The 55,150-nt window shown below is 63.3% G+C and carries 63 protein-coding genes and 1 riboswitch (1 of these 64 cut by a window edge); of the genes, 16 read left to right on the forward strand and 47 right to left on the reverse strand.

Annotated elements, in window-relative coordinates; genetic code table 11:
- On the reverse strand, nt 1–641 hold a 641-nt coding region (locus AAG591_RS12410; protein WP_342531749.1), incomplete at its 3' end, for an ABC transporter substrate-binding protein.
- 2 nt (nt 642–643) lie between these two features.
- Nucleotides 644–2,599: a TonB-dependent receptor plug domain-containing protein gene (locus AAG591_RS12415; protein WP_342531673.1), complete on the reverse strand. Its 1,956-nt coding sequence runs from the start codon at nt 2,597–2,599 to the stop codon at nt 644–646.
- Between the two features lie 98 nt (nt 2,600–2,697).
- Nucleotides 2,698–2,905, reverse strand: a riboswitch (cobalamin riboswitch).
- A 275-nt stretch (nt 2,906–3,180) separates the two neighbouring features.
- Here AAG591_RS12415 and AAG591_RS12420 point away from each other — a divergent pair.
- From AAG591_RS12420 to AAG591_RS12480, 13 genes are all read left to right on the forward strand, one after another.
- Nucleotides 3,181–4,194 (forward strand): cell wall hydrolase, encoded by a 1,014-nt coding sequence (locus AAG591_RS12420; RefSeq protein ID WP_342531674.1) that lies wholly within the window; start codon nt 3,181–3,183, stop codon nt 4,192–4,194.
- Between the two features lie 145 nt (nt 4,195–4,339).
- Nucleotides 4,340–4,669 (forward strand): hypothetical protein, encoded by a 330-nt coding sequence (locus tag AAG591_RS12425; protein ID WP_342531675.1) that lies wholly within the window; start codon nt 4,340–4,342, stop codon nt 4,667–4,669.
- Between the two features lie 102 nt (nt 4,670–4,771).
- Complete coding sequence (locus AAG591_RS12430) at nt 4,772–5,713, forward strand: Coq4 family protein (protein WP_342531676.1); 942 nt, start codon at nt 4,772–4,774, stop codon at nt 5,711–5,713.
- Between the two features lie 226 nt (nt 5,714–5,939).
- Nucleotides 5,940–7,796, forward strand: a complete 1,857-nt coding sequence (locus AAG591_RS12435) for a putative bifunctional diguanylate cyclase/phosphodiesterase (protein ID WP_342531677.1) — start codon at nt 5,940–5,942, stop codon at nt 7,794–7,796.
- A gap of 208 nt (nt 7,797–8,004) precedes the next feature.
- A complete protein-coding gene (gene mdh, locus AAG591_RS12440) occupies nt 8,005–8,979 on the forward strand; it encodes a malate dehydrogenase (RefSeq protein WP_342531678.1) in 975 nt (324 codons plus the stop codon).
- Nucleotides 8,980–9,028: 49 nt separating this feature from the next.
- Nucleotides 9,029–9,322 (forward strand): GIY-YIG nuclease family protein, encoded by a 294-nt coding sequence (locus AAG591_RS12445; RefSeq protein ID WP_342531679.1) that lies wholly within the window; start codon nt 9,029–9,031, stop codon nt 9,320–9,322.
- A 51-nt stretch (nt 9,323–9,373) separates the two neighbouring features.
- Entirely contained in the window at nt 9,374–10,264 is an 891-nt protein-coding gene (sucD, locus tag AAG591_RS12450; RefSeq protein WP_342531680.1) for a succinate--CoA ligase subunit alpha, read from the forward strand.
- A gap of 119 nt (nt 10,265–10,383) precedes the next feature.
- Nucleotides 10,384–13,242 (forward strand): 2-oxoglutarate dehydrogenase E1 component, encoded by a 2,859-nt coding sequence (locus AAG591_RS12455; RefSeq protein ID WP_342531681.1) that lies wholly within the window; start codon nt 10,384–10,386, stop codon nt 13,240–13,242.
- 6 nt (nt 13,243–13,248) lie between these two features.
- Nucleotides 13,249–14,529 (forward strand): 2-oxoglutarate dehydrogenase complex dihydrolipoyllysine-residue succinyltransferase, encoded by a 1,281-nt coding sequence (odhB, locus tag AAG591_RS12460; RefSeq protein WP_342531682.1) that lies wholly within the window; start codon nt 13,249–13,251, stop codon nt 14,527–14,529.
- 103 nt (nt 14,530–14,632) lie between these two features.
- Nucleotides 14,633–16,051 carry a dihydrolipoyl dehydrogenase gene (gene lpdA / locus AAG591_RS12465; RefSeq protein WP_342531683.1) on the forward strand — a complete coding sequence of 473 codons (1,419 nt, stop codon included), beginning with the start codon at nt 14,633–14,635 and terminating at the stop codon, nt 16,049–16,051.
- Nucleotides 16,052–16,061: 10 nt separating this feature from the next.
- Nucleotides 16,062–16,889: a hypothetical protein gene (locus AAG591_RS12470; protein WP_342531684.1), complete on the forward strand. Its 828-nt coding sequence runs from the start codon at nt 16,062–16,064 to the stop codon at nt 16,887–16,889.
- On the forward strand, nt 16,886–17,314 hold the full coding sequence (locus AAG591_RS12475; protein WP_342531685.1) for a VOC family protein: 429 nt from the start codon (nt 16,886–16,888) through the stop codon (nt 17,312–17,314). The genes AAG591_RS12470 and AAG591_RS12475 overlap by 4 nt, the downstream gene beginning before the upstream one ends.
- A gap of 47 nt (nt 17,315–17,361) precedes the next feature.
- Complete coding sequence (locus tag AAG591_RS12480) at nt 17,362–18,129, forward strand: trimeric intracellular cation channel family protein (RefSeq protein ID WP_342531686.1); 768 nt, start codon at nt 17,362–17,364, stop codon at nt 18,127–18,129.
- Between the two features lie 38 nt (nt 18,130–18,167).
- Here the strand turns inward: AAG591_RS12480 and AAG591_RS12485 are convergent, their stop codons facing one another.
- The 38 genes from AAG591_RS12485 to rpsL form a co-directional block, all read right to left on the reverse strand.
- Nucleotides 18,168–18,935 carry a hypothetical protein gene (locus tag AAG591_RS12485; protein ID WP_342531687.1) on the reverse strand — a complete coding sequence of 256 codons (768 nt, stop codon included), beginning with the start codon at nt 18,933–18,935 and terminating at the stop codon, nt 18,168–18,170.
- Between the two features lie 146 nt (nt 18,936–19,081).
- A complete protein-coding gene (locus AAG591_RS12490) occupies nt 19,082–19,624 on the reverse strand; it encodes a hypothetical protein (protein ID WP_342531688.1) in 543 nt (180 codons plus the stop codon).
- Between the two features lie 317 nt (nt 19,625–19,941).
- On the reverse strand, nt 19,942–22,092 hold the full coding sequence (locus tag AAG591_RS12495) for a prolyl oligopeptidase family serine peptidase (protein ID WP_342531689.1): 2,151 nt from the start codon (nt 22,090–22,092) through the stop codon (nt 19,942–19,944).
- A gap of 169 nt (nt 22,093–22,261) precedes the next feature.
- The gene (locus AAG591_RS12500) at nt 22,262–22,822 is read right to left on the reverse strand and encodes a fasciclin domain-containing protein (RefSeq protein WP_342531690.1); all 561 of its coding nucleotides are present in this window, start codon (nt 22,820–22,822) and stop codon (nt 22,262–22,264) included.
- A gap of 8 nt (nt 22,823–22,830) precedes the next feature.
- Complete coding sequence (locus AAG591_RS12505; RefSeq protein ID WP_342531692.1) at nt 22,831–23,808, reverse strand: hypothetical protein; 978 nt, start codon at nt 23,806–23,808, stop codon at nt 22,831–22,833.
- A gap of 131 nt (nt 23,809–23,939) precedes the next feature.
- Nucleotides 23,940–24,362: a 50S ribosomal protein L17 gene (rplQ, locus tag AAG591_RS12510; protein WP_342531693.1), complete on the reverse strand. Its 423-nt coding sequence runs from the start codon at nt 24,360–24,362 to the stop codon at nt 23,940–23,942.
- Between the two features lie 89 nt (nt 24,363–24,451).
- A complete protein-coding gene (locus AAG591_RS12515; RefSeq protein ID WP_342531695.1) occupies nt 24,452–25,510 on the reverse strand; it encodes a DNA-directed RNA polymerase subunit alpha in 1,059 nt (352 codons plus the stop codon).
- A 115-nt stretch (nt 25,511–25,625) separates the two neighbouring features.
- Nucleotides 25,626–26,015: a 30S ribosomal protein S11 gene (gene rpsK / locus AAG591_RS12520; RefSeq protein WP_010234721.1), complete on the reverse strand. Its 390-nt coding sequence runs from the start codon at nt 26,013–26,015 to the stop codon at nt 25,626–25,628.
- 60 nt (nt 26,016–26,075) lie between these two features.
- On the reverse strand, nt 26,076–26,444 hold the full coding sequence (rpsM, locus tag AAG591_RS12525; RefSeq protein ID WP_342531696.1) for a 30S ribosomal protein S13: 369 nt from the start codon (nt 26,442–26,444) through the stop codon (nt 26,076–26,078).
- 68 nt (nt 26,445–26,512) lie between these two features.
- Nucleotides 26,513–26,716 (reverse strand): hypothetical protein, encoded by a 204-nt coding sequence (locus tag AAG591_RS12530; RefSeq protein WP_342531697.1) that lies wholly within the window; start codon nt 26,714–26,716, stop codon nt 26,513–26,515.
- 96 nt (nt 26,717–26,812) lie between these two features.
- Nucleotides 26,813–27,505, reverse strand: a complete 693-nt coding sequence (locus AAG591_RS12535; RefSeq protein WP_342531698.1) for an SRPBCC family protein — start codon at nt 27,503–27,505, stop codon at nt 26,813–26,815.
- 62 nt (nt 27,506–27,567) lie between these two features.
- Nucleotides 27,568–28,215, reverse strand: coding sequence for an adenylate kinase (locus AAG591_RS12540; protein WP_342531699.1), 648 nt, complete (start codon nt 28,213–28,215; stop codon nt 27,568–27,570).
- A gap of 26 nt (nt 28,216–28,241) precedes the next feature.
- Nucleotides 28,242–29,606 (reverse strand): preprotein translocase subunit SecY, encoded by a 1,365-nt coding sequence (gene secY / locus AAG591_RS12545; RefSeq protein WP_342531701.1) that lies wholly within the window; start codon nt 29,604–29,606, stop codon nt 28,242–28,244.
- Nucleotides 29,607–29,711: 105 nt separating this feature from the next.
- Complete coding sequence (rplO, locus tag AAG591_RS12550) at nt 29,712–30,239, reverse strand: 50S ribosomal protein L15 (protein ID WP_342531750.1); 528 nt, start codon at nt 30,237–30,239, stop codon at nt 29,712–29,714.
- Between the two features lie 102 nt (nt 30,240–30,341).
- A complete protein-coding gene (rpmD, locus tag AAG591_RS12555) occupies nt 30,342–30,521 on the reverse strand; it encodes a 50S ribosomal protein L30 (protein WP_010234707.1) in 180 nt (59 codons plus the stop codon).
- A gap of 6 nt (nt 30,522–30,527) precedes the next feature.
- On the reverse strand, nt 30,528–31,355 hold the full coding sequence (gene rpsE, locus AAG591_RS12560) for a 30S ribosomal protein S5 (RefSeq protein WP_342531703.1): 828 nt from the start codon (nt 31,353–31,355) through the stop codon (nt 30,528–30,530).
- On the reverse strand, nt 31,355–31,699 hold the full coding sequence (gene rplR, locus AAG591_RS12565) for a 50S ribosomal protein L18 (protein WP_342531704.1): 345 nt from the start codon (nt 31,697–31,699) through the stop codon (nt 31,355–31,357). The genes rpsE and rplR overlap by 1 nt, the downstream gene beginning before the upstream one ends.
- A gap of 1 nt (nt 31,700) precedes the next feature.
- The gene (gene rplF / locus AAG591_RS12570) at nt 31,701–32,234 is read right to left on the reverse strand and encodes a 50S ribosomal protein L6 (protein ID WP_342531705.1); all 534 of its coding nucleotides are present in this window, start codon (nt 32,232–32,234) and stop codon (nt 31,701–31,703) included.
- Complete coding sequence (rpsH, locus tag AAG591_RS12575) at nt 32,234–32,629, reverse strand: 30S ribosomal protein S8 (protein ID WP_342531706.1); 396 nt, start codon at nt 32,627–32,629, stop codon at nt 32,234–32,236. The genes rplF and rpsH overlap by 1 nt, the downstream gene beginning before the upstream one ends.
- Nucleotides 32,630–32,639: 10 nt before the next feature.
- The gene (rpsN, locus tag AAG591_RS12580; protein WP_342531707.1) at nt 32,640–32,945 is read right to left on the reverse strand and encodes a 30S ribosomal protein S14; all 306 of its coding nucleotides are present in this window, start codon (nt 32,943–32,945) and stop codon (nt 32,640–32,642) included.
- A 25-nt stretch (nt 32,946–32,970) separates the two neighbouring features.
- Entirely contained in the window at nt 32,971–33,555 is a 585-nt protein-coding gene (rplE, locus tag AAG591_RS12585) for a 50S ribosomal protein L5 (protein WP_342531709.1), read from the reverse strand.
- The gene (gene rplX / locus AAG591_RS12590; protein ID WP_342531711.1) at nt 33,548–33,868 is read right to left on the reverse strand and encodes a 50S ribosomal protein L24; all 321 of its coding nucleotides are present in this window, start codon (nt 33,866–33,868) and stop codon (nt 33,548–33,550) included. Before rplX ends, rplE begins: the two co-directional genes overlap by 8 nt.
- The gene (gene rplN, locus AAG591_RS12595; RefSeq protein ID WP_010411138.1) at nt 33,868–34,236 is read right to left on the reverse strand and encodes a 50S ribosomal protein L14; all 369 of its coding nucleotides are present in this window, start codon (nt 34,234–34,236) and stop codon (nt 33,868–33,870) included. Before rplN ends, rplX begins: the two co-directional genes overlap by 1 nt.
- 59 nt (nt 34,237–34,295) lie before the next feature.
- Nucleotides 34,296–34,589 carry a 30S ribosomal protein S17 gene (gene rpsQ / locus AAG591_RS12600; RefSeq protein ID WP_342531712.1) on the reverse strand — a complete coding sequence of 98 codons (294 nt, stop codon included), beginning with the start codon at nt 34,587–34,589 and terminating at the stop codon, nt 34,296–34,298.
- 10 nt (nt 34,590–34,599) lie between these two features.
- Complete coding sequence (gene rpmC, locus AAG591_RS12605; RefSeq protein WP_342531714.1) at nt 34,600–34,815, reverse strand: 50S ribosomal protein L29; 216 nt, start codon at nt 34,813–34,815, stop codon at nt 34,600–34,602.
- Entirely contained in the window at nt 34,816–35,250 is a 435-nt protein-coding gene (gene rplP, locus AAG591_RS12610) for a 50S ribosomal protein L16 (RefSeq protein ID WP_342531715.1), read from the reverse strand.
- A gap of 21 nt (nt 35,251–35,271) precedes the next feature.
- Nucleotides 35,272–35,967: a 30S ribosomal protein S3 gene (gene rpsC / locus AAG591_RS12615; RefSeq protein WP_342531717.1), complete on the reverse strand. Its 696-nt coding sequence runs from the start codon at nt 35,965–35,967 to the stop codon at nt 35,272–35,274.
- Nucleotide 35,968: 1 nt separating this feature from the next.
- Nucleotides 35,969–36,346, reverse strand: a complete 378-nt coding sequence (rplV, locus tag AAG591_RS12620; RefSeq protein WP_342531718.1) for a 50S ribosomal protein L22 — start codon at nt 36,344–36,346, stop codon at nt 35,969–35,971.
- Nucleotides 36,346–36,621: a 30S ribosomal protein S19 gene (rpsS, locus tag AAG591_RS12625; RefSeq protein ID WP_115493175.1), complete on the reverse strand. Its 276-nt coding sequence runs from the start codon at nt 36,619–36,621 to the stop codon at nt 36,346–36,348. Before rpsS ends, rplV begins: the two co-directional genes overlap by 1 nt.
- 6 nt (nt 36,622–36,627) lie before the next feature.
- Entirely contained in the window at nt 36,628–37,464 is an 837-nt protein-coding gene (rplB, locus tag AAG591_RS12630; RefSeq protein WP_342531719.1) for a 50S ribosomal protein L2, read from the reverse strand.
- 14 nt (nt 37,465–37,478) lie between these two features.
- Nucleotides 37,479–37,787 carry a 50S ribosomal protein L23 gene (locus AAG591_RS12635; protein ID WP_342531720.1) on the reverse strand — a complete coding sequence of 103 codons (309 nt, stop codon included), beginning with the start codon at nt 37,785–37,787 and terminating at the stop codon, nt 37,479–37,481.
- On the reverse strand, nt 37,780–38,403 hold the full coding sequence (gene rplD, locus AAG591_RS12640) for a 50S ribosomal protein L4 (protein WP_342531722.1): 624 nt from the start codon (nt 38,401–38,403) through the stop codon (nt 37,780–37,782). The genes AAG591_RS12635 and rplD overlap by 8 nt, the downstream gene beginning before the upstream one ends.
- Nucleotides 38,404–38,405: 2 nt before the next feature.
- A complete protein-coding gene (gene rplC / locus AAG591_RS12645) occupies nt 38,406–39,245 on the reverse strand; it encodes a 50S ribosomal protein L3 (RefSeq protein WP_342531723.1) in 840 nt (279 codons plus the stop codon).
- Nucleotides 39,246–39,518: 273 nt separating this feature from the next.
- A complete protein-coding gene (gene rpsJ, locus AAG591_RS12650) occupies nt 39,519–39,830 on the reverse strand; it encodes a 30S ribosomal protein S10 (RefSeq protein WP_010234663.1) in 312 nt (103 codons plus the stop codon).
- Between the two features lie 167 nt (nt 39,831–39,997).
- Complete coding sequence (tuf, locus tag AAG591_RS12655; protein WP_342531724.1) at nt 39,998–41,188, reverse strand: elongation factor Tu; 1,191 nt, start codon at nt 41,186–41,188, stop codon at nt 39,998–40,000.
- A 94-nt stretch (nt 41,189–41,282) separates the two neighbouring features.
- Nucleotides 41,283–43,376 carry an elongation factor G gene (gene fusA, locus AAG591_RS12660; RefSeq protein WP_342531725.1) on the reverse strand — a complete coding sequence of 698 codons (2,094 nt, stop codon included), beginning with the start codon at nt 43,374–43,376 and terminating at the stop codon, nt 41,283–41,285.
- Between the two features lie 121 nt (nt 43,377–43,497).
- Entirely contained in the window at nt 43,498–43,968 is a 471-nt protein-coding gene (gene rpsG, locus AAG591_RS12665; RefSeq protein WP_342531726.1) for a 30S ribosomal protein S7, read from the reverse strand.
- 183 nt (nt 43,969–44,151) lie between these two features.
- Nucleotides 44,152–44,523 carry a 30S ribosomal protein S12 gene (rpsL, locus tag AAG591_RS12670; protein WP_342508865.1) on the reverse strand — a complete coding sequence of 124 codons (372 nt, stop codon included), beginning with the start codon at nt 44,521–44,523 and terminating at the stop codon, nt 44,152–44,154.
- Between the two features lie 565 nt (nt 44,524–45,088).
- Between rpsL and AAG591_RS12675 the strand changes: the two genes are divergently transcribed.
- From AAG591_RS12675 to AAG591_RS12685, 3 genes are all read left to right on the forward strand, one after another.
- Entirely contained in the window at nt 45,089–46,381 is a 1,293-nt protein-coding gene (locus tag AAG591_RS12675) for a ParB N-terminal domain-containing protein (RefSeq protein WP_342531727.1), read from the forward strand.
- A gap of 2 nt (nt 46,382–46,383) precedes the next feature.
- A complete protein-coding gene (locus AAG591_RS12680; RefSeq protein WP_342531728.1) occupies nt 46,384–46,932 on the forward strand; it encodes a hypothetical protein in 549 nt (182 codons plus the stop codon).
- A gap of 366 nt (nt 46,933–47,298) precedes the next feature.
- Entirely contained in the window at nt 47,299–47,868 is a 570-nt protein-coding gene (locus tag AAG591_RS12685; protein WP_342531729.1) for a hypothetical protein, read from the forward strand.
- A gap of 118 nt (nt 47,869–47,986) precedes the next feature.
- Here the strand turns inward: AAG591_RS12685 and AAG591_RS12690 are convergent, their stop codons facing one another.
- The 7 genes from AAG591_RS12690 to AAG591_RS12720 all read right to left on the reverse strand — a co-directional run.
- Nucleotides 47,987–48,670 carry a Fe2+-dependent dioxygenase gene (locus tag AAG591_RS12690; protein ID WP_342531730.1) on the reverse strand — a complete coding sequence of 228 codons (684 nt, stop codon included), beginning with the start codon at nt 48,668–48,670 and terminating at the stop codon, nt 47,987–47,989.
- Nucleotides 48,671–48,687: 17 nt separating this feature from the next.
- Nucleotides 48,688–50,964, reverse strand: a complete 2,277-nt coding sequence (locus AAG591_RS12695) for a TonB-dependent receptor (RefSeq protein ID WP_342531731.1) — start codon at nt 50,962–50,964, stop codon at nt 48,688–48,690.
- Nucleotides 50,965–51,146: 182 nt separating this feature from the next.
- Nucleotides 51,147–51,929 (reverse strand): PilZ domain-containing protein, encoded by a 783-nt coding sequence (locus AAG591_RS12700; protein ID WP_342531732.1) that lies wholly within the window; start codon nt 51,927–51,929, stop codon nt 51,147–51,149.
- A 163-nt stretch (nt 51,930–52,092) separates the two neighbouring features.
- On the reverse strand, nt 52,093–52,896 hold the full coding sequence (locus AAG591_RS12705) for a LysR family transcriptional regulator (RefSeq protein WP_342531733.1): 804 nt from the start codon (nt 52,894–52,896) through the stop codon (nt 52,093–52,095).
- A gap of 47 nt (nt 52,897–52,943) precedes the next feature.
- Entirely contained in the window at nt 52,944–53,342 is a 399-nt protein-coding gene (gene apaG, locus AAG591_RS12710; protein ID WP_342531751.1) for a Co2+/Mg2+ efflux protein ApaG, read from the reverse strand.
- 81 nt (nt 53,343–53,423) lie between these two features.
- Nucleotides 53,424–54,689, reverse strand: a complete 1,266-nt coding sequence (locus AAG591_RS12715) for a Glu/Leu/Phe/Val family dehydrogenase (RefSeq protein ID WP_342531734.1) — start codon at nt 54,687–54,689, stop codon at nt 53,424–53,426.
- A 78-nt stretch (nt 54,690–54,767) separates the two neighbouring features.
- On the reverse strand, nt 54,768–55,150 hold the 3' portion of the coding sequence (locus AAG591_RS12720; protein ID WP_342531735.1) for a trans-sulfuration enzyme family protein. The gene runs 823 nt beyond the window's last position; the window shows 383 of its 1,206 coding nt (coding positions 824–1,206); the start codon falls outside the window, past its right edge — the gene reads right to left on this strand; the stop codon is at nt 54,768–54,770.

The raw sequence follows: 55,150 nt of genomic DNA on the forward strand, positions 1-55,150 counted from the left end.
GGGTCCACGATAACCGCCTCCAGCGACAGGCGATCGCCCTGTCCCAGGCCGCGGGTTGCCTCGGCGGGCTGCAAACCGACACGCCGCATCAAATCGACCACCAGCGCGCCGTCGCCCGGCACGATCCCGCCCGGCTGCCACAGGATCGTACTCACGGCCGCGCGTTCTTCGGGCGGTGCCGCGTCCGCCAGCGCAGCCTCGATCCGCCGCACAAGCGCCGCGCCCGCCTCATGCTCGCCCACCGCATCGGCCAGCTCGCGCACCTGCGCCAGATTGCCCTCTACATCGTTCGCCATCCCGAGCGTGACGACCGGGATACCCAGCTTGTCGAGCGCATTGCGCGTGGGTGCGGGCAGGAAGCTGGAGGCGACCACCATGTCCGCCTGCGCAGCGATGATATCCTCCACCGAACCGCCGGTCGCGGGCCATCGACGTGCAAGACCCACCGGCATCGACGAAGCCGACGGGTCGTGGCTGTATTCGGAAACCGCGACCAGCTTGTCGGGAGCCACCTCTGCGAGGATCGCATCGCTGCACGGGTTCAGGCTGACGATCCGGGTTGGTCCCGCGCCGGCACGCGGCGCTGGCGAGGCAGAACACCCCGCCAGCGCGCACGCGATTAGGAGCGCGAGGCAGCGCATGGTCAAAGCCCCACGCGGATTCCGGCAAACACGCCGCGCGGCGCCTGATTGTAGCCCGCAGCGGTCTGGTAGCTTTCATCGAACAGGTTCTCGACCCGCCCGAAGACCTCGACCGGGCGCTCTCCCAGAATGCTGCCGAGCGGCAGCGACACCCGCAGGTCGACGACGGTATAGCTATCGAGCGGGACGAGATTGGCCGAATCGTCGAACGCCTTGCCGACGATCCGCACGTCACCGCCGATGACCGGCACGAAGAGGGTGTCGGGCTTGACCGCCCAGTCGATCGACAAGGTGCCCGCGTGCTGCGGGCGGCGCGCAAGCTGGTTGCCGAAATTGGCGCTTCCCGGGCTGCGATCTTCGGCTTGGGTATAGGCGTAGGCTGCGCGCAAAGTGAGGCCTTCGACCGGGGTCGCACCCGCCTCCACCTCGACACCGCGCGCACGGGCCACGTCGACATTGTCGTAGGTGCCATAGGGGCGGTTGGTGCAGATGCCGGTCTGGACCGGGCACCCGATGAAGCCGATCAGGTTTTCGCTATCCCGCTGGAACAGCGTGACCGAGGCATAGGTGCTCGCCGTCCGCGTGCCGTAGGCAATGCCGATGTCGTAGCTGGTGCTCTCCTCGGGTTGGAGACTGGTGTTCCCGTAGTCGGAGTAGAGCTGGTACAGCGAAGGCGCCTTGAACCCTTCGCCCACACTCGCGCGAAGGCGCAGGTTGGGCACGATCTCGTAGGTCAGGTCGCCGCCAAAGCTGGTCGCGCCGCCGAAATCGGCATGCTCGTCCTGCCGCACGCCGACATGGCCGGACAGCCCGCCGAACTCGATCCCCGCCTGCACGTAGCCGCCGAAGATACTGGTGTCGGCAGCCGTGCTAACCCCGTAAGACGTGCTTTCGTAATTGGACCACAGGTTCTCGGCCCCGAAATTGACGATCAGCGGCCCGATCGGGCGCCATTCGCCGCGCAGCTCGACCCGGTCCGACGATCCGGTACTTTCGAAAGTCGGGGCCGCGCCCGCGCTTGGCAGGTTGTCGCGATCGGTGTCGGAAAAGCTGTAGCCCCCGCGCAGGTAGAGCGGGCCGCTGTCGTAAATCGCGCCGACGCTGCCCGAGAGCTGCTGCGTCTCCTGCACTTCGGGCGTGTCGCCCAAAGCGTAGGAAGGCGGTGCGAAACCGTCGATGTCGAGCGTGCCATCGGCATAGCGCAGGCTGCCGATCAGCTCGAACGTCCGGCTGAGATAGGCGCGTGCGCGAAGATTGCCCGCAAATTGCTTGAAGCCGTCGGGTTCGGTGCCGCTGGCCGCTGCCGAGAACCCGTCGGTGGTGACATAGCCCACCGATCCGCCGACGAAGCCTGCATCGCCGCCGATCCCGCCTTCGACGCTGGTCGATGCCGTTCCGCGCGAGCCCGCTTCGACCGATCCGGCAAGGCCGCTGCGCTCGAACGTGGAAGCGACGAGCACGCCTGCCAGCGCATCTGCACCCCACACGACGCTGTTGGCGCCGCGCATCACCTCGACCTTGGAAAGATTGGCAGCGCCCAGCGTGCCGAAATCGAACCCGCCCGCAGGGGATGCGGTGTCCGCCACGCGCACGCCATCGATCAGCACCAGCAGCTTGTCGTTCGCCGCGCCGCGCACCGAGACGCCGGTGGTCGAACCGAGCCCGCCATTGCGGTTGATCGTGACACCGGGGACGCGCTGCAGCACGCGGGCAACATCCGGTCCCTGAATATTGGCGATCTCTTCCGCGCCGATCACGGTGACCGGCTGGCCGGTATCCTCGACCTCGCTCGGATTGCCGGTGACCGTGATCGTCAGGCTCTCCTCGCGAACCCGGTAGTCGGCGATCGTGATCGCGTCCGAGGTATCCGCGCCGGCCTGATCCCCGTCGGCCTGCTGGGCATGAGCAGGGGCCACGAGCCCGAGAATCGAGCAGCCGACAAACAGAATTTTACGCATGAATTCTCCATCACAAGCATCAATGTCGCTCATGACGGAAAGCCGCAGACCATTCCTGCGAGCCTTTCCTCCGCTTCCCCGGTGCACCCCGCCCAAGGCCGAACGACGCATTGCGGGCAGGTCTCCTGGCTCCCGGATCGTTGCGGCCCCGCTCACCTTCCCGTCTCTCGGCTGGCGAGGAACAGTGGCGTATCGAGCGGGTCGCTCCCCGGTTACAGTTGCGGGGGCAGCGAGAGCATCGAACTCTCTTCCCTCTTAGATGGAAGCGCCTTGCGACACGCCCATACCTGCAATGCTGCGGCGGCGTTTAGTCGCTTCGCATCGCGCGTGCAACCGCGGGGGACCGAGCAATTCGTTAACCATGCCGCTTCACAGCTTGGTCGAGAGTGCCCCGTAAAAGTACAGTGCGGCCAGCGCCAGGCGCGCCCCCAACCCTTTACGCCTAGATGCTGGCCGTACTTTTTCGCCCGCCTTTTCAACCAAGGACCCGTTTGCCAGCTCACCGTCGCCCGGCCTCTGCCAGCTTACGTCCCGCAAGGCCGGTCAAGGCCTGGCGCAGCGTTGTCGTGCTTGGTGCAGCAGTGACCATCCCGGCGATGGCGGCGCACGCGCAATGGCAGCTTCCGCAGCTTGCCCCGCAGGCGAGCGATATCGTTGCGAGCAAGCTGGTCGAACCGATGCCGTTCGAGAAAGCAGGGGCGACCTTCCCCGGATCGGCATTCTATTTCCTCGCCGATCCGCCTGCCGCCGCGAGCACCGTGAATATTGCGCCTGAGAGCGATGCGGGGGTCAATCCGATCGCCGCGTGGAACGGCGACCCCGATGCGGCCATCGCGATCGAGTCCGCCGGCCCGGCGGCTCACGCCTTCGTCAGCCGGGGGACCGGGCTGGACAAGGCGCGCGCGCTCGATTGCCTCGCCAAGGCCGTCTATTACGAAGCGGCCAGCGAAAGCGAAGGCGGCCAGCAGGCCGTTGCGCAAGTCGTTCTCAACAGGGTGGCGCACCCCGCCTACCCGAAAACGGTGTGCGGCGTGGTCTATCAGGGATCGCAGCGCCGGACCGGGTGCCAGTTCACCTTCACCTGCGACGGGTCGCTCGACCGCAAGCCCTCTGCCGGTGCGTGGGCGCGCGCATTATCGGTGGCGAGACGAGCGCTTGCGGGGCAGGTCTACGCACCGGTCGGGCTGGCGACGCATTACCACACCACCTGGGTGAACCCTTACTGGGCACCCAGCCTCGCGCATATCGGAACGATCGGCGCGCACCGCTTTTACCGCTGGCCGGGCAAGGCGGGCCTGCCGCAAGCCTTCACCGAATTCTACAGCGGCGGGGAACCGCTTCCCAAACCTGCGCAGGCAGCCCGGTCGGTCGAACCCGCTCCCGATCCGGTCGCCATCGCCCGCCGCTACGAGAGCGCGAGCACGCCCCCTCCTCCGGCGCAGGACACAGCCGTGCGATCTCTCGATGGACGTACTGGCGCAGCGCAGGCGCGCAGCCTCTCACCGCGCGAGGCGGCCCCCGCTCCTGCCGAGGGCCCCGGCAGCGTCCGGCCCGAATATGCCAATAGCGGGCAGTGGATCGCCCAGCCCAATTGAGCGCAAACCGCCGCTGGCCCACACTCTGCCCGGCACTTTGTTAATCTTTCGAAACCCTGCTTGTGCTCCAATGATTCAGACACTTGAGGGTAGGAATACGACAATTGGCCCGATCCCCCAGGGCTTTTACAAGGATGTCATCAGAATGAGCCGCGGTCTCGCCCCCACCCGCCCCTCTTTCCGGCTATCATGTGCCGGCACCGCGCCGCTTCGCGTCCCCGAAGCCGCCAATGACGACGAAGCATCGGGCCGTCCCCCGCAGAGCGACGAGGAAATCAAAGCCGCCCTCGGCCATTTCGCACGCCATCACCTCAACGCAGCGCAGGACGCGCACGCACGCGCCACCGCCGCGCTGGCAGTGGGTGACCGCGAAGACTTCGCCTTCTGGTCGAACGTCTGCCGCGCGCTCGACCGTCGGCTGGCAGGCACACTTGTAGACGCTCGGGAAGAGCGGGCTGATTGCGTGACAGACTAATAAGAGTCGTTCGGCTTTCCAGGTGCAACTCGCCATGACCCGGAATCGCAATAATCCTTAACGGAATTGACAGGAAATTAACCATGCGGCAAAATCTGACGCATGGCGACTTCCGGAAATCTGCAAGCCAACACCGAGCAATTTGCGCCGGTCGATGATGACGCACGCTCGTTCCTGCTTCGCGAGGTCGGCGGCGACGAGGGTGGCACGCTGGGTGCGAACACCATTGCGCGCCATACCCGTGATGGGGTGGAAGTCTTCCCGATCATTCATCCCGAAAGGCGTCGACCAAAGTTCGATTTTGCCAAGGCTTTGAGACATTTCTCCGTCATCGTAAAAGACAAGGAAAGAACGGATCACGTCTTCGGCTATTTCGATGCACTGCCATGGCGCAGTGTGGGCGAAACAGCGGCTGCCTTTCTTGCTACCGACAAGGGGCAGCGGATTTTCCAGACGGAGCCGTTCCTGCCCGATATCATGGACGATCACGATACCCTGAGGCAGATGCCCAAGGGCAGCTTCGCGCAAGCCTATTGCGATTTCATGGAGGCCGAGGGGCTGACCGCTTACGGTATCGTGGAAGAATTCAACGCCCTCCGCAATGATGTCGTGAGGCTGAACGATGGTGTCGAGTGGTACAATGATCGCCTGCGCGACGTGCACGATATCATTCATGTGCTGACGGGTTATGGGCGCGACACCTTGGGCGAACAGTGTCTGTTCGTCTGGCAGTCTCACCAGCGCCCTTGTCCGGGGCGCCTTTCGATTTCGTGGATCGCGATGTTTCTCATCAAGGCGAAGTTGCGGTCCAAGGCTCCGTTTTTTCGCGCTTACCTGCAGGCGCGGCGCGACGGCCGGATAACCCAGCGCCTGGCCGAACAGCCGATCCGTGAACTGCTGCCGCTCCCCCTCGAAGAGGTGCGACGCAGACTCAACATCCCCGAACCTTCCAAGTATCTGAAGGTACTCGAGATTTGGCGAGAAGAGGGGGTGAATCCGCACATCCTTCTGGGAAAGCAGGATGCGCAGGCGTCGGCTTCCTAGCCACGCCTGCTCGCGTCAGTATCGCTCGACCGTTGAAAATTCTCTTGAATTTCAGCACCCCTTACTACGCATTTCTCCTACGTTAACCCCTCTGTGACTTCTTCACCCTACGGACGAAGAGGGTAACAGTAGGACACCGTTCATTTTCAACCCGAAATCTCTAGTGCCGGGCGGCGATGTGGATGACTCGGTCGACCAACAGGTCCGCAGGACCTTGGTTAACGCGTTGTATTCCAGTCCCGCGACACTCCTGAACGGAGCAGTCGCGACGGTTGGTGCAGCGTGCGTTGCGGCGTGGGTTGCCGAACTGCCCGAAATGTGGGTTGCAGCAGCGGTTCTTGCGATCATTGCGGCGGCAAGGATTGTCGCGGCCCTGCGACTTGCAGCGAATTCAGAAGGCAGTTCGACGGCGATGCTCGAGCTGGCGTATGAAGTCGGCGCATTCAGCTTCGCCTTGACCCTCGGTTCGATGGCCGCCTACACGATCGTCGTCAGCAGTGCTCCGCAGGTCGAAGTACTGATGATTGCCAATGCGCTCGGCTACGGGATCGGCGTGTCCGCGCGTAATGCCGGACGACCGATCATTGCGATCGGCCAATTGGCGTTTTCCTCCCTTCCCATTGCGCTGGCGGCGTTTGCGACGTTGCAGCTGGGCTATGTCGCTCTCGGCCTGACGATCCTTTTGCTGATCCCGGCCCAAGCGTTTGTGTGCTGCAAGATCTTCAACACCTTGCGCGAGTCGATCGGATCAGCCGACACCAACCAGCGGCTTGCGTGCAAGATGGAGCAGCTTGCGCATACGGATATCGTGACCGGTCTGCACAACAGGGCCGGATTGGACGAAATGCTGATCAGGCAGCTGAACGACAGCGATTCGAACCAGCCTCTCGCCCTGTTCTGGTTGGATCTCCATCGGTTCAAGGAGGTCAATGAACTGCTCGGTCACCAGATTGGCGACCGGGTGCTCAACGAGGTCGCACGGCGATTGCGTGACAACCTTTCCCATGACGCCGGTATCGCGCGTTTCGGAGGCGACGAGTTCGTGTTCTTCTGCAAGGTTAGCGACCGAGCCGAATCCGAGCGGCTGGCGCGACGCGTCCTCAATCACATCTTGCGGCCCATGCGGCTCGATGCGGAGCGGATGGAAATCAGTGCTTCGATGGGTATTGCGCTGATGCCCGATGACGGTACCGATGCCGAACGGCTGATGCAGGCAGCGGACCTGGCGCTGTATCATGCCAAGTTCGAAGGCCCCGGCACGCTGCGCTTCTTCGACCCGGCGATGACCCGCGACCTGGCCAACCGGCGCGAAATCGAGGCCGAGCTGCGGCTGGCGATCCAGCGTGACGAATTGTCGCTGTTCTACCAGCCGATCGTCGATCTGAAGACGGGCCACATCCGCTGTTTCGAGGCTCTTCTGCGATGGTTCCATCCCACCAAGGGAGAGCTGCGTCCGGCCGAGTTCATTCCGGTGGCCGAAGAAACCGGCGTGATCGTGACGCTGGGCAACTGGATTACCCGGCAGGCCGCGCTCGCCTGCGCACAATGGCCCGAAGATATCAGCGTTGCGGTCAATCTATCACCGCTGCAGATCAAGGCCCCGGGCGCCGTGCTTGCGATCAAGCAGGCGCTCCGCGACGCAAACCTGGACCCGCATCGTCTCGAGCTGGAAGTCACCGAGAGCCTGTTTATTCAGGACCACGAACAAACCGCCGAGTTCATCAAGGAACTTTCCGCCGAGGGCGTCCGCTTCGCGCTCGACGATTTCGGCACAGGCTACTCCTCGCTGTCGTACATCCACAAATTCCCCTTCTCCAAGATCAAGGTGGATCGCTGCTTCGTGTCGGGCGACGACGTTGGCCCCCGTGCGCACGCGATCATCCGCGCGGTCGCGGCAATGGGCCGCGGGCTCGACATGGAAATCGTGGCCGAAGGGCTGGAGGAACAGGAACAGGTCGAAACCGTAAGAGACGCAGGATGTACGCTGGGCCAGGGCTATTTCTTCAGCCGTGCGGTGCCCGACTACCTCGCCGCGATGCTGCTGGCGCAGGACCGTGACGGCGACGGACTGCGCGCGGCGTAAGACGATCTTTGCTGTTGCGAAGCATTATCTAAATCCCCGTAAAACTAGGCCTGATTGCCGGTTGCAATCCCTGAAACCCGAGCCTACGTCGCTTCCCGGAAGCAGGCTTTCGCGCGCAATCCCTCGGGGACGCCGAAGGGGCGTGAAGGCCTTGCACTGAACGAACGGCAACCGCGGCGTCCCCGGCAAAAAGGACTGATACGCTCCCATGGCCACTCCCGCAGGACGCAAGAAGATTGCCCTCATCGGCTCCGGCATGATCGGAGGCACGCTCGCCCACCTCGCCGCGAAGAAGGAAATGGGCGACATCGTCCTGTTCGACATCGCCGAGGGCATGCCGCAGGGCAAGGCACTGGACCTATCCCAGTGCGGCCCGGTCGAAGGCTTCGACGCCAAGATTACCGGCACCAACGACTATGCGGACATCGCCGGTGCGGACGTCATCATCGTCACCGCCGGTGTGCCCCGCAAGCCCGGCATGAGCCGTGACGACCTGCTCGGCATCAACCTCAAGGTGATGAAGGCGGTCGGCGAAGGCATCAAGAACAACGCGCCCGATGCGTTCGTGATCTGCATCACCAACCCGCTCGACGCGATGGTCTGGGCGCTGCGCGAATTTTCCGGCCTGCCGCACAACAAGGTCGTCGGCATGGCAGGCGTGCTCGACTCGGCGCGCTTCGCGACCTTCCTCGCGTGGGAATTCGACGTTTCGGTGAAGGATGTGAACGCCTTCGTCCTCGGCGGCCATGGCGACACCATGGTCCCCGTCACCAGCTACACCACCGTCAACGGCATCCCGGTCAATGACTTCGCCAAGATCAAGGGCGTCGACCAGGGCCGCATCGACGAAATCGTCGACCGCACCCGCAAGGGCGGCGGCGAGATCGTGCAGCTGCTCGGCAATGGCTCGGCCTATTATGCCCCCGCCACCAGCGCGATCGCGATGGCCGAAGCATACCTCGGCGACAGCAAGCGCATCCTGCCCTGCGCCAGCTATGTCGAAGGCAAGTACGGCCTCGACGGGCTCTATGTCGGCGTCCCCACCGTGATCGGCGCGGGCGGCACCGAAGACGTGATCGAGATCGAACTGTCGGACGAGGAAAAGAAGAACCTCAAGGTCAGCACCGACGCGGTCGAGGAACTGCTCGAAGCGTGCAAGGGGCTGGACGAAAGCCTGAAGTAAGACTCCGTCATCCCGGCGGAGGCCGGGATCCAGTTGGGCGGCGAGACGCATGGAGAAGCGCGGATACGTCTACATCATGGCCAGCAAACGCAACGGTACGCTCTATCTTGGAGTGACCAGCGATTTGGTCAGACGGGTCTTCCAGCATAGAAAAGGCGATATAGATGGTTTCATGAAGAAATATGGCTGCAAGACCCTGGTCTGGTACGCCGTATTCGATCGGATCGACGACGCTATCCGCCGTGAGAAGCAGATGAAGGAATGGCGGCGTGCGTGGAAATTGCGCGCCATCGAAGAAATGAACCCCGGCTGGGACGACCTGTTCGAGTCGATTTGTAGCTAGACTGGATCCCGGCCTTCGCCGGGATGACGACAAGAAGGACGACTCCAGATTATGTCCATCCTCGTAGACAAGAATACCAAGGTCATCACCCAGGGGATGACCGGTGAAACCGGTACTTTCCACACGCAGCAGGCGCTCGATTACGGGACGCAGATGGTTGGCGGTGTCACGCCCGGCAAAGGCGGCACCACGCACCTCGGCCTGCCCAACTTCAACACGGTGAAGGAAGCGGTGGCGGAAACCGGCGCGACCGCTTCGGTCATCTACGTTCCGCCGCCCTTCGCCGCGGACGCGATCTGCGAAGCGATCGACGCGGGTGTAGAGCTGATCGTCACGATCACCGAAGGCATCCCCGTGCTCGACATGGTGCGCGCAAAGGCTGCGCTCGAAGGCAGCAACTCGCGCCTGATCGGCCCGAACTGCCCCGGCGTGCTGACGCCGGGCGAGTGCAAGATCGGCATCATGCCCGGCTCCATCTTCAAGAAGGGCAGCGTCGGCGTCGTCTCGCGCTCGGGCACCCTGACCTATGAAGCCGTGCACCAGACGACGAATGCAGGCCTCGGCCAGACGACGGCCGTCGGCATCGGCGGGGACCCGGTCAACGGGACCAACTTCATCGACGTGCTCGACCTGTTTCTCGACGATCCGGAAACCGAGAGCATGATCATGATCGGCGAAATCGGCGGCAGCGCCGAGGAAGAGGCCGCCCAGTTCCTCGCCGACCAGAAGGCCAAGGGCCGCTGGAAGCCGACTGTCGGCTTCATCGCGGGCCGCACGGCACCTCCGGGCCGCCGCATGGGCCACGCCGGCGCGATCGTCTCCGGCGGTCAGGGCGGCGCGGACGACAAGATCGCAGCGATGGAAGCAGCCGGCATTCGCGTGGCGCAGTCGCCCAGCGAGCTGGGCACCACCCTCGCGGCGCTGCTGAAAGAAGACGCGTAACGACGAAGTGTGAGCCCCGGCGAAAGCTGGGGCCGCCACCCCTCCGGGGGACCTATCCGCCGGGTCAGGGCTTCTTTCATCGAAGCCGCCAATTCCCCGGAATGCATGAGTGAAGTTCGATGGGTAACGAAAACCAGTCTTTCCTGCCGGAGCTCGGCGACCAGGAGGCCCCGCAAAAGGGCCCCAGCTGGGCCAATCCGAAATGGCCGCTGACCGATCTCGACAGCGAGAGCGACCTGACGCAGGCGATGGACCCGACCGCGATGAAGATCGCGGTCAAGCAGGCCGCGGAAAAGGCCGGCAAGCCCACCGATCAGGCCAGCGTCACGCAGGCGGCGGAAGACGCGATCCGTGCGATGTTGCTGATCCGCACCTTCCGTGTGCGCGGTCACCTCGCCTCCGATCTCGACCCGCTCGGCCTTTCGAAGCGCGAGCTGCCTGAAGATCTGAAGCTGGAATGGCATTTCCCGGCCGATGCGATGGATCACGAGATCTATGTCGGCGGCAATCTCGGCCTCGAATGGACTACTCCGCGCGAGCTCTACGACGTTCTCAAGGCCAATTACTGCGGTAAGGTCGGCCTCGAATACATGCACATTTCCGACGTGGAGGAACGCCGCTTCCTTCAGGAACGGATCGAAGGCCCCGAAGAGGTCATCCAGTTTACCAAGGAAGGCAAGCGCGCGATCCTTTCCGCCGTCATTCGCGGCGAGGAGTTCGAGAATTTCCTCGGCAAGAAATACGTCGGGACCAAGCGCTTCGGCCTCGATGGCGGCGAAGGAATGATCCCCGCGCTCGAAGCGGTCATCAAGTATGGCGGCGCGATGGGCGTGCGCGAGATCATCTACGGCATGGCCCACCGTGGCCGGCTGAACGTGCTCGCCAACGTGATGGCCAAGCCCTACCGCGTGATCTTCCACGAATTCCAGGGCGGCAGCGCCAATCCGGAAGACGTCGGCGGCTCGGGCGATGTGAAATACCACCTTGGCACCAGCACCGACCGTGAGTTCGACGGCATCAAGGTTCACATGAGCCTCGTGCCCAACCCCAGCCACCTCGAAGCGGTGGACCCGGTGGTGCTGGGCAAGGCGCGCGCGCAGCAGGCGTTCCGCGACGATCTGAAGCAGCACGAGCAGGTCCTGCCCGTGCTGATCCATGGCGATGCGGCCTTTGCGGGTCAGGGCATCGTGTGGGAGACCCTCAGCTTCTCCGGCATCCCCGGTTACAACACCGGCGGCGTGATCCACTTCATCATCAACAACCAGATCGGCTTCACCACCAGCCCCAAGTTCGCGCGTAGCTCGCCCTACCCCAGCGATGTGGCCAAGGGTGTGCAGGCGCCGATCCTGCACGTGAACGGCGACGATCCCGAAGCCGTGACCTTCGCATGCAAGCTGGCGATCGAATACCGCCAGCATTTCGGTCGCGATATCGTGATCGACATGTGGTGCTATCGCCGCTTCGGCCACAACGAGGGTGACGAGCCGAGTTTCACCCAGCCGCAGATGTACGCCGCGATCAAGAAGCACCCGAAGATCAGCGTGATCTACTCGGATCGGCTGCTGGAAGAGGGCGTGATCGACGACGGTTTCGTGGAGGCACAGCGCGACGAATTCACCGAGCACCTGCAGGAGGAGTTCGACGCGGGCAAGGATTACAAGGCCAACGAAGCCGACTGGTTCGGCGGCCGTTGGGCCGGCATGAACAAGCCGGTCGATCCGGAAACCGCGCGGCGCAACGTCGAAACCGCGATCCCGAAGAAGCTGTTCGAAAGCCTCGGTCGCACGCTGACCACCGTGCCCGAGGATGTCAGCATCCACCGCACGCTCGGCCGCGTGCTCGATGCCAAGCGCGAGATGTTCGAAAAGGGCGAAGGCTTCGACTGGGCCACCGCAGAGGCGCTCGCCTTCGGCAGCCTCGTGTCCGAAGGTTACGGGGTGCGCCTGTCCGGCCAGGATTCTGGTCGCGGTACGTTCAGCCAGCGTCATGCCGTGTGGCACGACCAGAAGGTGGAGGGTGAGACCTATATCCCCCTCACCACGCTGCCGCACGGCAAGTTCGAGGTCTACGACAGCCCGCTGTCCGAATACGGCGTGCTCGGCTTCGAATACGGCTTCGCGCTCGCGGACCCCAAGACGCTGGTTCTCTGGGAAGCGCAGTTCGGCGATTTCGCCAACGGCGCGCAGATCATGATCGATCAGTTCATCGCCAGCGGCGAGGTCAAGTGGCTGCGCGCCAACGGCCTGGTGATGCTGCTGCCGCACGGGTATGAAGGCCAGGGGCCGGAGCATAGCTCCGCGCGGCTCGAACGCTTCCTGCAATTGTGCGCGAACGACAATATCCAGGTGTGCAACATCACCATGCCGCACAATTATTTCCATGTGCTGCGGCGGCAGATGCTGCGTCCGTTCCGCAAGCCGCTGGTCATCATGACGCCCAAGAGCCTGCTGCGTCACCCGATGGCAAAGAGCCCGGCAAACCTGTTCATGGGCGATTCGCAGTTCAAGCGCATCCTTTCGGACACCAAGGACATCGCCGACGAGAAGGTGAAGCGCCTCGTCCTGTGTTCGGGCAAGGTCGCCTTCGACCTGATCGAGCGCCGCGACGAGGAAGAGCTGGACGACGTCTCGATCGTACGGATCGAACAGCTTTACCCCTTCCCGGGCGAACCGCTGGCCGCCCGGATCGAACGGATGACGAACCTCGAAAGCATCGTCTGGTGCCAGGAAGAGCCGCGCAACAACGGCAGCTGGTTCTTCGTTCGCGAGAAGCTGGAAGCCGCACTGGCCGCTGCCGGCAAGGACGGCATGGTTCCATGCTATGCCGGCCGCGAGGAAGCCGCATCGCCCGCCACCGGGCTCGCGAAGCGCCATCAGGCGCAGCAGGAAGCGCTGGTCACCATCGCACTGGGTCTCGCCGACGGCGGCGCGGCCAAGCGTGCGCTCAAGAAAACCGAAATCGCCGAAAAGAAGGTCTGACGAAACATGGCTACCGAGATCACGGTCCCCCAACTCGGTGAATCGGTCACCGAAGGCACCATCGCCGAATGGCTCAAGCAACCCGGCGATGCCGTTGCTGTAGACGAACCGATCGTCAGCCTCGAAACCGACAAGGTGGCAGTCGAGGTCCCCTCGCCCGTCGCTGGCGTGATCGAGGAACTGCGCGCGGACGTGGGCGACACGGTGGAAGTGGGCGCAGTGCTCGCCACCGTCGCCGAGGGCGCAGCGCCTGCGGCAAAGGGCAAGGAAGCCAACCGCGATCAGGGCGCCGGAGAATCTGGGGGCGGCAAGAAGGGCGCCGAACCCGCCAAGGCGAAGGACGCCGACGCCGGACAGGCTGCCTACGGCAACCACGACGAAGGCACCGGCGAAGGCAGCCAGACGCTGTCCCCCGCCGTCCGCCGCGCGGTGCTGGAGTACGGGGTCGACCCGAGCAGCATCAAGGGCACCGGCAAGGATGGTCGCCTGACCAAGGAAGACGTGATCGCGGCAGCGAAGAACAAGGACGACAGCGCCTCGTCTGCGCCCACGCCCTCTTCCGCGCCTGCAACCGTATCCTCCGGCGAACGTCGCGAGGAACGCGTCAAGATGACGCGGATGCGCCAGACCATCGCCAAGCGTCTGAAGGGCGCGCAGGACAATGCCGCGCTGCTGACCACGTTCAACGATGTGGACATGAGCGCGGTGATGGAAGCGCGCGAGAAGTACAAGGACCTCTTCGCCAAGAAGCACGACATCAAGCTCGGCTTCATGGGCTTCTTCGCCAAGGCCGCTTGCCTTGCGCTGAAGGACGTGCCCGCAGCGAACGCCTACATCGAAGGCGACGAGATCGTGTACCACGATTTCGTCGACATCTCGGTCGCGGTGTCTGCGCCCAACGGCCTCGTCGTCCCGGTCATCCGCGACGCCGACAAGAAGGGCTTCGCACGGATCGAGAAGGACATTGCCGACTTCGGTTCGCGCGCCCGCGACGGCACGCTGACGATGGAAGACATGAAGGGCGGCACCTTCACCATCTCCAATGGCGGCGTCTTCGGATCGCTGATGTCGACCCCGATCATCAACCCGCCACAGTCGGCGGTGCTGGGTCTCCACCGGATCGAAGATCGCCCGGTCGCGATCGACGGCAAGGTCGAAATCCGCCCGATGATGTACATCGCATTGAGCTACGACCACCGCCTGATCGACGGGCGCGAGGCGGTGACCGCGCTGAAGATCATCAAGGAAGCGATCGAGGATCCGACCCGGATGCTGATCGACCTGTAAGTTTGCACGAAGCTGCCGTTCGTCATTCCCGCGAAAGCGGGAACCCAGCTCCGAATGGCAGAAGATGGGTCCCCGCCTTCGCGGGGATGACGAAGGTAGAGAAATGGCTGACCACAACTACGATTACGACGTCCTTGTTATCGGCGCTGGCCCCGGCGGCTATGTTGCCGCGATCCGCGCTGCGCAGCTGGGGCTGAAGACCGCTTGCGCCGAAGGGCGCGAGACGCTGGGCGGGACGTGCCTCAATGTCGGCTGCATCCCCTCCAAGGCGATGCTGCACGCATCCGAGTATTTCGACGCGGCCAAGAACGGCGCGATGAAGGAACTGGGCATCGACGTGGAGCCCAAGCTCAACCTCGACCAGATGCACGCGCAGCGCCGCGACGCGGTGAAAGGCCTGACCGGCGGGATCGAATTCCTGTTCAAGAAGAACAAGGTCGACTGGAAGAAGGGCTACGCCACCTTCCAGGACGCGCACACGGTGAAGGTGGGCGACGAAACGGTTACCGCGAAGGACATTGTCATCGCGACCGGCTCCTCGGTCACCCCGCTCCCGGGCGTCGAGATCGACAATGACAAGCACGTTGTGGTCGACAGCACCGGCGCGCTCGAACTGCCCAAGGTGCCAAAGAAGATGGTGGTCATCGGCGGCGGCGTGATCGGGCTGGAGCTTGGCTCGGTCTGGCGGCGTCTGGGTGCCGAAGTCGTGTGTGTCGAATTCCTCGACGAAATCCTGCCCGGCATGGACGGCGACATCCGCAAGGAAGCGCGCAAGATCTTCAAGAAGCAGGGTATCGAATTCAAGCTCGGCACCAAGGTCACCGGCGTGTCCGTCAAGGGCAAGACCGCCACGCTGACGCTGGAGCCTGCTGCGGGCGGCGATGCAGAGACGATGGAAGCCGATTGCGTGCTCGTCTCGATCGGGCGCAAGCCGAACACCGACGGCCTTGGTCTCGATGCCATCGGGCTCGAGACCAACAAGCGCGGCCAGATCGAAACCGATCACGATTTCCGCACCAAGGTGGATGGCGTGTGGGCGATCGGCGACTGCGTCCCCGGCCCCATGCTCGCCCACAAGGCCGAGGATGAAGGCATTGCCGTCGCCGAGAACATCGCCGGGCAGACCGGCATCGTGAACCACGATGTAATCCCCAGCGTCGTCTACACCTGGCCCGAGATCGCAGGCGTGGGCCTGACGACCGAGCAGGCTATCGAGAAGATGGGCGGCGATAAAAGCAAGGTGAAGGTCGGCAAGTTCCCCATGCTGGGCAACAGCCGCGCCAAGACCAATCACGAGCCCGACGGCTTCGTGAAGGTGATCGCCGAAGCCGAAAGCGACCGCGTGCTGGGCGTGTGGGCCATCGCCGTGCCCGCAGGCACGATGATCGCCGAAGCCGCGCTGGGGATGGAATTCGGTGCTACGTCGGAAGACATCGCCTATACCTGCCACGCCCACCCGACGCATTCCGAAGCGATGAAGGAAGCGGCGATGGCGGTTCAGGGCAAACCGATCCACGTCTGAGGGCAAGCACATGGGGGAGCGTTGGCGAGAGAGATTTCCGGCGCTTCTTTCCATTGCCCTGCCCGTGCTGGTCGGGCTCGCCTACATGGCGACCGGCGGCGCGCCGCGCGCCTACCTGATCGTCAATAGTGGCGCGCTGATCCTCGCGGCGCTGGTCGTAATGATCGGCGTTCCGCAGTTCGGACAGGGGGCGCGCATCATTGCAGGCGTAGTTCTGCTCGCGCTGTTCGCGCTGCCCCTGCTGACCGGTCCCTCGATGAACGGAATCGCCCGCTGGCTGCCCATCGGCCCATTCATTCTCCATGCCGGAATGCTGACCATTCCCACCTTGGCGGTTCTCTCGGCCCGCGAAGAGCGGCTTGGTCCGCCCGCGCTGGCAGTGGCACTTCTGATCGCCCTCGCCCAACCCGATTTCGCCAGCGCCTTCGCGCTGATCGGCGGGGCCATCGGTGCCTATCAGGTGCGCAGCGACTGGCGGTTCGGACTGGTCGTGATCGGCGGGTTCATCATCGCCATTGCCGCCGCCTTGCACGGCGAGCTGCCTGCCGTGCCATTCGTCGAGCGGATCATTATCGACGCGCTGCCAACGGCTCCGCTGATGGCAGCACTGATTACGCTGTCGATTGCAGGTGCGGTGCTCATCATGCTTTTCGGGACCGGCCTGCCGCGTATCGCGCGCTATCCCACGGGCATGAGCCTGTTCGGCTTCTGGCTCGCCGCGCTGATATCGAACTACCCAACCCCGCTCGCCGGATATGGCGCGGCTGCGATTATCGGCTTCGCGCTGGCCCACGCGGTTGCCTTCGCCCTGCCCAATGCGGCAGAAGAGGGGGCATGAGCATCCCCCCCTTCCATCTCGCCTTTCCGGTTCACGATCTCGATATGGCGCGCAATTTCTATGGCGCGCTGCTCGGATGTTCGGAAGGTCGATCCGACCGCGACTGGGTCGATTTCGATTTCTACGGCCACCAGATCGTCGCGCATGTCGCACCCGCAGCGGTCGCCTCGCGCGGCGAGGATCGCAATGCGGTGGACGGCGAGGCGGTGCCGGTACCGCACTTCGGCGTAGTCCTGTCGATGGAGCAATGGCAGACGCTGGCCGACCGGCTGACCGACGCAGGGCTGCAATTCGTGATCGAACCGACCATCCGCTTCAAGGGCCAGCCGGGCGAGCAGGCAACCATGTTCTTCCGCGATCCGAGCGGCAATGCGCTGGAAATCAAGGCGATGGCCAACCCCGCTAACCTGTTCGCCAAAGGCTGAAGCCACACGCGATTGTGCCCGCGGTTCGAGATCGCTAGCAGCCTGCCATGCCCGTAGCCGAAGCAGCCGTAATCCTGACCCCCGTGCTCGACTGGCTCGACCTCGTCGGGGTCGCCGTCTTCGCGCTGTCGGGCGCGCTGATCGCCGCACGCGAACGGCAGACCTTCGTGACGATGGGCTTCTTCGCGCTGGTCACGGGCGTGGGCGGCGGAACGGTGCGCGATCTGCTGATCGATGCGCCGGTCTTCTGGGTGCGGCATCCCTGGTACGCAGCCGTGTGCATCGCCATGGCCGCGATCGTGTGGAACACACCGACCCGCTGGTGGCAGGGCAAGCTGTTCGACTACGCCGACGGCGTCGGGCTGGCGGCCTATTCGGTGCTCGGCGCGGCGAAGGCCATGAGCTACGGCCTGCCGCCCGTCTCGGCCACGATCATGGGCATCATCACCGGGACCGTCGGTGGCACGATCCGCGATGTCATTGCGGGCCGCCCGTCGATCCTCATGCGGCCCGAGCTTTATGTGACGGCAGCCGCCCTCTCGGCGACGCTGTGCAGCTTCGGGATGTGGCTGACCCAGCCTTACGGCGTCGACCACTGGACCGTCTGGGCGTTCGCCGCGCTGGCGGGGCTGGTGCTGCGAAGCGCGGCGATCCGCTATAACCTCGGCCTGCCGGCCTTCCACGAACGTGAGATGGCCAGCGACCGCGAGACCGAGATCGGTGCGGAGGCTGTCGCAGAGGCGATCGCACCGGAGAGCGACGGGATATTCTTCGAAGACGATGCGCTACCCGAAGAGGACGGCCCCCGAACCTGAGGTTCGAGAGCCGCGCAATCATCGGTCAGGGGGCCGGATCAATAGGGCTCCGCAGTGCCGTATCCGTCGTCCGATCCTTCATCGTAGTCTTCGTAGACTTGCCCCGGCACCGGCCCGCCGGGATAAGCTGGCTGGGCATTGCTGTCCGGCGTCGAGTAGCTGTCCGGCTGCGAATAAGGGTCACGCTGCGAATAGGTGTCGGAGCGGGCGCGGGCGTAGGTTTCGTCGGAATACTGGACGTCCGAGTATTCGGAGCTGGAATACTGCGGATCGCCGTAAGTCTGGCCGCCCGACTGGTACGTGACGCCGCCATAGCCATAGTCGACGTCGGAAACGCGGCCGTTGGCGGAAACCCGGCAGGAAAAGCTGTTCCCGCTCGCCAGCGTTCCGCTGACCGAATAGCCCGTGCGCGTGCGCCCGACATTGTCGACCGAGCCGACCCGCTCATCACGGCCCACCCGATTGACGCAAGCGTCCACCGCGCGATCGAAGTCGGCGTTGGACTGGTAGTCCTGATCGTAGCGATCGTCGCGCTTGTTGCTGCTGTCGACCGCCGAAGCGACCGCGAAGATTCCTCCGATGATCAACGCCCCGGCAATCACGTTGCCCGCATCGATCCCGTTGTCGCGGTGACGGCGGTAACGGCGGCCATGGTCGGCCTCGTCGGCCCCGTCGTTCAGGACGGTCCGGGCCGCGTAGGTCTTCGCCACCGGCGCGGCAGCGCGCGGAAGTTCGACCGCGTGGGCTGGAGAAATGGCCAGCGCGGCGACCGCGCAAGCGAGCGAGATTCTGGATAGCTGACGCATTCTTGTTGTTCTTTCCCGAAGAGAGAGCGCCTTATGCCCTCTCGCGACCATGAACGGGATTAGGCGGCCAGCCCTTTCGAAGGACTGAACCGCCTACCCCTGTCGCTCTGCCGGTTCCCCGGACGGAGCGTGACGAATTGAGAGCATCAAAGGCGATTCAGGCCACGGATGCCGTTGTAGTCGATGTCGACCACCCGGCCGCGACGGATCTCGCATTTGAAGCTGCCGCGATCGGTGCGGTTATTGTACCCGCGACGATTGTCGTATCCGCGATAGCCGCGACGCTGGTCGCGGTAGCCGCGCAGGCCATCGACTTCGATCCGGCCACGGATATTCCAGCCACGGCGGGTATCGCGCACGTTGCTGATGTCGACGACGTTGGCGTAGCGATAGCCGGCGCGACGCGCCTGGTTCTCTGCCACACGCACGCACTGGTCGATCGCGCCGCGCGGATTGCCGTTGTTGCGGTAGTAATCGTTGCGATAGCGGTCATTGCGACGATCGCGGCTCGATGCCGAAGCGATCGCGGCGATGCCGCCGATGATCAGCGCCCCGGCAATAACCTCGCCCGCGCTGATGCCGTCATTGTCGCGGTCGCGATAGCGCTGCGCTTCGGCAGGTGCGGCGGTGGTGAAGGCCATGGCACCCGCAGCAGCGGTGCACAGGGCGGCCTTGGTGAAGCTTTGCATGATTGTCTCCTCACTGTGGTGCCGAGCGCCATTGCCCGAACACCAACTGTTTTAGAGACCGCGCGGTGAGGTGTGACTGAATTGCGGCGAAAGCCGTTGTTAATACAAAGCGCCACAAATCTGAACGGCGAAATCGGCAGAATTGCGCCAGTTGACAGAGGTTTTGTCGCAGAATCCGCTCCGCAATGAGTGCGAGCTGGGGTGTCGCCGAAACGATCGTTAATCCCCGTTAAGCAAAACGAATCACCGGCTCGCGAGGTACGTCTTGTTCGGGAAAGAGGGCAGAGCATGGTGCCCCGCCCTCATTTCTTGCCTGACTATTCCTCGAGCTTGAGCCCGGTGAACGCGGCGAGGAAGGCGAGCACATCGGCCGCTTCCTCGATCGCCTTGTCGGTCGGCTTGCCCGAACCGTGGCCCGCGCGGGTCTCGATCCGGATCAGCTGCGGCTTGTCGCCCAGGTCCGCAGCCTGCAGCGCGGCGGTGTACTTGAAGCTGTGCCCCGGAACCACACGGTCGTCGGTATCCGCCGTGGTCACCAGCAGCGCGGGGTAATCCACCCCGGAGCGGATGTTGTGATAGGGCGAATAGGCGCGCAGCACCTTCCAGTCGGCTTCCTTGCTGGGGTAACCATAGTCGTCGACCCAGTACCGACCGGCGGTGAACTGATCGAAGCGCAGCATGTCCATCACGCCCACGGCAGCATTGCCAGCTGCGAACAGATCGGGCCGCTGGTTGGCCACCGCGCCGATCAGCAGGCCGCCGTTCGATCCACCCTGGATCGCGAGGCCGTCCTCGGGCGTGATGCCCTGGTCGATCAGGTATTCACCCGCCGCGATGAAATCGTCGAACACGTTCTGCTTGTTGTTCAGCCGACCGGCATCGTGCCAGGCCTTGCCGTATTCGCCGCCGCCACGGATGTTGGCGACCGCGTAGGCGCCGCCCGCTTCCATCCATGCAAGGCGAGACGGACTGAACCCCGGCGTGAGGCTGATGTTGAACCCCCCATAGCCGTAAAGCAGCGTCGGCACGGCTTCGCCGCTTTCGGCGACCGCCTTGCTGCGCACCAGGAACATCGGAACGCGCGTGCCGTCCTTCGACGTGTAGAACTTCTGTTCGACCACGAAATCGTCCGGGTCGAACGACACTTCGGGCTGCGCCCACACGGTGCTTTCCCCGGTCGCGACATCGTAGCGATAGATCGTCGAGGGGCGGTTATAGGAGGAGAAGGCGTAGAACGTTTCAGTCTCGTCCGGCTCGCCCCCGAAACCGCCTGCACTGCCGATGCCGGGCAGTTCGACCTCCCCCTGCGGCGTTCCGTCGAGCCCGAAGACCTCGATCTTGCTCTTGGCGTCGACCAGGTAGCTGGCGATCAGCTTGCCCCCGACCAGCGAGACCCCATCGAGCGTCTGCTCGCTTTCGGGGATCACCGTATGCCACATCGGGTCGTTTGTCGTGATGTCGGTCTTCACCACCTTCTTGAGCGGTGCGCCGTCATTGGTAACGAAGTAGAATTCATTGCCGATATTGCCGACGTAGCTGAAGTTGTTCTCGAACCCGGGCACCAGCGTCATCGGCTCGGCGTCGGGGTACTCGCGATCGATCAGCGTGACTTCGTAGCGGTCGTCGGTTCCGCTCGAACTCGTCACCACCAGATAACGACCGTCATCGCTCACCTGTGCGCCATGATTGAGATCGGGCTGGTCATCGGTCGAATAGACCAGCTCGTCCGCGCTCTGATCGGTGCCCAGCTTGTGGAAGTAGACCCGGTGGTTCTTGTTGAGCGCCTGGAAGGTCTCGCCCTCCCCCGTCGCCGGAAAGCGGCTGTAGTAGAACCCGCTGCCGTCCTTCGCCCAGTCGAGCCCGGAGAATTTCACCCACTCGACCGTGTCGTCCAGCACCTCACCGGTGGCGACGTCCAGCACCTTCACCGTGCGCCAGTCGCTGCCGCCATCCTGGATCAGGTAGGCGAGCTTTTCGCCATCCTCGGTGATCGTGTAGCCCGCCAGCGCGGTCGCGTCGTCTTCCGACCACTCGTTCGGATCGATCAGTACCCGTGCCTCCCCGTCGAGGCCGTCGCGGACATAGAGAACGCTCTGGTTCTGCAATCCGTCGTTGCGCGAATAGAAGTACCGGCCCCCCTTCTCGGTCGGCAGGCCGAAGCGTTCGTAATCGGTCAGTTCGGTAATGCGCGCCTTGAGCGCGTCGCGCCCCGGCAGCTTGGCCAGGAAGGCATCCGTCACCGCATTTTCGCTGGCGACCCACGCGGCCACTTCCTCGTCGGTGCGAACGTCGTTTTCGAGCCAGCGGTACGGATCGGCGACTTCCTCGCCGAAGGGCGTTTCGACGACATCGCCAGTGCGGGTTTCGGGATAGTCGGGGGCGGTCAAATCCTGTCCTTGTGCGGCTGCGGGAATGGCGGCGGCGACCAGCGCGGTGGCGGCACCTGTGAGAAGGGTGTTGCGGAACATGGGCGGAGTCCTCTCGTCCTGAGCAATGTTCGGGAAAATGCGTCCCCGTTATCTAGCCCAAGAGCGGCGAGGTGCAACTGGCGCCCGCCGCAGCCGTCCGCCTTCGACGAAAAAATGGGGCCGCACGCCTCGCACGGCGGCGGCCCCTTCGACCTGTGTCGAGCTGGTATCAGTTACCCGGCGGGATCATACCGTCGATGACGTACACCACGCCATTGGAGGCGGGCACCGCGAGCTTGGTCAGCTTCGGAGCGTCATCGCCCGATCCAATCCGCACCTCACCATCCACCCTGCGGATGTCGATCGGCTGATCGGCTACGCTGGCGAGCTGGATCGACCCGCCATTGGCGTCGAGCGCCGCCTCGAGATCTTCGCGCGTGATAGCCCCTACGGCGATATGACGCCGCAGGATCGCGATCAGCTCCGGCCTGCCTTCTTCGGTGCCCAGCAGTTCGAGGTCTTCCTTCGGAAGCTTCGCGAAGGCCTGATTGTCGGGCAGGAACACGGTGTAGGCCCCCGCACCGTCGAAAGGATCCTTGAGACCGGCTTTCTCGATCAGGTTGTAGGCCGTCGAGACCTCGTCGATCTTGGCGACCGTGGCGTTGAGCGAGGCATCGCCGGCTTCCTGCGTACTGGTGACGGAGGCATCGGCGGTGTCCGCGTCGCCGCAGGCGCAAAGCGTGAGGGCCACGGCCAAGACGGCGAGCGTCGGTGCGAATGTTTTCTTCATGGATACCTTCACGTCAGGAGTTCGATGGCAGCTGCGACGAGGCGCGTTTTGGGGTCGACCTGATAGACGTAGCCATCGCTGTAGCGATACATCGCATCCGGCCCATCGCGATACTGGCTGCGATAGGCATAAGGCACGTTGTACACATCGTATCCGCGCGGCAGCGGCTGACCTACGGTGATGTCGTCACCGGTCAGCAGGGCGGCGATACCGAGGATACGGTGATCCTGCGGGTCGACCGAAAACAGCGTGCGGTCCGCATAGTAGTACCTGTTGTCCGCGTTCTGACCGAAATAATTGCCGTAGTACGACGGGGCGCGATAATCGTCGTAGGCGCTGGGCCACTGGTTCCCACCGAACAGCGCACCGCCCACCAGCGGGATCAGCGCATCAATGACGCCGTTCTGCGGTCGATAGGCATAACCGTCGTAGTACCGCCAGTCGTCGCCCGCCAGACGCGGGTAGGATGAGCCGAAATAGCCAGCGAAGCGATCGCGCGTCAGCTTCTTGGCCTGCCCCGGGGGCATGCAGCCATTGTTCTTCTTCGCGAGGCCGGGCGGACACCAGTTCTCCACGGGGCGTGCATCCCGATCATAGCGCGAGAGAACACGGCGCGCATCCTCACCGGCGACAGCGCCGGCAACATCGCGCAACACGCGCGCATCCTGCGCGTCGTCCCGACGATCGGCCCGTCGTTCGACCTCGCGCTGGATCTGCTTTTGTGCCTTCTCTACGTCGGGCCTGCCATTGCCCTTGTCGTTGGCGCGCATGGCCACGGGCGGACCGCCGTTGCCGTTACCGGCTCGAGCACCCTTATCCTTGCCCGGCCCCTTTTCCTTGTCCGGCCCCTTGTCGGGTTTGGCCTTGGCGGCAGCTCCGTTTCCGTGCCCCTTCCCCTGACCATTCCCATGGCCGTTGGACTGGGCGATGGCCGGCATGGAAAGCGCGAGCGCGAGGGCGCCGGTCGCTGCGATTACAATTCGCATAGCTATTCTCCTTGGCCCGACTAACCCGTTCGCCATCCGTCGGGTTCCCACGCCTGCCACTCTCGCACATGCGAAAAGGGCCGCAGGATTGCTCCTGCGGCCCCTCCGATTTTCACTGTGCGACCGCGCGCTTACGCGTCGTCGTATTCGTCTTCCTCGGTCATCACCGGGCCCGAATCCTGGCCCTTGGCGTCTTCGTCGCGATCGACGAATTCGATGATCGCGAGCTGCGCGCTGTCGCTGGCGCGGTAGCCGGCCTTGATGATGCGCGTGTAACCGCCGTCACGATCCGAATAACGCTCTGCCAGAACGTCGAACAGCTTCTTCAGCTGCGTTTCGTCCTGCAGGCGGCTCATCGCGAGGCGACGGTTGGAAAGGCCGCCACGCTTCGAGAGCGTGATCAGCTTTTCGATGTAGGGGCGCAGTTCCTTCGCCTTGGGCAGCGTGGTGAGGATCTGTTCGTGCTTGATCAGCGCGGCCGACATGTTGCGGAACATGGCGGTGCGGTGGCCCGACTTGCGGCCAAGTTTACGCTGCGAAATACCGTGACGCATATTCTATTCTCCGTTCGTAAGGGGCCCGTACGAGGTAGCCCGGTACGGGCCGGAATTGCGGGTCCGGCCCATTCCCGTTGCGAGGTCGATTAGCCCAGCAGCTCCTGTTCGAGCTTCTTGGCCATTTCCTCGATGTTCTCCGGCGGCCAGCCCGGGATGTCCATCCCGAGGCGCAGGCCCATGCTGGAAAGCACTTCCTTGATCTCGTTGAGCGACTTGCGGCCGAAGTTCGGCGTGCGCAGCATCTCGGCTTCGGTCTTCTGGACCAGATCGCCGATATAGATGATGTTGTCGTTCTTGAGGCAGTTGGCCGAACGGACCGACAGTTCCAGCTCGTCGACCTTCTTGAGAAGGTAACGGTTGAGCTGGTTGGCGTCCGATTCCTGCGGTTCGGCAGCCATCCCGATCATCGGGCTGGAAGGCTGCGGAATGCCATCTTCGAAGTGGACGAACAGGGTCAGCTGGTCCTGCAGGATGCGCGCGGCATACGCCACCGCGTCTTCAGGGGTGACGGTGCCGTCGGTTTCGATGGTCAGGTTCAGCTTGTCGTAGTCCAGTTCCTGGCCCACGCGCGCATTCTCGACCTTGTAGCTCACCTGCTTGATCGGCGAGTAAAGCGAATCGACCGGGATCAGGCCGATCGGCGCGTCGGCCGGGCGGTTCTGCACGGCGGGGACGTAGCCCTTGCCGGTATCCGCGGTCAGTTCCATGTTCAGCGTCGCGCCTTCGTCGAGCTGGCAGATCACGAGATCCTTGTTGAGGATTTCGATGTCGCCCGAGACGGCGATGTCGCCTGCCTTCACCGCGCCAGGACCGGTCGCGGAAAGCTGCAGCCGCTTGGGGCCTTCGCCTTCCATCTTGATCGCGATCTGCTTCACATTGAGGACGATGTCGGTCACGTCTTCGCGCACGCCGGCAAGCGAGCTGAACTCGTGCAGCACGTTCTCGATCTTGATCGAGGTGATCGCAGCGCCCTGAAGCGAGGAGAGCAGCACACGACGCAGCGCGTTGCCCAGCGTCAGGCCGAAACCGCGTTCGAGCGGTTCGGCAACGAAGGTGGCCTTGCGCTTCTTGTCGCTGCCGGTGTCCTTCAGTTCGAGCGAGGTGGGCTTTTTAAGTTCCTGCCAGTTCTTGGTGTTGACGGCCATGGATGTCCCCTAGGAATTCAAGATCGGCTGGGCCCGGAGCGCTGCGGAGGTGAAGCGCGACGGGCCCGTAGGTTGTCGGCGGAGGGAACGGCTCCCACCGCCGGGCAGGATCGGGTCAGACGCGACGCCGCTTCGACGGCCGAACCCCGTTGTGCGGGATCGGCGTGACGTCGCGGATGCTGGTGATGGTGAAACCCACCGCCTGCAGCGCACGCAGCGCGCTTTCACGGCCCGAACCGGGGCCCTTTACTTCGACTTCCAGCGTGCGGACGCCATGTTCCGCCGCCTTCTTGCCGGCGTCGTCTGCGGCGACCTGCGCGGCGTAGGGAGTCGACTTGCGGCTACCCTTGAAACCCATCATGCCCGCGCTAGACCAGCTGATCGCATTGCCCTGCGCATCGGTGATGGTGATCATGGTGTTGTTGAAGCTGGCGTTCACGTGCGCGACGCCGCTGGAGATGTTTTTCCGCTCGCGGCGCCGAATGCGGCCTGGTTCGCGTGCCATTATATGTTCCCCTTAAGGAAAAAAGATCAAAAGAGCCGAAGTGAAGCGCTGTTCGCGCGCTTACTTCTTCTTGCCCGCGATGGGCTTCGCCTTACCCTTGCGGGTGCGCGCATTGGTGTGCGTGCGCTGGCCGCGAACGGGCAGACCGGCGCGATGACGCAGGCCGCGATAGGACCGCAGGTCCATCAGTCGCTTGATGTTCATCGCGGTCTGACGGCGGAGGTCGCCCTCAACCGAATACTCTTCGTCGATCGTTTCACGGATGCGGAGGATTTCCTCATCGGTGAGGTCCTGCACGCGGGTCTTGTGATCGATGCCGAGCTTGTCGGCGATCTGAACCGCGGTGGTGCGTCCAATTCCGTGAATATAGGTAAGCGCGATGATCACGCGCTTGTTGGTGGGGATGTTAATCCCGGCAATACGAGCCACTTACTTCTCCATGCTCCACAGGGAAAACCCGACCTTCGCAGGCGGACGCCCCTATCTCATCGCTAGTTTCATCGACCCGATACGCCAGCATCATTGGTGACGGACAAAAACCGGCAGGCGATGAAACCAGGCCGGTGATGCGCCGGAAATGCGCCAATGATTCTGGTATGCATTGGGTCGGACGAACGGCGCACATAAGCGGCAGACGCCGCAGCGTCAACAGCTGCGCGCAAATAATCGCGCTGGCCATCAAAAAGCCAGCGCCCGATCATTCGAACTAGGGGAATCTACCCCGGAGCATCTCCGCTGTCAAAGCGGACACGCATCCTTTTTCCCCGTGCCGCTCCATCGCGGGACGAATTCGCGGCTTAGCGCCCCTTGCCGAGCCCCGTGACCGGCGTCTCTTCATCGGGTGCCTGTCCAAACGCCTCGTCGAACTTGCTCGACTTCTCGTCCTCGGGGTCGGCCTCTTCGATCACACCGCCGACGGCCTCCGCCAGGCCCAGTGCCTGTTCGCCAATCACCGCGTCGACCGCCTTGGAGATCGTGTCGATCTCGAACCGCATGGTCCCGCCGACCACGTATTCCCAGACAACCTGCGCGCCGATCACTTTGCCCTTTTTACCCGGGTCTTCGATCGGTTGCAGGGTGATCGTCAGCACACCATCGACCGGCTCGCTCTGCAGCGGGCCGAGCGCGCCGCGCATCCGCAGGACCTTTCGCGGCACGGCCTGCACCACGACCATGTGCTGGACGCTGCCCTGCAGGCCGAAGGTGTCGGCGCCTTTATCTTCGGCCGGAATGGTCTCGCAAAAGCATCCGCCCGCCTGCGGGGTGAGCGTCATGTTCGCCGCATCGCCGGACCAGGTATGCCTGTCGTTCCACCAGTCGCCGGGCGCGATCAGCGCGAGCCAGACATCCTTGGGCTGAGCGGCAATGTCGAGCGTACTGCGAACCACGAAGTGCGTGTCGGATTGCTCGACTACCTCGGCCTGCGCAGCGGCGGGCATGAGGATCGGCGTCGCCAGCAGAGCGGCTACTGCCATGGCGGTGCGGATCATCGGACGGCTCCTCATCAAAGACAGCGCCACGCTATTCCACGCTCGCCCGGGAAAGCAAATCCTCAGTCGTCGAGGAGTGCGTCGATGCTGTCGGTGACGTCCTCGATCGAGGCCATTCCGTCGACTCTCGCGACTAGTCCGCGCTCTTCGTAGAACGGCAGGATCGGCGCGGTCTCGGATCGGTAGACCTGCATCCGGTGGCGCACGGTTTCCTCGTTATCGTCGGGCCGACGCTTGAACTCGGTGCTGCCACACTTGTCGCACACGCCTTCCTTGGCAGGCGTCTTGTGGCGGTCGTGATAACCGGCTCCGCATACGGCGCAGGTAAAGCGACCGGTGATGCGATCGACCAGAGCATCCTCGTCGACCTGAAGTTCGACCACGCGGTCGAGCTTGCGGCCATGCTTTGCGAGAAGCTGATCGAGCGCTTCGGCCTGCGCACGGGTGCGCGGATAGCCGTCGAAGATTGCGCCCGTCTCTGCGGGCATCGCTTCCAGCTCTGCGTCGATCAGGTCGGAGACGATCTCGTCGGAGACGAGTTCGCCACGGTCCATGACTTCCTTGGCTTTCAGCCCGACGGGCGTTTGCGCCTTCACCGCTGCGCGCAGCATGTCTCCGGTCGAAAGCTGGCGCATGCCATGCTCTTCGACCAGACGGTGCGCCTGCGTGCCTTTGCCTGCCCCCGGTGGGCCGAGAAGAATGATGTTCATGGCCATCCCCTTGCCACGCTGAGAAATTAGCGCAACCGGCCCTTGAGCTTGGCCTTCTTGATAAGGTCACCGTACTGGTGGGCCAGCAGGTGCGACTGGATCTGGCTGATGGTATCGACGGTCACGTTGACGACGATCAGCAGGCTGGTGCCGCCCAGGAACAGCGGAATCCCTGTCTGTGCGATCATGTATTCGGGCAGGCAGCACACCAGCGTAAGGTATGCCGCGCCGACCACGGTGATGCGCGTCAGCACATAATCAAGGTATTCCGCCGTGCGCTTGCCGGGGCGAATACCGGGAATGAAGCCGCCATTTTTCTTCAGGTTATCCGCAGTTTCCTCCGGGTTGAACACAACCGCGGTGTAGAAGAAGCAGAAGAACACGATCAGGATCGCATAGAGCGCCATGTAGAGCGGCTGCCCGTGCTGCAGGTAGAAGTTCAGCGTGGTAATCACGCCGCCAATCGTGCTGCTGGGATCGACCGAGCTGCCCGCGAACTGGCTGATCGTCAGCGGCAGCAGCAGCAGCGAGCTGGCGAAGATCGGCGGGATCACCCCTGCGGTGTTGATCTTGAGCGGCAGGTGGCTGCGATCCGCCTGCATCATGCCGCGCTGGGTGGCGCGCTTGGGATACTGGATCAGCAGGCGCCGCTGCGCACGCTCCATGAAGCTGATGAACAGGATCAGGCCGACGATCATGGCGATGAAGCCGATGATCACGACCGCACTGATCGCCCCGGTCCGCCCGCCTTCAAACATATTGCTGACGAAGCTGGGGAACTGGGCGACGATGCCCGCCATAATGATGAGCGAGACGCCGTTGCCGATACCGCGTGCCGTGATCTGCTCACCGATCCACAGCAGCAGCATGGTGCCGCCGACCAGACTGATGACCGCGCCGATGCGGAACATGTAGCCTGGGTCCACGACCGCCTGCAGACCGCTCTGCGCGCCGTAGCTTTCCAGGCCGGTGGCGAGGAAATAGCCCTGGATCACGCACAGGAACACCGCGCCGTAGCGGGTGTACTGGTTGAGCTTCTGGCGGCCGGTGGCGCCTTCCTTCTTCAGCGCCATCAGCGTCGGGTGCAGGGCCGAAGCCATCTGCACCACGATCGAGGCGGTGATGTAGGGCATCACGCCGAGCGCGATGAGACTCATGCGCTCAAGGCTGCCGCCCGAGAATGTATTGAACAGGTCGAGCACGCCGCCGCGCGTCTGATCGTACAGATCGCCGAGGATCTGGGGATTGACCCCGGGCAGCGGGACGAAGCTCAAGAACCGGAAGACGACCAGCGCAACGATCGTGAACCAGATACGCTGGCGCAGTTCGGTCGCCTTGGAAAAGTTCGCAAGGCTCAGATTGGAGGCGAGATTATCGGCGCGTGATGCCATGGGAAAATATTGATCCTGCAAATTCGACCGGGCACTCCCGGCTGCCGCAGTGACAGATAGGTGTCACGGGCGCGGTTGTCGAACCCCCGCGCCCGATTACCTGAATCAGGCCTTCGAGCCTGCTTCCTTGTTCGTCTTGGTGCGAGCAGCCTTCTTCTCGTGCTCGGGCTGCGCAGCGGGGATCACGTCCACCTTGCCGCCAGCCTTTTCGACCGCTTCGATCGCGCCCTTGCTGGCGCCGGCAACGACGAAGGTCGCCTTGGTGGTCAGTTCACCCTTGCCGAGCAGGCGGACGCCGTCCTTGCCGCCGCGCGCAAGACCGGCGGCCTTGAGTGCTGCGTGATCGATGTCCTTCTTGGCGTCGAGCTTCTTCGCGTCGATGAACTTCTGGACCATGCCCAGGTTCACTTCGGCGTAGTCCTTGCCGAACGGGTTGTTGAAGCCGCGCTTCGGGATTCGCATGTGCAGCGGCATCTGGCCGCCTTCGAAGCCCTTGATTGCCACGCCTTCGCGGGCCTTCTGGCCCTTCTGGCCGCGTGCTGCGGTCTTGCCCTTGCCCGAACCGATCCCCCGGCCCACGCGTATGCGGGATTTGCGGGCGCCTTCGTTGTCGCGGATGTCGTTGAGATTAATTGCCATGATGCACTCGCTTTCGCTTTTCTTCGCGCTGATAAAAATGGAAGCGGCCCGCTACTATGAGCGGGCCGCCGCCGTCAATTCCTGTCGAGAAGGCGCTTAGCCCTCGACCACCTCGACCATGTGCGGCAGCTTTGCGATCGCGCCGCGCACTTCGGGGGTGTCTTCCAGTTCGACCACCCGGTGCATCTTGCCCAGGCCAAGGCCGATCAGGATTTTCTTCTGGCTTTCCGGCCGCCGGATGGGCGAACCGATCTGCTTGAGCTTGATCTTAGCCATCGGTGATTACTCCACTACAGCCGCGGCATCCGCCTCGGCTTCGGCTGCGCTCGCGCCGCCACGGGCCAGCAGATCGGCGACCTTCTTGCCGCGACGCTGAGCCACCGCCTTGGGCGAGCTCTGATCCAGCAACGCATCGAAGGTGGCACGGATCATGTTGTACGGGTTGGACGTACCGACCGACTTGGTCACGACGTCGGCAACACCCAGGCTTTCGAACACGGCGCGCATCGGCCCGCCGGCGATGATGCCGGTACCCGGAGGCGCGCTGCGCACGGTCACCTTGCCGGCACCGAAGCGGCCCTTGCCGTCGTGGTGCAGCGTGCGACCTTCCTTGAGCGCGACGCGGATCATGTGCTTGCGCGCAGCGGCCGAAGCCTTGCTGATAGCCTCGGGCACTTCGCGGGCCTTGCCGTGGCCGAAGCCGACGCGGCCCTGGCCGTCGCCAACCACCACGAGCGCGGCGAAGCCAAAGCGCTTACCGCCCTTCACCGTCTTCGAGACGCGGTTGATGTGAACCAGCTTCTCGATGATGCCGTCGTCTTCTTCCTCGCGCTTGCCGCGACGATCGTCACGACCGCGACCACGACCGCGGCCACCGTCACGGCCACCGCCGCGATTGTCGCCACCACGGCCACCACGGCCACCGCGGGGCTGGCCCTCGGCACCCTGCGCGGGGCTCTGGTTGTCGGCCGCCTCGGAAGGAGTATCGGCAACCGCCGGCTCTTCCTTGGTCACCGCATGCTCGGTCTGCGCTTCGGCCTTGACCTCTTCGGTCTTCGCCTCGGCTTCGGGAGCCGCGTTGTCTTCGGTCTTCTTGTCGTCAGCCATCATCAGAACTCCAGCCCGCCTTCGCGAGCGGCATCGGCCAGCGCCTTGACGCGGCCATGGAACAGGAACCCGCCGCGATCGAACACGACCGTGGTGACGCCCGCCTTCTTGGCGGCGTCGGCGATGTTCGAGCCAACCGTCTTGGCGGCGTCGATATTCGCAGTCGTGCCCTTCACGCCCAGCGTCGAAGCGCTGGCAAGCGTCTTGCCCGCCGCATCGTCGATGATCTGGGCGTAGATGTGCTTGCCCGTGCGGTGAACCGACAGGCGCGGCTTGCCACCGGCGTGCTTGCGCAGCGCGGTGCGCACGCGCTGGCGGCGGCGTTCAAAGAGAGAAAGCTTTGCCATCTTACTTCTTCTTCCCTTCCTTGCGGAAGATATACTCGCCCTGGTACTTGATGCCCTTGCCCTTGTACGGCTCGGGCTTGCGCCAGCGGCGGATTTCTGCGGCGAACTGGCCGACGGACTGCTTGTCGATCCCGGAAATGATGACCGTGGTCTGATCGGGCGTCGTCACCGTCAGGCCTTCGGGCACATCGAGGTCGACATCGTGCGAATAGCCGAGCTGAAGCTTCAGCTTCTTGCCCTGAGACTGTGCACGATAACCGACGCCGGTGATCTGGAGAGTCTTGGTGAAACCCTCGGTCACGCCTTCGACCAGGTTCGAAACCATCGTGCGCTGCATGCCCCAGTGGCTGCGTGCGGGCTTGGTATCGTTGACCGGGTCGACCGCGATCTTGCCGTCTTCCAGCTTGTACGAAACGAGGTCCGACAGGCCCATGGTCAGGGTGCCCTTGGGACCCTTTACCGACAGGATGCCATCGTCGATCTTGGCCTCGACCCCACTGGGGATCTCGACCGGACGTTTACCAATGCGGCTCATCAGAACACCTCCGCCAGCACTTCGCCACCGACGTTCTGGCTGCGTGCTTCTGCGTCGGAAAGCACGCCGCGCGGCGTCGAGACGATCGTGATGCCGAGGCCGTTGCGCACCGTCGGCAGCTCACGGCTGGCCGAATAGATGCGCCGTCCCGGCTTGGACACGCGGGCGACATGCTTGATCGCAGGTTCGCCTTCGAAATATTTCAGTTCGATCCGCAGCGCCTTGTGCTTGCCGCTCTCGTCTTCCGAATAGCCACGGATGTAGCCTTCGCGCTGGAGAACTTCGAGCACGTTCGCACGCAGCTTGGACGCCGGCGTCAGGACCGAGTCCTTCTTCGCCTGCTGGCCGTTGCGGATGCGGGTGAGCATATCACCCAAGGGATCTGTCATCGCCATGATTGTATCCTCACCAGCTCGACTTGGTCAGACCGGGAATCAGGCCCTTGTTGCCCAGATTCCGCAGTTCGATGCGGTTGATGCCGAACTTGCGATAATAGCCGCGCGGGCGGCCGGTGGTGGAACAGCGGTTGCGCACCCGGGTCGGGTTCGCGTTGCGCGGCAGTTCGGCCATCTTGAGCCGGGCCATCAGGCGCTCGGTCTCGTCGGCGTCCTTGTCGTCCGCGATAGCTTTCAGCTTCGCGTACTTGTCCGCGTACTTCTTGACGAGAGCCTTGCGCTTCTCGTTCTTATTGATGGAACTCAGTTTCGCCATTGGACTTAAGCTCTCCTCAGGCGGCTTACGCCGCCTCCTTCTCTTCGTCGGCCTTTGCTTCGGCCGGGAACGGGAAACCGAACAGGCGCAGCAGCTCGCGCGCTTCTTCGTCGGTCTTCGCGGTGGTGGTCACAATGATATCCATGCCCCGGACCTTTTCGATCTGGTCATAGGAAATCTCGGGGAAGATGATCTGCTCTTTCAGGCCCATGGCGTAGTTGCCACGGCCGTCGAAGCTCTTCGGGTTCAGGCCACGGAAGTCGCGGATACGCGGCATCGCAACCGTCACCAGACGATCGAGAAATTCGTACATCCGGTCGCGGCGCAGATTGACCTTGCAGCCGATCGGCATGCCGTCGCGCAGCTTGAACTGTGCGATCGACTTCTTGGCTTTGGTGATGACGGGCTTCTGGCCCGCGATCAGCGCCATTTCCTCGGCTGCGGTCTGGACCTTCTTCTTGTCCTGGCTCGCCTCGCCCACACCCATGTTGAGCGTGATCTTCTCGAGCTTGGGGACCTGAAGACGGTTGGTGTAACCGAACTTCTCGGTCATGGCCTTGACGATTTCGTCCTCGTACTTGGCCTTCATGCGGGGCTTGTAATCAGCCATCGATGGTCTCCCCGGATTTTGCGGCAACGCGCACCTTCTTGCCGTCACGCTCTTCGATGCGCACGCGGGTGGGCTTACCGTCCTTGGGATCGGCGACCGCAACCTTCGCGATGTGCATCGGCGCTTCATAGCGATCGATGCCGCCCTGCGGATTGGTCTGCGACGGCTTGCGGTGACGGGCGATCATGTTGACGCCTTCCACCACGACCTTGCCGTCCTTCGGCAGGACCTTGGCGACCGTACCGGTCTTGCCTTTGTCCTTGCCCGAAAGCACGACGACGCTGTCGCCCTTCTTGATCTTGGCCATGCCCATTACAGCACCTCCGGAGCAAGCGAGATGATCTTCATGAAGCCGCGGCCGCGCAGTTCGCGCACCACCGGGCCGAAGATACGGGTGCCGATCGGCTCCTCGCTCTTGTTGACCAGCACCGCAGCGTTGGAATCGAAGCGGATCACGCTGCCATCGGGGCGGCGCACATCCTTCTTGGTGCGAACGATCACCGCACGGTGCACGTCGCCCTTCTTCACTTTCGCACGCGGCTGGGCTTCCTTAACGGAAACCACGATCACGTCACCGACGCTCGCGAACCGGCGCTTGGAGCCGCCCAGTACCTTGATGCACTGGACGCGCTTTGCGCCGCTGTTATCCGCGACGTCGAGATTGGACTGCATCTGGATCATCGATCCGGTTCCTTCTCAATGGCTTGCCGAGACACGTGCCCGGCAGTTCCTAAAACGTCTTACTTGTTGCTCGCGCCTTCGACGTCGAGGTCGGCTTCCACCGCCTGTACGCCACCGGCAACCACCCGGTCCTTCACGGCCCAGGTCTTGGTCTTCGAGATCGGCTTGGTTTCCTCGATCCGCACGACGTCGCCGAGTTCGTACTCGTTCGCTTCGTCATGGGCGTGGTACTTCTTCGAACGACGGATGATCTTCCCGTAAAGCGGGTGCTTCACCTTGCGTTCGACCAGCACGGTCACGGTCTTGTCGGTCTTGTTGGAGGTGACCGTACCGATAAGAATACGCTTGGGCATGGTCTGCTCCTTAAGCCTTCGATTTCGCGGCGGCGGCGCGAGTGCGCTCGGTCTGCAGCGTCTTGATGCGCGCGATCGTGCGGCGAACTTCCTGGACGCGAGCGGGACGCTCGAGCTGGTTGGTCGCAGCCTGAAAACGCAGGTTGAACGCTTCGCGCTTGAGCTCGGTAAGCTCGGCGGTCAGCTGGTCGTCGTTCTTGGCGCGGAGATCTTCGGTGGTGCTCACTTATTCGCCTTTCAGATGCGACTGGTCGCCGAGCCGCGCGACAACCTTAGTCTTGATTGGCAGCTTCATGGCGGCACGTTCGAACGCTTCGGCGGCCAGCGGACCGGACACACCGTCAAGTTCGAACAGGATGCGGCCCGGCTTCACGCGCGCAGCCCAGTATTCGACCGAGCCCTTGCCCTTACCCTGCCGGACTTCGGCAGGCTTCTTCGACACGGGCACGTCGGGGAACACGCGGATCCAGAGGCGTCCCTGGCGCTTCATGTGACGCGTGATCGCACGGCGAGCGGCCTCGATCTGGCGGGCGGTGATACGCTCCGGCTCCAGCGCCTTCAGCCCGTAAGAGCCGAAGTTGAGTTCGTTACCGCCCTTGGCATTGCCCTTGATCCGGCCCTTGAAGGCCTTGCGGTATTTGGTTCGTTTCGGTTGCAGCATGGTTCTTTCCTAATCCTGCAATCAGCGCGCCGGCCGTACGCCGGAAGTCTGCGCTTCCATCATCAGGCGGTCCTGCGCGGTCGGATCGTGGGCGAGGATCTCGCCCTTGAAGATCCAGCACTTGATGCCGATGATCCCGTAGGCGGTCAGTGCCTCGGCTTCGGCATAATCGACATTGGCGCGCAGCGTGTGGAGCGGAACGCGGCCTTCGCGATACCATTCCACGCGGGCGATTTCGGCACCGCCCAGACGGCCACCACAGGTGATCCGGATCCCTTCGGCACCCAGACGCAGCGCGGACTGCACGGCGCGCTTCATCGCACGGCGGAAAGCCACGCGGCGAACCAGCTGATCGGCAATGCCCTGCGCGACGAGCTTGGCGTCGATTTCCGGCTTGCGGATCTCGACGATGTTCAGCTTCACTTCGCTTTCGGTCATCTTCGAAAGCTTGGTGCGCAGCTTCTCGATGTCCGCGCCCTTCTTGCCGATGATGACACCGGGGCGCGCAGCGTAGATCGAGATGCGGCACAGCTTGGCCGGACGCTCGATCACCACCTTCGAAATCGCGGCCTGCGGCAGCGAGTTCACGATGTACTTGCGGATCTCGATGTCTTCCTTGAGCAGCTTGGCATAGTCACGCCCTTCGGCGTACCAGCGGCTGTCCCAGGTGCGGTTGATCTGCAGGCGCAGACCGATCGGATTGCTCTTCTGACCCATCTTACGCTTCCTCGACTTCGCGCACGACGATGCGCAGGCGGCTGAAGGGCTTCAGGATGCGGGTCGACTTGCCGCGACCGCGCGTGTGAAACCGCTTCATCGTGATCGACTTGCCCACGCTCGCTTCGGCGACGACCAGTGCGTCGACGTCGAGATCGTGGTTGTTCTCGGCATTGGCGATCGCGGAGGCGAGCACCTTGCTCGCGTCCTTGGCCATTGCCTTCTTCGAGAAGGCGAGGATGTTCAACGCATCTTCGGCCTTCTTGCCGCGGATCAGCTCGGCAACGAGGTTCAGCTTCTGGGCCGACCCACGGATCGTGGTGCCGACGGCCAGCGCCTCGTTATCGGCGACGCGACGCGGAGCTTTCTGCTTGCTCATCAGCGCTTGCCCTTCTTGTCTGCGGCGTGACCCGGGAAGGTGCGCGTGGGCGCGAATTCACCGAGCTTGTGGCCGACCATCTCTTCCGAGACGGACACGGGAATGAACTTGTGGCCGTTGTAGACGTTGAACGTCAGCCCAACGAACTGCGGCAGGATGGTGGAGCGGCGCGACCAGGTCTTGATCGGCGCGGTGCTGGTCTTTTCCTGTGCGTCCTCGGCCTTCTTGAGAAGGCTGAGTTCCACGAACGGACCTTTCCAAACGGAACGTGCCATCTTCGCTTACCTCTTCTTCTTCGCGTGGCGCGAACGGATGATCATCTTGTCCGTCTGCTTGTTCTTGCGAGTGCGCGCACCCTTGGTCGGCTTGCCCCACGGGGTCACCGGATGGCGGCCACCGCTGGTCTTGCCTTCACCACCGCCGTGGGGGTGATCGACCGGGTTCTTTGCAACACCGCGAGTAAGCGGACGACGGCCCTTCCAGCGGATGCGGCCCGCCTTGCCGAAGTTCTGGTTCTGGTTGTCCGGGTTCGAAACCGCACCAACCGTACCCATGCAATCGGCGCGCAGGTAACGCTGCTCGCCCGAGTTCAGGCGCACGATAACCATGCCACGGTCACGACCGACCAGCTGCACGTACGCACCTGCCGAACGGGCGATCTGCCCGCCCTTGCCCGGCTTCATCTCCACATTGTGGATGATGGTGCCGACCGGCATGTTGCCCAGCGGCATCGCATTGCCCGGCTTGGTGTCGACGCGTTCGCCGGCAATCACCTTGTCGCCAACACCGAGGCGCTGCGGCGCGATGATGTAGGCCAGTTCTTCGTCGGCGTACTTGATCAGCGCGATGAAGGCGGTGCGGTTGGGATCGTATTCGATCCGCTCGACAGTGCCTTCCACGTCCCACTTGCGGCGCTTGAAGTCGATGTAACGATACTTCTGCTTGTGACCGCCCGCGATACCGCGGCTGGTGACGTGACCCTTGTTGTTGCGTCCGCCCGTCTTGCGCTGGCCTTCGGTAAGCGCCTTGACCGGCTTGCCCTTGTAGAGCCCGGACTTGTCGACCAGGATCAGGCCACGACGGGCCGGGCTGGTCGGTTTGTAATTCTTGAGTGCCATTTCTCTCTAGCCCCTCAGATGCCGCTCGTGACGTCGATCGAATCGCCGTCCTTCAAAGTCACGATCGCCTTCTTCACGTCGGTGCGCTTGTAGGGCTTGCCCTTCCAGCGCTTGGTCTTGCCCTTGGTGACAATGGTGTTCACCCCGGTGACCTTGACGTCGAACAGCGCTTCCACGGCGTCGCGGATCTGCGGCTTGCTTGCGTCGTTGGCGACCTTGAACACCACCGCGTTGTGCTCGCTCGCAAGCGTGCTCTTCTCGGTGATGTGCGGCGCCAGGATCACATCGTAATGCCGCGCGTCGATTGCTTCTTTCTTAGCCATTGAAGCGCGCCTCCAGCTTTTCGACCGCGTCCTTTGTGAGGACCAGCGTGTCGTGCTTCAGGATGTCGTAGACGTTGGCACCCATCGCCGGCATCACGTTGATGCCGGGCAGGTTGCCGGCTGCCAGACGGAAGCTGTCGTTCACGGCGTCGCCGTCGATGAACAGCACCTTGCCGTTGTAACCCGCCTTGTCGAACTGGCCCTTGAGAGCCTTCGTCTTGGGGTCCTTCAGCTCGAGGCTGTCGACCACGACCAGGCCATCCTTGGCCTTGCTCGACAGCGCCATGCGCAGGCCGAGCGAGCGGATCTTCTTGTTCAGCGAAGGATCGAAGTCACGCTTGCGCGCACCGTGAGCCTTACCACCGCCGATGAAGATCGGAGCGCCGCGATCGCCGTGGCGAGCGCCGCCCGAACCCTTCTGGCGACCGAACTTCTTGCCGGTGCGCGCCACATCCGAACGCTCACGCGTCGGGCGGGCCGTCGCACGGCGCTTTTCCAGCTGCCACGTGACGACACGGTGAAGGATGTCGGCGCGCGGCTCGACACCGAACACGGCATCGTTGAGCTCGATTTCGCCAGCCTTACCGCCGTCGATTTTCTGTACCGCGATCTTCACGATCAGGACTCCTTGCCTTCGTCGGTGCCTTCGGCGTCAGCCCCGGCATCCTGCTGCTGCATCAGCTTTTCCTGCTGCTCGGGCGTCACGTCGGTGTGCACTTCGTGCTCCGCCGCGCTCTCGACCAGGCCGGCGTCGGCTTCCACATGCTCGATCTCGTCGGCGTTGCGACGCATCGCACCGGGGAACGGCGCATCTTCGGGCATCGGGAACTTAACCGCGTCGGCGACCAGCATCCAGCTGTTCTTCGCACCGGGCACCGAGCCCTTCACGAACAGCAGACCGCGATCGGAGTCCGTACGGACGATTTCGAGGTTCTGCTGGGTGCGCTGACGGTCGCCCATGTGGCCGGCCATCTTCTTGTTCTTGAAGACACGCCCCGGATCCTGGCGGTTACCGGTCGAACCATGCGAGCGGTGCGACAGCGAGACGCCGTGCGTTGCCCGCAGACCGCCGAAATTCCAGCGCTTCATGGCGCCGGCAAAGCCCTTGCCCTGCGTGTAACCGGTCACGTCGACCTTCTGGCCGGCGATGAAGTGATCGGCAGTGATCGTCGCGCCGACGGGAAGGAGACCTTCCTCGTTCTCGACGCGGAATTCCGCCACCTTCATCTTCAGGCCAACTTCCGCCTTCGCGAAAGCTTCGCGCTGCGGCTTGTTGACGTTCTTCTGCTTCGCTTCGCCCGAACCGACCTGGACGGACCAGTAGCCGTCACGGTCAGCGGTGCGGTTGGCAGTGACCTGGCACCCTTCCAGAGCGAGAAGGGTCACGGGCACGTGCCGGCCATCCTCCTGGAACAGGCGGGTCATCCCGACCTTCTTGGCGATTACGCCAGTGCGCATCGTAAAACTCCTAAAACAGAGGCACCCCGGCCCATCCGAGGTGCGTGACGGGCCGCTCTTTCAAACGACCCCAGCCCGAGTTGTGATGCATCGCCCCGCCCGGGCTGATTGCACTCCCCGTTAAAGAGGAGCGCGAGACGGGAGACGCAGCCCGGAGCAAGCTCCGGCGGTATCTCTATGTCTTGCCGGAACTTGCGAACCGGCGGGGCCATGGAGCGCCCCGAAACTTCCCCGCCCTGTTAACGTCCGGCGGGAGGACGGAAATCCTGCGGCTTAGGCCAGCTTGATTTCGACATTCACGCCAGCAGCCAGATCGAGCTTCATCAGCGCGTCGACGGTCTGGGCGTTGGGCTGCACGATATCGAGCAGCCGCTTGTAGGTGCGCACCTCGAACTGCTCGCGCGACTTCTTGTCGATGTGCGGGCCGCGGTTCACGGTGAACTTCTCGATGCGCGTCGGCAGGGGAATAGGTCCACGGATGAGCGCGCCGGTGCGGCGTGCAGTATCCGCGATCTCGCCAGTTGCCTGGTCGAGCACGCGGTGATCGAAGGCCTTGAGGCGAATACGGATATTCTGTGCGTCCATGTCCTAGTCTACCGATGCGAAAGAGCCGAGAAAGGCCCCACTCCCTCCAGAGGGAGCCCTTCCAAAAAAATAAAGAACCGCCCCACCAAACCGAAGTTTTCGGTGAGGGGCGGCCCTCGTGAAACTGACCGGCGGGGAATCGAATCCCCGCCGGTGCAGCGCCTATATTAGTTCGTGATCTTGCTGACAACCCCCGAACCGACGGTGCGGCCACCTTCGCGGATTGCGAAGCGCAGACCTTCATCCATCGCAATCGGCGCGATCAGCTTGACCGAGATCGTGACGTTGTCGCCCGGCATCACCATTTCGGTGCCTTCGGGAAGGATCACTTCGCCGGTCACGTCGGTGGTGCGGAAGTAGAACTGCGGGCGGTAGTTGGCGAAGAACGGCGTGTGACGGCCACCTTCATCCTTCGACAGCACGTAGACTTCGGCGCTGAATTCGGTGTGCGGCGTAACCGAACCCGGCTTCGCAAGCACCTGGCCACGCTCGACGTCTTCACGGGCAACGCCGCGAATCAGCGCACCGATGTTGTCGCCGGCTTCACCGCGATCGAGCAGCTTGCGGAACATTTCGACACCAGTGACGGTCGTCTTCGAAGTGTCCTTGATGCCGACGATTTCGACTTCGTCGCCAACGTTCACGACGCCGGTTTCGACACGGCCGGTCACAACCGTACCGCGACCCGAGATCGAGAACACGTCTTCGATCGGCATCAGGAATGCCTGGTCGACCGGACGTTCCGGCTGCGGGATGTATTCGTCAACGGCCTTCATCAGCTCGATGATCGAATCCTTGCCGATGTTGTCGTCGCGACCTTCGAGAGCGGCCAGAGCCGAACCCTTGACGATCGGAATGTTGTCGCCGTCGAAGTCGTAGGCGCTCAGCAGTTCGCGAACTTCCAGTTCGACGAGCTCGAGGATTTCCTCGTCGTCGACCTGGTCGACCTTGTTCAGGTACACGACCAGCGCCGGCACGCCGACCTGACGCGAGAGCAGGATGTGCTCGCGGGTCTGCGGCATGGGGCCGTCGGCAGCGTTCACCACCAGGATCGCGCCGTCCATCTGCGCGGCACCGGTGATCATGTTCTTCACATAGTCAGCGTGGCCGGGGCAGTCGACGTGCGCATAGTGGCGCGCTTCGGTCTCGTATTCGACGTGCGCGGTCGAAATCGTGATGCCGCGCTCACGCTCTTCGGGAGCCTTGTCGATGTTTGCGAAATCGACAGCCGCGCCGCCGTAGGTGTCAGCCATCACCTTGGTGATCGCTGCGGTCAGCGTGGTCTTGCCGTGGTCGACGTGACCGATGGTGCCGATGTTGCAGTGCGGCTTGTTCCGCTCGAACTTTTCCTTCGCCATTTTCTCTAATTACCTCTGTCTGAAATGGGATTTGTGCGGGGAAAAGGCGGCGCCCGCTCAAAATCAGGCGCCGCCCCTAAACCGATCGCTCGCCTTAGGCAAGCTTCTCCTTGACCTCTGCCGCCACGTTCGCGGGGACTTCGTCGTAATGCGAGAACTGCATCGAGTACTGCGCGCGTCCCTGAGTGAACGAACGCAGCTCGTTGACGTACCCGAACATGTTGGCCAGCGGCACGAATGCCTCGACCGCCTGCGCGTTACCGCGCGTGTCGGTGCCCTGAATCTGGCCACGACGGCTGTTAAGGTCACCGATGACATCCCCCAGATAGTCTTCCGGGGTCACGACTTCCACCTTCATGACCGGTTCCAGCAGCTTGATGCCTGCCTTCTGGGCCACTTCGCGCATCGCACCGCGACCGGCGATTTCGAACGCGATCGCGCTCGAGTCGACGTCGTGGTACTTACCGTCGATCAGACGGATCGAGAAGTCGATGATCGGGAAGCCGACCAGATGACCGCTCTCGGCCTGCTCGCGGAAGCCCTTTTCGATCGCCGGGATGTATTCGCGGGGGATGTTACCGCCCTTGATCTCGTCGACGAAATCGATGCCTGCGCCGCGTTCACCCGGGGTGACGACGACCTTGACCTCACCGAACTGACCCGAACCACCCGACTGTTTCTTGTGGGTGTAGGTCACTTCGACTTCGCGGCCGAGGTATTCGCGGTAAGCCACCTGCGGCGCACCAACGTTGGCTTCGACCTTGAATTCGCGCTTCATGCGATCGACCAGGATGTCGAGGTGAAGCTCGCCCATGCCCTTGATGATCGTCTGGCCCGATTCGTGGTCGGTGCTGACGCGGAAGCTGGGATCCTCGGCAGCCAGGCGATTGAGCGCAACGCCCATCTTTTCCTGGTCGGCCTTGGTCTTGGGCTCCACGCTCAGTTCGATGACCGGCTCGGGGAATTCCATGCGTTCGAGGATGATCGGCTTGGCCGGATCGCACAGCGTATCGCCCGTGGTCGTGTCCTTCATGCCGGCCAGCGCGACGATGTCGCCCGCGAATGCCTCTTCGATGTCCTCACGGTTGTTGGAGTGCATCAGCAGCATGCGGCCGATCTTTTCCTTCTTCTCCTTCACCGAGTTCAGGACCGAGCCCTTGCTGAGCTTGCCCGAATAGATGCGGGTGAAGGTGAGCGAGCCGACGAACGGGTCGTTCATGATCTTGAAGGCGAGCGCAGAGAACGGCGCGTCATCGGACGACGGGCGCGTTTCCTCGACGTCGCTATCGGGCAGCACCCCCTTGATGGCAGGCACGTCGAGCGGGCTCGGCATGTAATCGACCACGGCGTCGAGCAGGGGCTGCACGCCCTTGTTCTTGAACGCCGAGCCACACAGCACGGGCACGAACGCGCGGGCCATGGTTCCCTTGCGGATCAGCTTCTTGAGCGTCGCCGCATCGGGCTCGTTGCCTTCGAGGTACGCTTCCATGACATCGTCGTCCTGCTCGACGGCGGTCTCGATCAGCTTCTCGCGATATTCGGCAGCCTTGTCGGCCAGCTCTTCGGGGATGTCGATGTAGTTGAACTCGGCGCCAAGACCGTCGTTTTCCCACACGATGCCGCGATTATTGACCAGATCGACCACGCCGCGCAGATCGCTTTCCATGCCGATCGGCAGGTAAAGCACCAGCGGCGTCGCGCCGAGGCGGTCGATGATCGACTGCACGCAGTAATAGAAGTCGGCGCCGGTGCGGTCGAGCTTGTTGATGAAGCACATACGCGGAACGCCGTACTTGTCGGCCTGGCGCCATACGGTTTCGGACTGGGGTTCGACCCCGGCCACGCCGTCGAACACAGCAACCGCGCCGTCGAGCACGCGCAGCGAACGTTCGACTTCGATGGTGAAGTCGACGTGTCCGGGCGTGTCGATGATGTTGATGCGGTGCTTGGGGCCCTGGCCATCTTCGGCCGACCAGAAGGTGGTCGTCGCGGCCGAGGTTATGGTGATCCCGCGCTCCTGCTCCTGCTCCATCCAGTCCATCGTCGCGGCACCATCGTGCACTTCGCCGATCTTGTAGGACTTGCCGGTGTAGTAGAGGATACGTTCGGTCGTGGTGGTCTTGCCGGCATCGATGTGCGCCATGATGCCGATATTGCGATAGCGCTCCAGCGGATAGTCGCGGGCCATTGTCAATTCCTCGGAAGAGTCAGAGTGAGGGGGAGCCTGGGTAGCCACCCCCATATGGGGAGTTATGTGACCGGTTGAAGACGCGCCCGCCGCAAAGCCGGCGCGCCCCATCCGATATGCCTTACCAGCGGTAGTGCGAGAACGCGCGGTTCGCATCCGCCATGCGGTGCGTATCTTCGCGCTTCTTGACCGCGTTGCCGCGATTGTTCGCCGCATCCATCAGCTCGCCCGAAAGACGCGCCGCCATGGTGGTTTCGGGACGACCGCGCGCCGCCGAGATCATCCAGCGGATCGCCAGCGCCTGCGCGCGTTCGGGGCGAACCTCGACCGGCACCTGATAGGTGGCACCGCCAACGCGGCGGCTGCGCACTTCGACCTGCGGCTTCACATTGTCGAGCGCGGCGTGGAACACCTCGACCGGGTTCGCCTTGGCCTTGGCTTCGACCGTGTCGAGCGCGCCGTAGACGATCTTTTCGGCCACGGCCTTCTTACCGTCCAGCATCAGGTTGTTCATGAACTTCGACAGCACCAGATCCTTGAACTTGGGATCGGGCAGGATTTCGCGCTTCTCTGGGCGACGACGACGACTCATGTCGTTATTCCTTCTGTTGGGCCCTTCCCCATGCCGTCACCCCGAACTTGTTTCGGGGTCCAGTTTTCGGCGTGGGGCAGACCTTTCAAATCACATTGCAAACGTCACAGCGGAGGAAGGCTGGATCCTGAACTGCGGTCGCCCGAGGGCGACCTTTTCAGGATGACCTGTCCCCCGGACAGGTCACTTCGGCCGCTTGGCACCGTACTTGGAACGGCTCTTGCGGCGATCCTTGACGCCCTGCGTATCGAGCACGCCGCGCAGCACGTGGTAGCGCACGCCGGGAAGGTCGCGCACACGGCCGCCGCGGATCAGCACAACCGAGTGCTCCTGCAGGTTGTGGCCTTCGCCCGGGATGTAGCTGATGACTTCGCGCTGGTTGGTCAGGCGAACCTTGGCCACCTTGCGCAGAGCCGAGTTCGGCTTCTTCGGGGTCGTCGTATAGACGCGGGTGCAGACGCCGCGCTTCTGCGGGTTCTGCTCCATCGCAGGGACCTTGGACTTGGCCTTCTGCGGTGTACGGCCCTTGCGGACCAGCTGGTTGATGGTGGGCATTAAATTCTCTCTTCTGCCTGTTCGTTTCGAGGGCCTTGCCAACCCCGCTCATCCCGAGCTTGTCGAAGGATCGCACTCCTCTTCTTGCGAGAAAGAAGAACGGTGCTTCGACAGGCTCAGCACGGGCGGGACTGTGTCGGCCAATGGATGGCTTCGCGTGTGCGTTAGAATGGAGTGTGTCGGGGTCGTGCCGGACGCCCTGTCGTGAGTTCCTGCGAAAGCAGGAACCTAGGGGCCCTGGGCTCCTGCTTTCGCAGGAGCGCCCGAGATAGCACGAGCCTGAAACGCTCCACCCGAACGCGCCCGCAAGGGACCACCCGGATTACTCTGACGGCTGCCCAGCCCAACCCGATACGGGAAAAACGAAAAGGCCATCGCGTATGCGACAGCCCCGGGACAAAACCGGCAATGTTCAGCTCTGTAAGCCTCGGCGGGAGCTAGCCCTCGCCTCGGTTGGATGCGCGCTTAGTTGAATTTGGGGGCGGGGTCAAGGGAGCGCGCTTCAGCGTCATGCCTCGCTTGATTCGAAATACGATCCGAATAAAGCTAAACGAAGAGGTGACGGATGGCATTCCAAAATATTTTGATTTCCCAACTTATGGTGAATCCTTCCAATGATCGCCACGGAGAGCTCCGTGACGAAAGCGCAGCAATCGATGAGCTTTTTCGCCTGCATGAGCCGCGTATGAAGAATCTGGCCAATGACATCGTGGCCCAAGGCAGAATCTTAGATCCGCCACTAGTGATGCTTCACGATGAGCAATATGTCGTTTTCGACGGCAATCGTCGCGTAACCTGTATGAAACTGCTTCGCGATCCCTCGATGGCGCCGAACGATGAACTAACACAGTTCTTTCGCGATTTACGAGAAAGTTGGACTGGCCGCTTTCCGAACCGAATTTCCTGCCAACTTGAGGAGGACCGTGACGTCATCGACGATATTTTATCTCGACGGCACACTGGGAGCCAAGCAGGGATCGGGCAGATCAGCTGGGATGATCGCGCTAAACATAATTTTGTCGAACGGACTGGACGCGGCGGTCAAATCAACGTCGGCGCAGCAGTTGAGGAATTTCTGAGAGATAACGACCGCCTACCAGCTGAACGCATTCCCTGGTCCACGCTTACCCGCTTACTTTCATCTGAGCAGTTCCGCGGTCGAGTTGGCATTTCTACGGCTGGCAGACGGTTTCGTCTGACGCACGACCACGATGCGGTTGTTGACGTCCTAGAAAGGATCGCAGACGATCTTGCGAATGGACACCTTACGCTTGGTCATTTGTGGAACAACGAGGGAAAACGGCGATACTTAGATCAGCTTGAAGCAGAGGGCATCCTCCCCACCGAGCAGCACAGAATTGCCAATGAGGAAGGGACAAATCAGGTAGGGCCCGCACCGGCGAGACCCGGACGACCGCCGCGCCGTCAGCCCCCCTCACGAACTCTAATTCCCCAAGGAACAGCGACCCCGCAATGGACGGCAGACCAGCAACGGGTCGCTCGAATATGGGAGGAGCTCTGTCGACTCCCCCTACAGACTTATCCGAATGCCGCAGCCGCGTTACTCAGAATGCTTCTCGAGCATTCGGTTGAGGGGTACATGATTGAGCACGGATTAGACGAGCGCCCGGATTTGTCGCGGCGAGTCGGAGCGGTCGCCCGGTCCCTCCGAGATCGAGACTTGATAGATGCTCAGTACCTCGACGAATTGGATCGCATTCGGAGAAATGACCAGCTTATATCAGTCGCCAGCATGCAGAGACTTTTACACTCTCCAGATTTCGCCCCCATGGATAATGAATTTAGAGCTTATTGGAACCGACTCGGCCGCTTTATAATCGCCGCCCTCTCACTATAGACATGGCCGGGGCTGACGGAAACTTCCACCATGCGCATTTGGGCCGACCGAGCTGGGTTTCAGGTGACATTTTCACGCGGAGCGCACAGCTTGGTCACTTGCACGCAGGCGAGCCGTGGGAATTTACTCGTCATATTCTGTTTGAGTTCCAAAACAGCGACATTGACGAAGAACATCCAGAATGGATGGTTAGTTGGTTTGCTGGCGTATCGATACTAAGGACTATAGGCCACGTCCTAAGGAACGTGGATCGGAAACGATCAGATGAGACACGGATCATTGTCGATGATTTTTGGTCTGATGTTCAAGACAACAGAATAACTCACTGGATTTTTTTCGACTTTATTCAGCGTGAGAGGAATAACATACTGAAAGAATTTTCTTTTGGCGCTTCCTTGCCAGAAAATTCTGATGATCGACGTATTTTGGTCTATGATACCCATGATGACTGGGATGGAACCCAACTTTTTCGCGAAGCGGTGTATTGGTGGCGGGCGCAACTTGAACACATTGACCGGGAAATTGGAAAGATTAGCACTAGTACGATCTGACCGCTGTCCTACTCCCCCACATTCTGCAATCTACCTGCGGCTATGCCTCCAGATGAGTCTTCCGATGGGTCCGCCGAGGACCGTCGCCCGAACACGCCCTCCCCGGCTCCACGCGATCTAGCCTCCGCTCCGGGGCAAGCGAACTGCCACCGGCGGAAGGATGGGTCCGCCGAGGACCGTCGCTCGAACACGCCCTCCCCGGCTCCACGCGATCTGGCTTCCGCTTCGGGAGCTTCGGCCTCCCTCCCCGATGGGGAGGGATTGAGGGAGGGGTCTTTGCTGCCCGAGAGGGTAGACCACCCCCACCCAACCTCCCCCTCAAGGGGGAGGAGCACAAGGAAGATAGCCCGCCAGGCGACCTCCGCCGTGGCCTACACCGGCCCCACACCCGACGCGGACGATCCGCTCCTCTCCTTCGCGCCCTACCTGCACCCGCACCCGCGCTCCAACTCGATCACGCCCGAGCGGCAGCGGCGGTTTATCGCGACGCTCGCGGCGACGGGGATCGTCACGCAGGCGGCGCGCTCTATCGGGAAAAGCATGGAGGCGCTCTACAAGCTGCGCAGCAAGCCGGGCGCGGAGGGGTTTGCCGCGGCGTGGGATGCGGCGCTGGAGCGGGGGGTGCAGCGGCTGGAGGATTGTGCGTTGGAACGCGCGCTCAAGGGCACGCCCACGCCGATCGTCTCGGGCGGCAAGCTGCTCGGCACGTGGGACAAGCCGGACAATGCGCTGCTGCGCTTCCTCCTCCAGCACCGTCTGCCCCAGCGGTATGGCGTCCAGAACCTCGCACCCGGGCATCCGGTGTACGAGAGCATTCGCGAGGAGGTGCTGGAGGAAGACCGGCGCAAGCGGGAGGCGAACCTGCAGGCGGTCTACGACTCGATCGACCGCAAGCTGGACCGGATCCGGGAGCGGCGCGGGTCGGGGGAGGATTAGGTTTCGCGCGATCGCCTCCCCTCCCCGCCGGGGTGGGGCCGGGGGTGGGGGTTCCCAGCCATCGGCCTGGGTACACCCCCACCCGGCCTCCCCCTCAAGGGGGAGGAGACGTGCGGCCTCAGCTCTGCGCCCAGCGGCGCACGAGGTTGTGGTAGAGCTGGGTGAGTTTGAGCACTTCGCGGTCGGTCGCGCCGCGATCCGCGCTGAGCGTCTGGACGCTCCGGTCGAGATCGAACAGCATCTCGCGCGCGGCATTGTCCGCCACCAGCGATTGCAGCCACAGGAAGCAGCTCACCCGCTCGCCGCGCGTCACCTCGGCCACGCGGTGCAGCGTGGTGGAGGGGTAGAGCAGCAGCGATCCGGCGGGCAGCTTGTGGCTTTGCGTGCCGCTATTGCCCTCCACGATCAGCTCGCCGCCCTCGTATTCCTCCGGGGGCGTGAGAAACAGCGTGGCGGAAAGATCGGTGCGGATGCGCGCGCCGGTGGCCGCGTGGTAGCGGATGGCGTTGTCGACGTGGAGGCCGAAGGTCTCGCCCGGGCCGTAGCGGTTGAACAGCGGCGGGAAGATCGTGTGCGGCAGCGCGGCGGAGAGGAACGTGGCGTTCTTCATCAGCGCGTGGCTGACGGTTTCCTGTGCGGCGTGGGTGGCGGGCGCATCCTCGGGCAGCTGCCGGTTGCGCTTCGCCTGCGCCGCGCCCGCGCCGCTGGTCGCATTCCCGTCGACCCATTGCGCGGCGAGGAGGCGATCGCGCAATTGCACCGCCTCCTCGCTCGTCAGCACATCGGGGATGTGCAGCATCATCGGCCTCGCTCGCCTCCCTAGAAGTCGGCGGTCAGCGTGAAGAAGGCCGACCGGCCCGGCGCGATATAGCTGAACGGCGAGCCGGAGCGATAGATCGCATCGTAATACCGCTTGTCCGTCACGTTGAGCACGTTGACCCGCGCGGTCAGGTGGTCGTTGACGCGATAGCGCGCAACCGCGTCGAACCGGGCGTATCCCGGCACCATCGCGGTGCCCGCCAGCTGCGTGCCGCCGTACATCTCGTCCTGGTAGTACACCTGGCCGCCGATCTCGAACCGGCTGGTCACGAGCACGGTGGCGAGCAGCTGCGCGGTATGTTCGGGGATGTTGGCGAAGCGGCGGCCGACATTGGCGGGGTTGGCCGATTTGGTGATCGTCGCGTCGGTATAGGTGTAGCCGCCGAACAGCTTGATCCGGTCCGCCACGGTGCCGGCGAAGCCCAGCTCCACGCCCTGACTGCGCAGCGTGCCCACGTTGGTGTAGGGCTGGCCGCGCCCGCCGCTTTCGCGGGCATTGTCCTTCTCAATCCGGAACGCCGCCGCGCTCAGCAGCAGGTTGCCGCCGAAAAGCTCCGCCTTGGCGCCCGCTTCCCACGAGGTGTTCTGCTCCGGGCTGAAGTCGATCGTGTCGCTGCTGATCCCGTCATAGCTCGCCCCGTTGCCGTCGAGCTGTTCGCCGCTGGGGTTCGCGCTAGTGGCGTAGGAGACGTAGAGCGTGGTCGCCGGAGACGGCTTGAACACACCCGATGCCTGCCAGTTGAACAGCGTCGCACTGTAATCGAGCGTATCGCCCGAGGAGGAGCGGTAATCGATGTCGAACGTATCCAGCCGCCCGCCGAGCACGACCCGGAAGGCATCGGAGAACTTGATCGTGTCGACCAGGTACGCCCCAAAACTCTGCGCTTCGGTGACGCTGGGCCCGGTCGCGGTGTCGGGCCCGATCTCGATCTCGTAGCCGAGCACCGGGTTGGGATCGAACAGGTCCCAGACGAAGCTGCCGGGGATCGAGATGATGTTGCCCTGCGCGTCTTCCACCGTGGTCGGCACGTCGAGGCGGTAGGCGTCGATCGTCTCGAAGCTGTAGTCGCCGCCCATCACGATTTCGTGCGCGATGCCGCCGGTCTCAGCCTTGGCGACGGCATAGGTGCTGTTCGCCCAATAGGAGTTGTTGCGCCAGCTGCTCTTCATCGCGGGGCTGACGGTGTACTCGCTCTCCGGCACCGGCACGCCGCCGCTGCGCGGGCAGCTGTTGGTAGTGGGATCGCGCTCGAACACGCACAGCGAGGGTTCGCTCACCGCGTAGCGGTTCCACGTCTCGCCGTAGCGGGTGGTGCTGTAGATCGAGAGATCGGGAATAGGTTTCCACTCGATCCCCACGGTGCCGATATCCGCGCCGTTCGAGATGAAGTCGCGCCCGACCACGCCGTAGAAATTGTCACGATCGACCCGGTAGGGCTGCTGCGTGGTGGAATCGAACGGGTGGCCGTAGTCGGGCACCCCGTCGAGCCGGTAGAGATAGTAGTCGGCATTGATGCTGAGCGTGTCGGTGATCGCCAAAGTGCCTGCGAACGCACCGCCATACCGTTCGTTCTCGACATAGTCGCGGCCGGGCGTGTCGGCGTCGTGATAGAGGCCGTTGACGCGGATCGCGGCCCCATCGGCCAGCTGGTAGTTCGCGTCGATCGTGCCGCGATAGTAATTCTCGGTGCCGATGCCGCCCTCTGCGACGACGAAGTCGTTGCCGAACTGCGCGCGCTTGGACTGCAGGCTGACGAGGCCGCCGGTCGTCCCGCGCCCGCCGAACACCGCGCTCGGCCCCTTGATGACTTCGATCTGCTCGATCGCGAAGATCTCGCGGCTGGTCACACCCGGATCGCGCAGGCCGTCGATATAGACGTCGTTGCGTGCCTCGAATCCGCGGATGAAGATCCGGTCGCCGAAGGCATTGCCGCCCTCGCCCGTGCCCAGCGTCACGCCGGGCGTGCTACGGACGATCTCGCGGAAGCTGTTCGCGCCGATATCCTCGATCACTTCCTTGGGGATGACAGTCTGCGTCTTGGGCGTGTCGAGCACCTTGTCGGTGAATTTACCGTCGCTCGATTCGGCCTTGTAGGGCGCGTCGGGCTCGGCGTTCTCGTTCACATCGCGCTGGCCGATCACGATAATGTCGGAATCCTTGTGATCCTGAGCCTGCGCGGGCACGCACAGAAAGGCCGCGCCGAAAGCGCCTGCCAGCAACGTTGCGCGCTGGGCCGTGCCGGCCTGTTGTGAGCGATGGATCGATGAATCGGACAATGGAACCTCCCTGAGTGTTGGGAGGTGCTATTGCGAATGCGTATCATTAAAGCAAGCGTAGTTTATGCGCTCACAAAATTTTCTGCCCGATGCGCGTCGAGACGCCCGGAAAGTCGCAACTTTGCGACCCGGTTCTGCAATTGAATTGCACGAACAGTTCAGCGAGGCGCCGCTTTGCCAGGCTAAAGGAAGCGGCGAATTGCCTTGGGCGGTTCGTCGGAATGGCGCGGATCGGTCTGCTCGTCGATGTCTTCGGCGGGCGCGGTCGGCGCGGCCATTTGTCCTGCGGACCCGCTGGCGGTCGCGCCGGTATCGCGCCGCACGAGGGGCCTGGTACCTTCATGTTCCGCGGCCAGACCATCTTCCAGCATCTGGATCAGCTTGGCCGGGGGCAGCGGCCGTTCGAACCTGATGCCGGTGACGAGATCGTCCGACCTCACGATCATGGCATTGTGGAGCGTCTGCCCGCCGACTTCGATAGTACACAGCGCGCCGGCAACCGCCCCATCGAGCATGTGGACAGCGATGCCCGACATCGAGATATTCTCCAGTTCGCACCATTGCGGGCTGGAACCTTGCCAGATGCGGACATGGAGACGCGCGGGAACGCGTGTCGCACGCGGGCGTGGCACCGGGATCGCAGCCGCCGGGCCCGAAAGGTTGGCAACCCCTATGCGATTGCCCTCCACCCAGGCGACGCGCGCCTCGACGGGCTGGATTCCATCCCACCAGTAAGTGAGCAGTGTGTTCGGCTGCGCGGGGACGAGCGCTTCGAACATGGCGCCGCCATTGCTCATATTGCGCAGGATGGCCGGATGCGCCTCCCCATCGATAACGATGCAGCAGGTGCGGAAGGTTGCGATCTGACGCTCGTTCTTGCGACGATCGGCCACGGGAGCCGCATCGACGGGCTTCCCGTCGTGCGTGGCACGCGGGGATTCCGGGATTTCGACTAGCTTCGGCATGGCGACCTGGAGCGCTCCCCTGTTAACGCGATGCAGCCCGAAACTGCGACTGCCTGCCCAATTGTGATCCGAGATGGTTTCTTTTGGGTTACCGGGAGGGGTAGCGATTGCGCGCTCGTGACTGTTACGTAGCGTCAGCCAGCATCGCCGCACCGGCGCGCTGCTAGAGCGTACCCTTGAGGTATTCGACCAGCGCGCGGACTTTCTTCTGCCGCCATTGCGGTGGCGGGGCGACCAGCCAGTAACCGCGCCGACCCTCTACCGGCCCGTCGAGCACCGCAACCGTACCGGCCTCGATCGCCTGCGCCGCGAGCGCGTGTGGCAGCCGTGCCGACCCCATGCCCGCCGCCACGCAGGCGAGCGCCTGGCCAGCGCTGCCCACCGAAATGCATGGCTCGGCCTCGTCATTCCGCCCGTCGCCGGGCCAGCCGATCCTGCGCCCATCGGCTAAGGATGGATCGACCGGGCCGACCGTGACCCACGCGCTCTCGGACATCGGCTCACCGGGGAACTCGTCGGGTCCTTCGGCCAGCCAGATGGCGACGTCGAGGTTGGCTTCGGAAAAATCCGCCCGCTCGCGCTCGCGCAGCTGGAAGCGGACCTTGGGGTGCTCCGCCTGGAAGCCTGCGAGGCGCGGCGCGAGCCAGTTTTCGAGCATCCCGCGCGGTGCGGCGATGGCGAAGCGATCGACCGCCTGGCCCGCCTGCATCGACGCGACGCTCTCCTCGAAATGGAGAAACCCTTCGCGCAGCGAATCGAGCCCCGCACTGCCCTCTTCTGTCAGTTCCAGCCCCTTGCTGGTGCGGCGGAAAAGGACCGTACCGAGATGGTCTTCAAGCGCGCGGATCTGCTGGCCGACCGCCGCCGGAGTGACGGCCAGTTCGTCCGCCGCCCGGGTAAAGGACAGGTGGCGGGCGGCCGCATCGAACACGCGCAGGGCGTTGAGGGGCAGGAGCGTGCGCTTCATGACGGACGGAGCGCTAGCCCGGGCGTCCCTGCCTCACAAGTCGCAGATCAATGCGCGGTGGCGGGCGCGGCGAGCGGGAAGAAGGGAATCCGCACCTCGATCGGCGATCCGTCTTCGCGGTGAAAGGTGTAGAATCCCTCCATCGATCCGAACGGGGTCGTCAGCGGGCAGCCCGACACGTAATCGTGGCTGCGCCCGGGGGTGAGGACCGGCTGTTCGCCAACCACGCCTTCGCCATCAACATGGCGAACCGTGCCCTGCGCGTCGGTGATGCGCCAGTGGCGCGTCATCAGCTGAACCCGCTCGCGCGAAGCGTTCTCGATCCGGATATGGTAGATCCAGAACCACTTGCCGTTCGCAGGATCGCTCTGCTCAGGCAGGAAATTGACTGTGACCCGCACGGTAACACCGTCGGTTGTCGCTGCATGATCGAACAGGTTCTTCATCACGATTCGGGAGCGTAATGCGATTCGGGCCGAGGGCAAGGCGCACGAACGCGACTTTCCCACCACAGATGCGCCCGCGCGTCAGCTCTTGCCGAAATCGGCACGGGTTCCATGGGCCGAAATCGCCGCGCACAGCCGCCGCAAAGCTACCGCATAGGCGGCGGTGCGCATGTCGGTGTCGCACTCCTGCATCACCTCGCGCACGTTATCGGCGGCATCCGAAATTTTTTGCTCGAGATAGTCGGTAACGTCCTCTTCGTCCCAGTCGATGCCCTGTCGGCCCTGCACCCACTCGGCATGGCTGACCGTGACCCCGCCCCCGTTGGCGAGGATATCGGGCACCACCTCGATCCCCGCATCTGCCAGCGCGCTGTCGGCGGCGGGCAGGATCGGGCGGTTGGCGATTTCGACGATCGCCTTGCAGTTGAGCGCCTTCACATCGTCTTCGTCGGCGATCACTCCGCCGAGGGCAGCGAACACCAGCACGTCGCATTCGGTCGACAGCACCTTTTCCGGGTCGTCGCTCGCATCGCCGCCGTCGTAGGCGGTGACCTTGCCCTTGTCGTCCTTCACCTCGACCAGTTCGTCGATATCGAGCCCGTCGGGATCGCTGATCGTGCCCGAGGAATCGGCAACTGCCACGATCGTGTGGCCTGCGTTCTCGGCGGCGCGGGCGAACCAGCGCCCGGCGTTGCCGAAGCCTTGCAGCGCGATCGTCAGCCCGCCTTCCTCGCCCAGCCCGGCAAGATCGCGCATGGCTTCCAGCGCGATATGCCCGCCGCGCCCGGTCGCAGGCGTGCGCCCCGGCATTCCGCCGAGCGCCACGGGCTTGCCGGTGAACGCGTGGCGCTGGATCGATCCGGCGATCTCCGAATATTCGCTGACCATCCACGCCATCTCGCGTTCGCCGGTGGCGACATCGGGGGCGGGCACGTCGCGGTCGGGGCCGAGGATTTTGGCCATCGCGCGGACGTAACCGCGCGCCACCCGCTCCTTCTCCATCGTCGAAAGGTCGTGCGCATCGACCTCGACCCCGCCCTTGCCGCCGCCGAAGGGCAGGCCCATCAGCGCGCACTTCATGGTCATCAGGAAGGCAAGCGTTTGGACCTCGCCCAGATGCACGCTCGGGTGGAAGCGGATGCCGCCCTTGGTCGGGCCGAGCGAGGAATTGTAACGGCAACGCCACGCCTTGAGCGTTACGGCGGACCCATCGTCACGCCGCAGGCTGACCGAGGCGGCGAGCGTTTCGATGGGATCGCGCAGGTGCGCAACCACCTCGTCCTCCAGCCCGATCAGCTGGGCCGCCCGCTCCATCCGCTGCTGTGCCGCTTCGAGTAGTTCGCTCACCTTGGTCGTCTCCTGTGAATGGCTTTCACAGGAAACAACGTGAGCCAGCGCGCCCGTTCCGACAGCTGCCCTAAAGGACTAGAACCCCGCTGCAGTCAGCGCGCGGTCCATGTCTTCCTTGATATCCTCGATATCTTCGAGGCCGACATTGATCCGCACCAGACCTTCGGTCACGCCCATTTCGGCGCGCGCGTCTTCGCTCATGCCTGCGTGCGTGGTGCTGGCCGGGTGGCAGGCGAGGCTGCGCGAATCGCCGATATTGTTCGACAGATCGACCAGTTCGAGCGCGTCGAGCAGCGCGTGCGCCTTTGCCCGGTTACCCAGATCGAAGGCGAAGATCGGCCCGGTGGCGCGCATCTGCTTCAATGCGAGCGCGTGGCGCGGGTGGCTTGCCAGCCCCGGGTGGAGGATACGCGGCACGCGCGGTTCCATCATCTTGCCCAGCGCCACCGCGTTCTCGC

Origin of the sequence: Citromicrobium bathyomarinum (assembly GCF_038594485.1) — a bacterium.
Classification (GTDB): Bacteria; Pseudomonadota; Alphaproteobacteria; order Sphingomonadales; family Sphingomonadaceae; genus Alteriqipengyuania; species Alteriqipengyuania bathyomarina_A.

Excerpts from the sequence above, each read along its gene's own strand:
- AAG591_RS12415 (WP_342531673.1), bottom strand. The coding sequence starts at position 2,599 with ATGCGTAAAATTCTGTTTGTCGGCTGCTCGATTCTCGGGCTCGTGGCC.
- AAG591_RS12425 (WP_342531675.1), top strand. The coding sequence starts at position 4,340 with ATGAGCCGCGGTCTCGCCCCCACCCGCCCCTCTTTCCGGCTATCATGT.
- AAG591_RS12430 (WP_342531676.1), top strand. The coding sequence starts at position 4,772 with ATGGCGACTTCCGGAAATCTGCAAGCCAACACCGAGCAATTTGCGCCG.
- mdh (WP_342531678.1), top strand. The coding sequence starts at position 8,005 with ATGGCCACTCCCGCAGGACGCAAGAAGATTGCCCTCATCGGCTCCGGC.
- AAG591_RS12445 (WP_342531679.1), top strand. The coding sequence starts at position 9,029 with ATGGAGAAGCGCGGATACGTCTACATCATGGCCAGCAAACGCAACGGT.
- sucD (WP_342531680.1), top strand. The coding sequence starts at position 9,374 with ATGTCCATCCTCGTAGACAAGAATACCAAGGTCATCACCCAGGGGATG.
- AAG591_RS12455 (WP_342531681.1), top strand. The coding sequence starts at position 10,384 with ATGGGTAACGAAAACCAGTCTTTCCTGCCGGAGCTCGGCGACCAGGAG.
- odhB (WP_342531682.1), top strand. The coding sequence starts at position 13,249 with ATGGCTACCGAGATCACGGTCCCCCAACTCGGTGAATCGGTCACCGAA.
- lpdA (WP_342531683.1), top strand. The coding sequence starts at position 14,633 with ATGGCTGACCACAACTACGATTACGACGTCCTTGTTATCGGCGCTGGC.
- AAG591_RS12470 (WP_342531684.1), top strand. The coding sequence starts at position 16,062 with ATGGGGGAGCGTTGGCGAGAGAGATTTCCGGCGCTTCTTTCCATTGCC.
- AAG591_RS12475 (WP_342531685.1), top strand. The coding sequence starts at position 16,886 with ATGAGCATCCCCCCCTTCCATCTCGCCTTTCCGGTTCACGATCTCGAT.
- AAG591_RS12480 (WP_342531686.1), top strand. The coding sequence starts at position 17,362 with ATGCCCGTAGCCGAAGCAGCCGTAATCCTGACCCCCGTGCTCGACTGG.
- AAG591_RS12485 (WP_342531687.1), bottom strand. The coding sequence starts at position 18,935 with ATGCGTCAGCTATCCAGAATCTCGCTCGCTTGCGCGGTCGCCGCGCTG.
- AAG591_RS12490 (WP_342531688.1), bottom strand. The coding sequence starts at position 19,624 with ATGCAAAGCTTCACCAAGGCCGCCCTGTGCACCGCTGCTGCGGGTGCC.
- AAG591_RS12495 (WP_342531689.1), bottom strand. The coding sequence starts at position 22,092 with ATGTTCCGCAACACCCTTCTCACAGGTGCCGCCACCGCGCTGGTCGCC.
- AAG591_RS12500 (WP_342531690.1), bottom strand. The coding sequence starts at position 22,822 with ATGAAGAAAACATTCGCACCGACGCTCGCCGTCTTGGCCGTGGCCCTC.
- AAG591_RS12505 (WP_342531692.1), bottom strand. The coding sequence starts at position 23,808 with ATGCGAATTGTAATCGCAGCGACCGGCGCCCTCGCGCTCGCGCTTTCC.
- rplQ (WP_342531693.1), bottom strand. The coding sequence starts at position 24,362 with ATGCGTCACGGTATTTCGCAGCGTAAACTTGGCCGCAAGTCGGGCCAC.
- AAG591_RS12515 (WP_342531695.1), bottom strand. The coding sequence starts at position 25,510 with ATGGCCGTCAACACCAAGAACTGGCAGGAACTTAAAAAGCCCACCTCG.
- rpsK (WP_010234721.1), bottom strand. The coding sequence starts at position 26,015 with ATGGCACGCGAACCAGGCCGCATTCGGCGCCGCGAGCGGAAAAACATC.
- AAG591_RS12530 (WP_342531697.1), bottom strand. The coding sequence starts at position 26,716 with ATGATCGGGCGCTGGCTTTTTGATGGCCAGCGCGATTATTTGCGCGCA.
- AAG591_RS12535 (WP_342531698.1), bottom strand. The coding sequence starts at position 27,505 with ATGATCCGCACCGCCATGGCAGTAGCCGCTCTGCTGGCGACGCCGATC.
- AAG591_RS12540 (WP_342531699.1), bottom strand. The coding sequence starts at position 28,215 with ATGAACATCATTCTTCTCGGCCCACCGGGGGCAGGCAAAGGCACGCAG.
- secY (WP_342531701.1), bottom strand. The coding sequence starts at position 29,606 with ATGGCATCACGCGCCGATAATCTCGCCTCCAATCTGAGCCTTGCGAAC.
- rpmD (WP_010234707.1), bottom strand. The coding sequence starts at position 30,521 with ATGGCTAAGATCAAGCTCAAGCAGATCGGTTCGCCCATCCGGCGGCCG.
- rpsE (WP_342531703.1), bottom strand. The coding sequence starts at position 31,355 with ATGATGGCTGACGACAAGAAGACCGAAGACAACGCGGCTCCCGAAGCC.
- rplR (WP_342531704.1), bottom strand. The coding sequence starts at position 31,699 with ATGGCAAAGCTTTCTCTCTTTGAACGCCGCCGCCAGCGCGTGCGCACC.
- rplF (WP_342531705.1), bottom strand. The coding sequence starts at position 32,234 with ATGAGCCGCATTGGTAAACGTCCGGTCGAGATCCCCAGTGGGGTCGAG.
- rpsH (WP_342531706.1), bottom strand. The coding sequence starts at position 32,629 with ATGGCGATGACAGATCCCTTGGGTGATATGCTCACCCGCATCCGCAAC.
- rpsN (WP_342531707.1), bottom strand. The coding sequence starts at position 32,945 with ATGGCGAAACTGAGTTCCATCAATAAGAACGAGAAGCGCAAGGCTCTC.
- rplE (WP_342531709.1), bottom strand. The coding sequence starts at position 33,555 with ATGGCTGATTACAAGCCCCGCATGAAGGCCAAGTACGAGGACGAAATC.
- rplX (WP_342531711.1), bottom strand. The coding sequence starts at position 33,868 with ATGGGCATGGCCAAGATCAAGAAGGGCGACAGCGTCGTCGTGCTTTCG.
- rplN (WP_010411138.1), bottom strand. The coding sequence starts at position 34,236 with ATGATCCAGATGCAGTCCAATCTCGACGTCGCGGATAACAGCGGCGCA.
- rpsQ (WP_342531712.1), bottom strand. The coding sequence starts at position 34,589 with ATGCCCAAGCGTATTCTTATCGGTACGGTCACCTCCAACAAGACCGAC.
- rplP (WP_342531715.1), bottom strand. The coding sequence starts at position 35,250 with ATGCTGCAACCGAAACGAACCAAATACCGCAAGGCCTTCAAGGGCCGG.
- rpsC (WP_342531717.1), bottom strand. The coding sequence starts at position 35,967 with ATGGGTCAGAAGAGCAATCCGATCGGTCTGCGCCTGCAGATCAACCGC.
- rplV (WP_342531718.1), bottom strand. The coding sequence starts at position 36,346 with ATGAGCAAGCAGAAAGCTCCGCGTCGCGTCGCCGATAACGAGGCGCTG.
- rpsS (WP_115493175.1), bottom strand. The coding sequence starts at position 36,621 with ATGGCACGTTCCGTTTGGAAAGGTCCGTTCGTGGAACTCAGCCTTCTC.
- rplB (WP_342531719.1), bottom strand. The coding sequence starts at position 37,464 with ATGGCACTCAAGAATTACAAACCGACCAGCCCGGCCCGTCGTGGCCTG.
- AAG591_RS12635 (WP_342531720.1), bottom strand. The coding sequence starts at position 37,787 with ATGGCTAAGAAAGAAGCAATCGACGCGCGGCATTACGATGTGATCCTG.
- rplC (WP_342531723.1), bottom strand. The coding sequence starts at position 39,245 with ATGCGCACTGGCGTAATCGCCAAGAAGGTCGGGATGACCCGCCTGTTC.
- rpsJ (WP_010234663.1), bottom strand. The coding sequence starts at position 39,830 with ATGGACGCACAGAATATCCGTATTCGCCTCAAGGCCTTCGATCACCGC.
- tuf (WP_342531724.1), bottom strand. The coding sequence starts at position 41,188 with ATGGCGAAGGAAAAGTTCGAGCGGAACAAGCCGCACTGCAACATCGGC.
- fusA (WP_342531725.1), bottom strand. The coding sequence starts at position 43,376 with ATGGCCCGCGACTATCCGCTGGAGCGCTATCGCAATATCGGCATCATG.
- rpsG (WP_342531726.1), bottom strand. The coding sequence starts at position 43,968 with ATGAGTCGTCGTCGTCGCCCAGAGAAGCGCGAAATCCTGCCCGATCCC.
- rpsL (WP_342508865.1), bottom strand. The coding sequence starts at position 44,523 with ATGCCCACCATCAACCAGCTGGTCCGCAAGGGCCGTACACCGCAGAAG.
- AAG591_RS12675 (WP_342531727.1), top strand. The coding sequence starts at position 45,089 with ATGGCATTCCAAAATATTTTGATTTCCCAACTTATGGTGAATCCTTCC.
- AAG591_RS12680 (WP_342531728.1), top strand. The coding sequence starts at position 46,384 with ATGGCCGGGGCTGACGGAAACTTCCACCATGCGCATTTGGGCCGACCG.
- AAG591_RS12690 (WP_342531730.1), bottom strand. The coding sequence starts at position 48,670 with ATGATGCTGCACATCCCCGATGTGCTGACGAGCGAGGAGGCGGTGCAA.
- AAG591_RS12700 (WP_342531732.1), bottom strand. The coding sequence starts at position 51,929 with ATGCCGAAGCTAGTCGAAATCCCGGAATCCCCGCGTGCCACGCACGAC.
- AAG591_RS12705 (WP_342531733.1), bottom strand. The coding sequence starts at position 52,896 with ATGAAGCGCACGCTCCTGCCCCTCAACGCCCTGCGCGTGTTCGATGCG.
- apaG (WP_342531751.1), bottom strand. The coding sequence starts at position 53,342 with ATGAAGAACCTGTTCGATCATGCAGCGACAACCGACGGTGTTACCGTG.